Source organism: Pseudoalteromonas sp. MSK9-3, assembly GCF_003590335.1.
Classification (GTDB): domain Bacteria; phylum Pseudomonadota; class Gammaproteobacteria; order Enterobacterales; family Alteromonadaceae; genus Pseudoalteromonas.
This window is the reverse complement of record NZ_MIET01000034.1, coordinates 1-57,671: the sequence shown is the minus strand read 5'-3', so window position 1 is coordinate 57,671 and position 57,671 is coordinate 1. Positions and strand designations below refer to the sequence as shown.

The 57,671-nt window shown below is 41.4% G+C and carries 48 protein-coding genes and 2 rRNA genes (1 of these 50 running past the window's edge); 23 read left to right on the top strand and 27 right to left on the bottom strand.

What is annotated here, in order from left to right:
- The 3 genes from BGP78_RS15635 to BGP78_RS15625 all read right to left on the bottom strand — a co-directional run.
- Positions 1-584, bottom strand: the 5' portion of a protein-coding gene (locus tag BGP78_RS15635) for a hypothetical protein (protein WP_119862251.1). 424 nt of this gene lie to the left of the window's left edge; 584 of the gene's 1,008 nt are visible here — the first part of the coding sequence; its start codon is at positions 582-584; its stop codon lies beyond the left edge, outside the window.
- A gap of 166 nt (positions 585-750) precedes the next feature.
- The gene (locus tag BGP78_RS15630) at positions 751-1,596 is read right to left on the bottom strand and encodes an HDOD domain-containing protein (protein ID WP_119862250.1); all 846 of its coding nucleotides are present in this window, start codon (positions 1,594-1,596) and stop codon (positions 751-753) included.
- A 227-nt stretch (positions 1,597-1,823) separates the two neighbouring features.
- Positions 1,824-3,344 (bottom strand): CYTH domain-containing protein, encoded by a 1,521-nt coding sequence (locus BGP78_RS15625; protein ID WP_119862249.1) that lies wholly within the window; start codon positions 3,342-3,344, stop codon positions 1,824-1,826.
- Positions 3,345-3,508: 164 nt separating this feature from the next.
- On the opposite strand from BGP78_RS15625, the gene BGP78_RS15620 reads away from it, so the two are divergent.
- Positions 3,509-4,144, top strand: coding sequence for a TIGR04211 family SH3 domain-containing protein (locus tag BGP78_RS15620; RefSeq protein ID WP_119862248.1), 636 nt, complete (start codon positions 3,509-3,511; stop codon positions 4,142-4,144).
- 143 nt (positions 4,145-4,287) lie between these two features.
- On the opposite strand, the gene BGP78_RS15615 is transcribed toward BGP78_RS15620, so the two are convergent.
- Positions 4,288-4,767 carry a winged helix-turn-helix transcriptional regulator gene (locus BGP78_RS15615; protein WP_119862247.1) on the bottom strand — a complete coding sequence of 160 codons (480 nt, stop codon included), beginning with the start codon at positions 4,765-4,767 and terminating at the stop codon, positions 4,288-4,290.
- A 313-nt stretch (positions 4,768-5,080) separates the two neighbouring features.
- Between BGP78_RS15615 and putA the strand changes: the two genes are divergently transcribed.
- On the top strand, positions 5,081-8,884 hold the full coding sequence (gene putA, locus BGP78_RS15610; RefSeq protein WP_119862246.1) for a bifunctional proline dehydrogenase/L-glutamate gamma-semialdehyde dehydrogenase PutA: 3,804 nt from the start codon (positions 5,081-5,083) through the stop codon (positions 8,882-8,884).
- Positions 8,885-9,045: 161 nt separating this feature from the next.
- Positions 9,046-10,245 (top strand): HD-GYP domain-containing protein, encoded by a 1,200-nt coding sequence (locus tag BGP78_RS15605; RefSeq protein WP_119862245.1) that lies wholly within the window; start codon positions 9,046-9,048, stop codon positions 10,243-10,245.
- A gap of 24 nt (positions 10,246-10,269) precedes the next feature.
- Here BGP78_RS15605 and BGP78_RS15600 read toward each other — a convergent pair whose 3' ends face one another.
- Complete coding sequence (locus BGP78_RS15600; RefSeq protein WP_259386338.1) at positions 10,270-11,352, bottom strand: general secretion pathway protein GspB; 1,083 nt, start codon at positions 11,350-11,352, stop codon at positions 10,270-10,272.
- A gap of 8 nt (positions 11,353-11,360) precedes the next feature.
- Positions 11,361-12,275 (bottom strand): ExeA family protein, encoded by a 915-nt coding sequence (locus BGP78_RS15595; protein ID WP_119862244.1) that lies wholly within the window; start codon positions 12,273-12,275, stop codon positions 11,361-11,363.
- Between the two features lie 118 nt (positions 12,276-12,393).
- Here BGP78_RS15595 and BGP78_RS15590 point away from each other — a divergent pair, with 118 nt between their 5' ends.
- Complete coding sequence (locus tag BGP78_RS15590; protein WP_119862243.1) at positions 12,394-13,500, top strand: tRNA nucleotidyltransferase; 1,107 nt, start codon at positions 12,394-12,396, stop codon at positions 13,498-13,500.
- A gap of 433 nt (positions 13,501-13,933) precedes the next feature.
- Complete coding sequence (locus BGP78_RS15585) at positions 13,934-16,747, top strand: TonB-dependent siderophore receptor (protein WP_119862242.1); 2,814 nt, start codon at positions 13,934-13,936, stop codon at positions 16,745-16,747.
- A 302-nt stretch (positions 16,748-17,049) separates the two neighbouring features.
- Here BGP78_RS15585 and BGP78_RS15580 read toward each other — a convergent pair whose 3' ends face one another.
- The 3 genes from BGP78_RS15580 to folB are packed head-to-tail and all read right to left on the bottom strand — an operon-like array spanning position 17,050 to position 18,694.
- Positions 17,050-17,853: an undecaprenyl-diphosphate phosphatase gene (locus BGP78_RS15580; RefSeq protein WP_119862241.1), complete on the bottom strand. Its 804-nt coding sequence runs from the start codon at positions 17,851-17,853 to the stop codon at positions 17,050-17,052.
- A complete protein-coding gene (gene folK / locus BGP78_RS15575) occupies positions 17,850-18,338 on the bottom strand; it encodes a 2-amino-4-hydroxy-6-hydroxymethyldihydropteridine diphosphokinase (protein WP_119862240.1) in 489 nt (162 codons plus the stop codon). Before folK ends, BGP78_RS15580 begins: the two co-directional genes overlap by 4 nt.
- A gap of 2 nt (positions 18,339-18,340) precedes the next feature.
- Complete coding sequence (folB, locus tag BGP78_RS15570) at positions 18,341-18,694, bottom strand: dihydroneopterin aldolase (protein ID WP_119862239.1); 354 nt, start codon at positions 18,692-18,694, stop codon at positions 18,341-18,343.
- 112 nt (positions 18,695-18,806) lie between these two features.
- Here folB and plsY point away from each other — a divergent pair, with 112 nt between their 5' ends.
- A complete protein-coding gene (gene plsY, locus BGP78_RS15565; RefSeq protein WP_138598252.1) occupies positions 18,807-19,394 on the top strand; it encodes a glycerol-3-phosphate 1-O-acyltransferase PlsY in 588 nt (195 codons plus the stop codon).
- On the opposite strand, the gene tsaD is transcribed toward plsY, so the two are convergent.
- The 3 genes from tsaD to BGP78_RS15550 all read right to left on the bottom strand — a co-directional run bounded on the left by tsaD (position 19,391) and on the right by BGP78_RS15550 (position 21,386).
- Positions 19,391-20,404, bottom strand: coding sequence for a tRNA (adenosine(37)-N6)-threonylcarbamoyltransferase complex transferase subunit TsaD (gene tsaD, locus BGP78_RS15560; RefSeq protein ID WP_119862238.1), 1,014 nt, complete (start codon positions 20,402-20,404; stop codon positions 19,391-19,393). The genes plsY and tsaD overlap by 4 nt on opposite strands.
- A gap of 75 nt (positions 20,405-20,479) precedes the next feature.
- Complete coding sequence (locus BGP78_RS15555; RefSeq protein ID WP_119862237.1) at positions 20,480-21,070, bottom strand: YjaG family protein; 591 nt, start codon at positions 21,068-21,070, stop codon at positions 20,480-20,482.
- Complete coding sequence (locus tag BGP78_RS15550) at positions 21,063-21,386, bottom strand: DUF2007 domain-containing protein (protein ID WP_119862428.1); 324 nt, start codon at positions 21,384-21,386, stop codon at positions 21,063-21,065. The genes BGP78_RS15555 and BGP78_RS15550 overlap by 8 nt, the downstream gene beginning before the upstream one ends.
- Before the next feature lie 44 nt (positions 21,387-21,430).
- On the opposite strand from BGP78_RS15550, the gene BGP78_RS15545 reads away from it, so the two are divergent.
- From BGP78_RS15545 to BGP78_RS15535, 3 genes are all read left to right on the top strand, one after another.
- Entirely contained in the window at positions 21,431-21,826 is a 396-nt protein-coding gene (locus BGP78_RS15545; protein WP_119862236.1) for a DUF2721 domain-containing protein, read from the top strand.
- A 62-nt stretch (positions 21,827-21,888) separates the two neighbouring features.
- On the top strand, positions 21,889-23,415 hold the full coding sequence (locus tag BGP78_RS15540; protein ID WP_119862235.1) for a DUF3369 domain-containing protein: 1,527 nt from the start codon (positions 21,889-21,891) through the stop codon (positions 23,413-23,415).
- A 110-nt stretch (positions 23,416-23,525) separates the two neighbouring features.
- Entirely contained in the window at positions 23,526-24,422 is an 897-nt protein-coding gene (locus BGP78_RS15535; RefSeq protein WP_119862234.1) for a LysR family transcriptional regulator, read from the top strand.
- A gap of 155 nt (positions 24,423-24,577) precedes the next feature.
- Here BGP78_RS15535 and ubiA read toward each other — a convergent pair whose 3' ends face one another.
- Entirely contained in the window at positions 24,578-25,450 is an 873-nt protein-coding gene (gene ubiA, locus BGP78_RS15530; RefSeq protein ID WP_119862233.1) for a 4-hydroxybenzoate octaprenyltransferase, read from the bottom strand.
- Entirely contained in the window at positions 25,431-25,982 is a 552-nt protein-coding gene (locus BGP78_RS15525) for a chorismate lyase (RefSeq protein ID WP_182912299.1), read from the bottom strand. The genes ubiA and BGP78_RS15525 overlap by 20 nt, the downstream gene beginning before the upstream one ends.
- A gap of 174 nt (positions 25,983-26,156) precedes the next feature.
- Between BGP78_RS15525 and BGP78_RS15520 the strand changes: the two genes are divergently transcribed.
- Positions 26,157-26,552: a flagellar basal body-associated protein FliL gene (locus BGP78_RS15520; protein ID WP_119862231.1), complete on the top strand. Its 396-nt coding sequence runs from the start codon at positions 26,157-26,159 to the stop codon at positions 26,550-26,552.
- A gap of 7 nt (positions 26,553-26,559) precedes the next feature.
- Here the strand turns inward: BGP78_RS15520 and glpG are convergent, their stop codons facing one another.
- The 6 genes from glpG to BGP78_RS15490 all read right to left on the bottom strand — a co-directional run bounded on the left by glpG (position 26,560) and on the right by BGP78_RS15490 (position 31,785).
- Complete coding sequence (gene glpG / locus BGP78_RS15515) at positions 26,560-27,372, bottom strand: rhomboid family intramembrane serine protease GlpG (RefSeq protein WP_119862230.1); 813 nt, start codon at positions 27,370-27,372, stop codon at positions 26,560-26,562.
- A complete protein-coding gene (glpE, locus tag BGP78_RS15510; protein ID WP_119862229.1) occupies positions 27,369-27,686 on the bottom strand; it encodes a thiosulfate sulfurtransferase GlpE in 318 nt (105 codons plus the stop codon). Before glpE ends, glpG begins: the two co-directional genes overlap by 4 nt.
- A 67-nt stretch (positions 27,687-27,753) precedes the next feature.
- Positions 27,754-28,779, bottom strand: a complete 1,026-nt coding sequence (gene tdh / locus BGP78_RS15505; RefSeq protein WP_119862228.1) for an L-threonine 3-dehydrogenase — start codon at positions 28,777-28,779, stop codon at positions 27,754-27,756.
- A gap of 44 nt (positions 28,780-28,823) precedes the next feature.
- Positions 28,824-30,020 (bottom strand): glycine C-acetyltransferase, encoded by a 1,197-nt coding sequence (locus tag BGP78_RS15500; RefSeq protein ID WP_119862227.1) that lies wholly within the window; start codon positions 30,018-30,020, stop codon positions 28,824-28,826.
- A gap of 156 nt (positions 30,021-30,176) precedes the next feature.
- Positions 30,177-30,734, bottom strand: coding sequence for a D-glycero-beta-D-manno-heptose 1,7-bisphosphate 7-phosphatase (gene gmhB / locus BGP78_RS15495; protein ID WP_182912298.1), 558 nt, complete (start codon positions 30,732-30,734; stop codon positions 30,177-30,179).
- Positions 30,735-30,741: 7 nt separating this feature from the next.
- Positions 30,742-31,785, bottom strand: coding sequence for a glycosyltransferase family 9 protein (locus tag BGP78_RS15490; RefSeq protein ID WP_119862225.1), 1,044 nt, complete (start codon positions 31,783-31,785; stop codon positions 30,742-30,744).
- 124 nt (positions 31,786-31,909) lie between these two features.
- On the opposite strand from BGP78_RS15490, the gene BGP78_RS15485 reads away from it, so the two are divergent.
- Positions 31,910-32,632: a 3-deoxy-D-manno-octulosonic acid kinase gene (locus BGP78_RS15485; RefSeq protein ID WP_119862224.1), complete on the top strand. Its 723-nt coding sequence runs from the start codon at positions 31,910-31,912 to the stop codon at positions 32,630-32,632.
- 18 nt (positions 32,633-32,650) lie between these two features.
- Here the strand turns inward: BGP78_RS15485 and hldE are convergent, their stop codons facing one another.
- Genes hldE through BGP78_RS15470 form a run of 3 tightly spaced genes read right to left on the bottom strand, consistent with a single transcriptional unit; the run spans position 32,651 to position 36,193 of the window.
- Positions 32,651-34,096, bottom strand: a complete 1,446-nt coding sequence (gene hldE, locus BGP78_RS15480; RefSeq protein ID WP_119862223.1) for a bifunctional D-glycero-beta-D-manno-heptose-7-phosphate kinase/D-glycero-beta-D-manno-heptose 1-phosphate adenylyltransferase HldE — start codon at positions 34,094-34,096, stop codon at positions 32,651-32,653.
- Positions 34,096-34,686, bottom strand: a complete 591-nt coding sequence (locus BGP78_RS15475) for an SIS domain-containing protein (RefSeq protein WP_119862222.1) — start codon at positions 34,684-34,686, stop codon at positions 34,096-34,098. The genes hldE and BGP78_RS15475 overlap by 1 nt, the downstream gene beginning before the upstream one ends.
- 55 nt (positions 34,687-34,741) lie before the next feature.
- The gene (locus BGP78_RS15470; protein WP_119862221.1) at positions 34,742-36,193 is read right to left on the bottom strand and encodes a capsule assembly Wzi family protein; all 1,452 of its coding nucleotides are present in this window, start codon (positions 36,191-36,193) and stop codon (positions 34,742-34,744) included.
- 148 nt (positions 36,194-36,341) lie between these two features.
- Between BGP78_RS15470 and waaA the strand changes: the two genes are divergently transcribed.
- Together waaA and BGP78_RS15460 are read left to right on the top strand one after the other, a co-directional pair.
- On the top strand, positions 36,342-37,616 hold the full coding sequence (waaA, locus tag BGP78_RS15465) for a lipid IV(A) 3-deoxy-D-manno-octulosonic acid transferase (RefSeq protein WP_119862220.1): 1,275 nt from the start codon (positions 36,342-36,344) through the stop codon (positions 37,614-37,616).
- Positions 37,613-38,155, top strand: a complete 543-nt coding sequence (locus BGP78_RS15460; protein ID WP_119862219.1) for a DUF1415 domain-containing protein — start codon at positions 37,613-37,615, stop codon at positions 38,153-38,155. The genes waaA and BGP78_RS15460 overlap by 4 nt, the downstream gene beginning before the upstream one ends.
- Positions 38,156-38,233: 78 nt before the next feature.
- Here BGP78_RS15460 and BGP78_RS15455 read toward each other — a convergent pair whose 3' ends face one another.
- Complete coding sequence (locus BGP78_RS15455; RefSeq protein WP_119862218.1) at positions 38,234-40,333, bottom strand: TonB-dependent siderophore receptor; 2,100 nt, start codon at positions 40,331-40,333, stop codon at positions 38,234-38,236.
- 254 nt (positions 40,334-40,587) lie between these two features.
- Between BGP78_RS15455 and BGP78_RS15450 the strand changes: the two genes are divergently transcribed.
- The 8 genes from BGP78_RS15450 to BGP78_RS15415 all read left to right on the top strand — a co-directional run bounded on the left by BGP78_RS15450 (position 40,588) and on the right by BGP78_RS15415 (position 53,932).
- Positions 40,588-41,184 (top strand): acyl-homoserine-lactone synthase, encoded by a 597-nt coding sequence (locus BGP78_RS15450; RefSeq protein ID WP_119862217.1) that lies wholly within the window; start codon positions 40,588-40,590, stop codon positions 41,182-41,184.
- An 83-nt stretch (positions 41,185-41,267) separates the two neighbouring features.
- Positions 41,268-42,014, top strand: a complete 747-nt coding sequence (locus BGP78_RS15445) for a LuxR family transcriptional regulator (RefSeq protein ID WP_119862216.1) — start codon at positions 41,268-41,270, stop codon at positions 42,012-42,014.
- 178 nt (positions 42,015-42,192) lie between these two features.
- Positions 42,193-48,576, top strand: coding sequence for a type I polyketide synthase (locus BGP78_RS15440; protein WP_119862215.1), 6,384 nt, complete (start codon positions 42,193-42,195; stop codon positions 48,574-48,576).
- A gap of 75 nt (positions 48,577-48,651) precedes the next feature.
- Positions 48,652-49,074, top strand: coding sequence for a PaaI family thioesterase (locus tag BGP78_RS15435; protein ID WP_010363507.1), 423 nt, complete (start codon positions 48,652-48,654; stop codon positions 49,072-49,074).
- Between the two features lies 1 nt (position 49,075).
- A complete protein-coding gene (locus BGP78_RS15430; RefSeq protein ID WP_182912297.1) occupies positions 49,076-49,867 on the top strand; it encodes a thioesterase II family protein in 792 nt (263 codons plus the stop codon).
- 41 nt (positions 49,868-49,908) lie between these two features.
- On the top strand, positions 49,909-51,615 hold the full coding sequence (locus BGP78_RS15425; RefSeq protein WP_119862213.1) for a GH3 auxin-responsive promoter family protein: 1,707 nt from the start codon (positions 49,909-49,911) through the stop codon (positions 51,613-51,615).
- On the top strand, positions 51,612-52,769 hold the full coding sequence (locus BGP78_RS15420) for an alpha/beta fold hydrolase (RefSeq protein ID WP_119862212.1): 1,158 nt from the start codon (positions 51,612-51,614) through the stop codon (positions 52,767-52,769). Before BGP78_RS15425 ends, BGP78_RS15420 begins: the two co-directional genes overlap by 4 nt.
- Positions 52,766-53,932: a mandelate racemase/muconate lactonizing enzyme family protein gene (locus BGP78_RS15415; protein WP_119862211.1), complete on the top strand. Its 1,167-nt coding sequence runs from the start codon at positions 52,766-52,768 to the stop codon at positions 53,930-53,932. The genes BGP78_RS15420 and BGP78_RS15415 overlap by 4 nt, the downstream gene beginning before the upstream one ends.
- A gap of 105 nt (positions 53,933-54,037) precedes the next feature.
- Here the strand turns inward: BGP78_RS15415 and BGP78_RS15410 are convergent, their stop codons facing one another.
- Positions 54,038-54,754, bottom strand: a complete 717-nt coding sequence (locus BGP78_RS15410; RefSeq protein WP_119862210.1) for a response regulator transcription factor — start codon at positions 54,752-54,754, stop codon at positions 54,038-54,040.
- Between the two features lie 189 nt (positions 54,755-54,943).
- On the opposite strand from BGP78_RS15410, the gene BGP78_RS15405 reads away from it, so the two are divergent.
- Together BGP78_RS15405 and BGP78_RS22950 are read left to right on the top strand one after the other, a co-directional pair.
- Positions 54,944-55,858: a hypothetical protein gene (locus BGP78_RS15405; RefSeq protein ID WP_119862209.1), complete on the top strand. Its 915-nt coding sequence runs from the start codon at positions 54,944-54,946 to the stop codon at positions 55,856-55,858.
- A gap of 881 nt (positions 55,859-56,739) precedes the next feature.
- Positions 56,740-56,862: a hypothetical protein gene (locus BGP78_RS22950; RefSeq protein WP_259386335.1), complete on the top strand. Its 123-nt coding sequence runs from the start codon at positions 56,740-56,742 to the stop codon at positions 56,860-56,862.
- A gap of 402 nt (positions 56,863-57,264) precedes the next feature.
- On the opposite strand, the gene rrf is transcribed toward BGP78_RS22950, so the two are convergent.
- Both rrf and BGP78_RS15395 read right to left on the bottom strand, forming a co-directional pair.
- Positions 57,265-57,379 (bottom strand): 5S ribosomal RNA (rrf, locus tag BGP78_RS15400).
- A gap of 140 nt (positions 57,380-57,519) precedes the next feature.
- Positions 57,520-57,671, bottom strand: a 23S ribosomal RNA gene (locus BGP78_RS15395); the annotation flags it as partial.

Sequence of the window (57,671 nt, the reverse complement as noted above, 5' to 3'; positions counted from 1 at the left end):
TCCAAGACGGAGCTACCTGAAACCTCAAAACCTGAGCCTACACTGTCACTAATATATCCAGTACTATTGTCGGTAATAACAAATGGGTAGGGCAACTTTTCTGAGCTTGGTTGAACATTGCTGGCGACCCCCTTTAATGTCACAACACTACTTTGTGTGACGGTGATCGCACGGTAGTTTGGTTCAACCTCAATCGTAATATTATTCAGCTCAACTGTACTATTTACTACTTTTACAGCCTCCTTTGGCGCTTGATCATGTAAGCTCGTAGAGTCTGTTAATAAACGAATTGATCCACTTTGCTGCGCATCGTTGCTAATTTCTATATCTCGTTTATGAATAACAATGGGGCCATGGCATTGCCCAGAAATCACGAACCTCGTTGTGCGTGTTGACCAACGGCTGTTGTAAATTGCTCGACTGAGTGCGGATGGATCTATGTGGCAACTCACAGGCGACGCCCAGAGTGATGTTGTGTTGGTAGGCTCACTGACCGGCGCTTTACTCTGTGCGACAGTATAGCCTGAACTTAAACTTGCGATGGCAAAGCATGTGGCTGCCCACTTACGTTGATGATGTGTCATTAAACTATCCTTTTAATGTTTACATGTTGTGTTTTTTACTTTTACCCAGTGCCAACTCCGATACAGCAAATATCAAAGGTCAGCGCTGACTAAAATAAAACATTAATGCTATTACTAAACAACCACAAAAAAATGTACAAAAAACAAACATGAAAAAACATCAAGTTTAATGAATGAAAAACTCCTCAACATCTTCTTTTATATCTGTGTACTCATCATCGCTCAGCTCAAGCGCTATCATCACATTGTCTCTAAATGCATGCCAATCCGCACATGAACGGAAATGTTTGGCTTCAAATGCTAAATTTTCAGCCAGTTTTAATGCTGCAAACGTCGCTTTGGTCACCGGGTCTAGGGTCCCATTTAAATACTCAGGGTCATGGTGACGTAAAATCATCTGGCAAATGGGCTTGGGTAAATGCCAAGACGTTGCTAAAAAATACCCCACAATAGTATGGTTCGCTGGATAAGCTTGTTCTTCATACATGACTAGAGTTTTTTCTGGCCGTTGTGTTGCCTTGGTTAGCAGCTCAGCATAGTTATCGTATTTCATCGCCATCGCCGGAATACCCGCATCATGGAATAGCCCTACGAGCTGTAAATTTTCAACCGGGATCGTTGGTTTGACTTGCCGACCAATCAGCATCGCTATTTGCGACAGATCTGAGGCATTGTCCCAAAACCGTTCAAGCGAAATACCACAATCACTTTGGTTAAAGGCATTTTTCAATAGGTGGCCCGTTACAAGCTGAGTAATGCAATTAACCCCTAAAAACATCACCGCTTGCTTAATATCTGTCACAGTTCGAGACATACCATAGGCAGGTGAATTAATTACTTTCAGCACCGCAGCAGACGTTGCCACATCTTCCAAGATGATTTTTGCAATCGCCCCGAGCTCCGGCTCTTCTTGATTTAACTCAACTTGCAGCTTTTGTAGTATTTCAGGCTTGGCTGGCAAGCTAAACCCAGAACGTAGATCACTCAGTACTTTGTCGTCAATATCAATCATAATACCTAACTACGAGAGAGAAAGATTTATTGAGTGTAGTCGAACAATATTAGGCTGTCTTGGCGAATACGCGTTAAAACAACACGCAATCATTAGTGGAGGTGGCCGCTTGTGCTACGCATAACTTGGTGGTAACAGCCGTTTTTCAAACTGTGAACAAAGTTCACCGTGTGTCAGAAGAATAAAGCTTACTACCCGCATTGTGCCAATAATAAGCTTCATGATAGTCATCGCCAATAAGGCAGCCCATTCATAGAGGCATCACGACTTTGTTCCATAGCACTAACTAAGAAGTCTGCTTTTTTCTCTAACCATGATTGAATATCTCTCAAAGCATCACTGTCCTGACCTTGGCAAAGCTGCATTAAATATGACAAGGTATCGAGTTCGTATATGCCATAAACAATATCAATCCACGGCATCCTAAACTCTTGTCGTTCTTCTTTGTCATATAACTGGCCTAAACAATTACCGCTAAGTAAAGTATTTTCAAGCTGGTGGCGTAGTCGTAAATAATCGGTTTTAGTCAAAGCTTGATCTTCTGGAAGTTGCGCTTTTAAATTTCGCCAATCCGAGTCAAAAAAGCCTCTCGCAACATCACACACAGGTTGCTCTGCAGCATTCAGTGCTTTTTGATCCCAGTGCTGACGCCACTCTTTATCAACTAACCATCGAGTGAGCGTCAATATTAAGCGGTTGTAACGCGGACAATGAAATAAATCTTCAATGTCAGTTGCTGTCGGTTGAACATCTTTTAAATCACCAATCACTTGTGCAAGCTCTGGTGCACTGTTTATCTTTTTGTAATAAGCATGACGTTTTGACGTATAGGTTTTTAAATAAATGGCATTTTCGACCCAGACTAATTCATCTAATAGCCACTTAAATTCACTGCGTAGATGCTCAGTCGTGGTTTTATCCACGATGTCAGCAAACAGGCGAAACGTATGACGAATAAGCGTTATACCGTCGATAACTCGCTTCAGTGTTTTTAAACTCGGTTTATTGAAGTAGCATTGTTCATGCTTTTGTACAAACTGAATACCGTAATTGACTGCCGCAACTAACGCTTGCTCTTGCGTCGCACCGGCTTGTAGCGGCACAAAACCAATAAACTTATTCGGTTTTAGTGGTTTATCATCAGCTAAACGATAACCTCGAGCTGCTTTTGAGTACAGCCCCAATCGTAGCCCAGATACATTAATTAAATGATCCGCTAATAAAAACAAATCATCCCTAGTGCCTTCTACAAGCTCAATCTCAAGCTCAGATATGGGTTCTACTTTGCCTTGTGCAACCACTTCGCCTTTATCCAGTACTACTTCAATTTTACTGCCTTGCTCGGTTTCGATTAACCAAGTGCGACGAATAAAGTTCGTACTGAAGATCGGGAATAGATTTTCATTAATACTACTAACTTGCATAGCATGAGGCCATATTCCTTGTGCAAACGCCATCAAATCAGGTTTTACCGACTGAAGAGGAAGATTGTATTCTGGTCGTTGATGCAAGCCACCAACCACCTCACCTGCCAATTTTATGGTTTGTTCACAGTCATTGTCACAGCAACGCGTTCTAAGCCCAATATCAAGTGCACGTAGTTCTCTGTTTGGGGTGTCGTAATATGCGTTTTTTAAATTCCGAGCGGGCTGGTTACTAACTGTTTTTGCAAATTGAGTGATGAGTCCTGGAATAAGAGGAACTTCATTGTCTGAAAGTAAAAACTTTAGTTCTATTTCAGTGTCCATTATGGCAAGTTGTTACCTATCTAATTATCGAACGCCCAAAATATACAATGCACCTGCAGTTTGCAATCTTTTTGCCGTATGTTCGAGGAAGTTTTCGCTATCTCTTGCTATTGCACAATGAAATCCATACTATTTGAAAAAATTATTAAAACTTGGGTCGAGGGATGTTGAAACGAATTATATTACCCAGTGTATTTACGCTCATGTCACACTTTTCAGCAGCACAAGACACTGAGCAATTACAGCTGGCTACAGCACCAGTAACGGCGGATGAACAGACCACTGATGATTTAGGGTTTATTGTAGATAACCTCTTCATCTACGCGCATTCAGGTCCGGGGAAAAACTACCGTATTTTAGGGTCAATCGATGCGGGCACACAGATCCGTATAATCGCACAGCCGCAAAATGGTTATATTCAAATTATTGATGATAAAGAACGTGAAGTGTGGGTAGAAGAAAAGTTTATTTCAACACAAGCCGGGTTAAAACAACAGCTCACAGCAGCCAACGAAATGCTGGTTACTCTACAAAATGAGTTAGACAACACTCTAGGTCAATTACCGCAATTACAACAAAGTAATGACGACTTACAAGGCGAAAATACACTGTTGCAAAATAGCATTGCGGATTTGCAGTCTCAATTAGCCACACAACGCGAAGAAAGTGATGTTAAAAAGCAAGAAGAACAACACAAACTGCTTGCCTATGGTGGTGGGATTGCATTTGCAGGGTTGTTCTTGGGCATTATATTAACAATCTTTTTGTCTCGCCGTAAACGTTACGACGGCTGGGCTTAAATCGCCAGACTAAACAATAAAGGCTGAAATATTCAGCCTTTATTGTTTGTGAGCACTTTTATATAAGTACTTTTATATAAGTACTTGTATATGAGCGTTTTTAAATATGCGCCTTTTAGGGAGACTTTTTAAATGTCACCGATTTATAAAACGGTTAAACCACTGTCTATTTTTATGTGCTCAATAACCATATAAGTGTGATTCGTACTCACACCCGGCGTTTCAACAATCTTACCCAGCACTTCTCTATATTGCGCCATATCCGCAACCCGAATAGTCACCAAGTAATCAAACCCACCAGCAACCATATCGCAGCTAACAACTTGTGGTATTTTCACTATGTGTTCTCTAAATACAGAAAATACCGCTTCAGTAGAGCTTTTTAACGTAATTTCTACATGTGCGACCAACGCTTGACCTAGCTTCGCAGAGTTCAAACGGGCGGAATAGCCTTCAATATACCCCTCTGATTCGAGCTTTTTCACTCTATCTAAACACGGGCTTGGGCTCAAATTAACCTCTTTTGCCAAGTTCACATTCGAAATTCGACCATTCTTTTGCAACACGTCTAATATTGCTAAATCAATCCGATCCAATACGCGAGTTCTAGTAGAAGTTGTCATGCAGCATTTAATTCTGTTTCTGAGAGAGTTATCCCGCTAATTTACCGTATTTTCCCAAAATAAAACAGCATATACTGCTTATTCTCCGATAGAATGCCTGAAAAATTTGATACTAAACACAATGCATATTGACTAAAACTTACACACCTTCTAAGGGTGTGATAATGTTGAGCCAACACCTGCATTAATTAACTATGTTGTAATTAATTAGGCGCTGATAGCGCCACGATTTTGTCTGACCCAACTTACCCTATGTCTGGCCAAATACGTGTTAATTACTTGTGTTTTTGACTCCTTTTCCTGAGGGTTCCTTATGCTTTACAACGGTGATTTAATTACTAACTGTCCTATCAGACAAAAAATCCGTGACTTCTATCGTATTGATGAAGAGCAAGTGATCGACCATATTTTGCCGCTTGCTGAAGTAGGCGTTACGGCTCGAAGCCGTGCATGGGAACGCGCACGCCAAATCGTGGTAAATATTCGTAAAGACCAAGATGGTCAAAATGGCGTGGATGCACTTTTAAATGAATTCTCTCTTTCTTCCGAAGAAGGAGTGGTATTAATGTGTCTAGCCGAAGCATTGCTTCGTGTACCAGACAAAGAAACTCAAGATAACCTTATTCGTGACAAATTAGCGAATGGTGACTGGAGCTCTCATTTAGGAAGCAGTGACTCTTTATTTGTTAATGCATCAAGCTGGGGCCTACTCGTTACCGGTAAAATGGTTAACTACACAGATAAAAATAAAGATCAGCAGTTTGGTGTACTTAAAAAGACCATTGGCCGCTTAGGTGAGCCGGTGATCCGCAAGTCAGTGAACTTTGCCATGAAAATCATGGGTAAGCAGTTCGTTATGGGCCAAAACATCGACGAAGCCATTGAACGTGCTGCTGAAAAAGAGCAAAAAGGCTATGTATATTCTTACGATATGCTCGGCGAAGGCGCGCGTACCATGGAAGATGCACAGCGCTACTTTAATAGCTATATGAATGCGATCCATTCAATTGGTAAAGCTGCGAATGGCCGTGGCCCAATCAAAAGCCCAGGTATCTCTGTTAAGTTGTCGGCTATTCACCCACGCTATGAATTCAGTCACCGTGAACGCGTCCTAACTGAAATTGTACCTAAGCTAAAAGAGCTTGCGTTAGCTGCTAAAAAGTATGACATTGGTTTTACTGTCGATGCTGAAGAAGCTGACCGTTTAGACATCTCATTAGATGTAATCGAAGCGGTTTTCTCTGATGATGAACTAGGTGATTGGCAAGGGTTTGGTCTAGCAGTACAAGCCTACCAGAAACGTGCGATTTTCGTGGTTGAATGGCTGACTGATTTAGCCCGCCGTGTTGGTCGTAAATTAATGGTGCGTTTGGTAAAAGGCGCATACTGGGATACAGAAATTAAAACCACGCAACAAGATGGTTTAGATCACTTCCCTGTATTTACACGTAAAGCAACAACAGATGTATCATACAAAGCCTGTGCGATTAAGTTACTTGAAGCACGAGATGCATTATTTCCTCAGTTCGCAACACATAATGCTTACACTGCGGCGACCATTCTTGAAGTAGCAAAAGGCGATAACAAAGGCTTTGAGTTTCAACGCTTACACGGTATGGGCGAATCTTTATTCGATCAAATCGTAGAAAAAGACAATGTACAATGTCGTGTGTATGCACCTGTTGGTCAACATGAAGATTTATTGGCTTACTTAGTTCGACGCTTGCTTGAAAATGGGGCTAACTCGTCATTCGTAAATGCCATTGTTGATGTTACAAAGCCAGTTGAGTCTTTGTTACCTGATCCAGTTGAAACCCTACAAAGCTTACGCAATAAATTTAATACGCAAATTAAACTGCCAATTGAACTTTATGGTGCTGAGCGTGATAACTCAAAAGGCATGGATTTAACAGACATCAATGTTATTTCGCCATTAAAAGATAACCTAGACAAGTGGTTTGAAGATAACCGTATCACTGAAGCGGATGTTAAAGAAGGCTTTTTAGCGGTGCGCAACCCAGCAAATCATACTGAGGTTGTCGGTCAAGTTCCACTGCACCAAAGTGATGAAATGCAAGCTATGCTGGCTAACGCTGACACTGCATTTGCAAGTTGGTCTGAGACGCCAGTGTCTGAGCGCGCAGAACTATTACGCCGCATTGCCGACATACTAGAGCGCCATCATGATGAGCTCGTGGCAATTTGTATCAAAGAAGCCGGTAAAATTACCCAAGACAGCATTGATGAAGTACGTGAAGCCGTTGATTTCTGTCGTTACTATGCAGCGCGTGCTGAAGAGCTCTCTGAAGATGAGCGCTTTGAAGCCCGTGGGGTTATTTTATGTATTAGCCCTTGGAACTTCCCTCTAGCCATATTCCTAGGTCAAGTTGCTGCTGCGATTGTGACGGGTAATACTGTAATAGCGAAGCCTGCTGAGCAAACCAGTATGATCGCGCTACGTTGTATTGAGTTAATGCAAATTGTCGGGTTACCTGAACATGTTGTACAAGCGGTTGTCGCACGCGGTAGTGAGGTAGGTAAGCACATAGTCCCTGATGAGCGTATTCAAGCCGTGATGTTCACTGGTTCTACCGAAACAGGTACGTTAATTTCACAAATCCTTGCTGAACGAAATGACATTCAAGTTCCTCTGATAGCCGAAACCGGTGGTCAAAACTGTATGATCGTCGATTCAACGGCTTTACCAGAGCAAGTGGTTGATGATGTAATTTCATCTGGTTTCCAAAGTGCGGGACAACGCTGTTCGGCGCTGCGTGTTTTATTCTTACAAGAAGACGTGGCTGATGGCATTATCAAAATGCTTAAAGGCGCGCTACAAGAATTACATATTGGCGACCCAGCTCAGCTTGATACTGATGTTGGCCCAGTCATTGACGAAAAAGCACTGAACACGCTGACTGCACATGTTGAGTACTTAAAAGCCAATGGCAAGCTCTTATTTGAATCGCCTATTCCTGATAATTCAGAAAATGGTGCATTCTTCTTTGCCCCGCGTTTGTATGAAATTGCAGACCTATCAGTATTAAAACGTGAAGTGTTCGGTCCTGTTGTACACGTCATTCGCTATAAAGCCAGCGAGCTAGACAATGTTATCGATCAAATCAATAACACCGGTTATGGCTTAACAATGGGTGTTCATTCGCGTATTGAAGAGCGTTGTCGCTATTTAGCTAAAATGTCTAGAGCAGGTAATGTATACGTAAACCGCAATATGATTGGTGCGATTGTTGGCGTGCAACCTTTTGGTGGACGCGGCTTATCTGGAACAGGCCCGAAAGCGGGTGGACCAAACTACTTATATCGTTTGGTTAAAGAAAAAGCCTCTCCAGAAAACGTGCAAATGACTAACTTAACCGCAGATGAGTTAGAAACGCATAATTTCCCTGGTGCAACAGAGCAAGTTGATCGCTTAATGCGTAACTCAATGCGCGATGAGAAAATTTGGCGTGCGACCCCATTAAATGATCGAGTGTCAGCTGTTCGCCAACTACTGGCTAAAATAGCAACGGTTGAGATCATTGACGACTTAGCCGACGATTTAGCTAAAACATTGGCTGATGCACGTACCCAACTTAACCGTTTAGAAAAGCGCATGCGCAATCATACCACCTTACCGGGTCCGACAGGTGAGTCGAATACTTTGCACCTTGAAGCGCGCGGTTGTGTGGTGTGTTATGCCGATAAGAGTACTTCATTTAACTTCTGGGCTATTTCTATCATTACAGCGCTTGCGGCAGGTAATACCGTGATAACCGTGGCATCAGAGCTGTTTTATGAAGAAGCACAAGCATTTAGAAATAAGTTCATTTCTACTGGCATTGCAGAAGGTGTGTTTCAAGTTGCTAAACCAAACCAGTTACACGCGGTACTTACCCATCCGCATTTAGCAGGTGCGGTCGTTGCAGCACGTTCATCACGTTTAGGTTACTTCAGTCAGCAATTAGCTGCTCGTAGCGGTGCAATTTTGCCGGTGATCAGTGCAGAATACTATGACACCCTGATCAGCCGCCTCGTGACGGAGAAAACCATCAGTATTGATACAACGGCATCAGGTGGTAATACCTCACTGATGACCCTAGTTGAAGACGACGAATAAACCATTAAAAACATCATGGACATAAGCTACTTTTAGCTTATGTCCATTCCCACCTCACACTTCCTTTTGTTTACAACCAATAAAAAGCCACCCTTTATTACTACCTTTTTTGCAGTTCTTTGCTAGGCTTATAAGTCTTACTCTTGTATTTAGGGCTCAAGATGAAAATAATAAATATCAAGGACTTGAACCCAGGTATGTTTGTGGTTGGTGTAATTAAGCAAACTGGGCATATCAAAATCAAAAACCAAGGCTGGGTAAAAACACAAAAAAGCATCGACAGCTTAAAGGCTACTGGCGTACTTGAAGTAGAAATAGATCCCAGTAAAACCCTTCATGAAGAAGCTCATAGCGACACTCCTCCCTGCGACATGCCAGAAGCAGTCGATAGCGAAGTAAATCCATGGCACAAATCGACCAGTATTGACTCTGAGTTAACCCAAGCGGCTAAGCTGTATGACGAAGCCAAAGGTCTACAAAAAAAAGCCTTTAAAGATCTCCAATCAGGCAGCCCTATTGATATCTCCGCGTTCAAAGAAACCGCTCATGGGTTTATTGATTCGGTATTTCGTAATCAAGATGCACTGGCCTGTATTGCCCGCATAAGAGAAAAAGATACCTATCTATTAGAGCACTCCATTAATGTGTCGATTTTAATTAGTATTTTTGCCAAACATATGGGGTTCGAACGCTCGATCATAGAGCAAATGGCAACCGGGGCATTACTACATGATATCGGTAAAGTACATATTCCTGACACCATTTTACAAAAACCGGCCCAATTGAGTATCGAAGAATTTGAAGTCATGAAACAACATGCGAAATACAGTTATGATATCGTGATGGACGCACAACTGGGTAAAATCGCAACAGAGATTGCTGGCTATCATCACGAGCGCTTAGACGGTTCGGGCTACCCATTTGGCTACGAAGCCAAAGACCTATCACAATACGTGAGAATGGCCGCGATTGTAGATGTATATGACGCATTAACGGCTGAACGTGTATATAAGGTGGGCATGACCCCGGTTAAAGCGTTTCGCCTGCTAAGAGAGGGAACACCGCATCACTACGATACAGAGCTGCTCAATGTGTTTATTAATGCAATTGGCGTTTACCCTGTTGGTACACTGGTTAAACTGACCAGTCAAAGAGTCGGCATTGTCAGCGGGAGTAATCCAGACACCCCACTGCAACCCATTGTGAAAGTATTTTACCACGCCAAGCATATGCGCTACATCGAAGTAAAAGATGTTGATCTTGCTAATAAGCGGGTCAACGATGATTTAGAAGCGGCAATTAAGCCCGAAGAATTTAGTTTAGACCTCTTAAAATTCTTCCGTCATTCAATGCTGCCGTGAAGAGCGTAAGACTAACCCGCTATTTCACAGTGGCCAATCTTGCATCGCTTTTAATGTGAATTCATAACCATCAAAGTTAAACAACGCTTGCTCCGGCGTGATCTCCAACAACTGCAGCGCACCGATACTATCGCCTTCATACAATTCTCTGTTGTTAAGCTTTATCCAACGCTTGTCAGCCTCAGTTGCATAAATATGGGCTTGATAACGTAATCTCGGAATACTATTTTGCAAACCTGCTGGTAACAACTCTATTGGCGCCGCTTTTGCTGAGTCTTTACTTGTCGCTATCACCTCACCACTATTGTTGCCTTCAGTATCAGAAACAGCCTGTGCAAACGCCTCTTTGAGTTCATCTGATACATTATCGAGCTCAGGATCAGAGTAAGGCTTTATAGCGCTATTCCCGGTGTTTTCTGCTGCTTGATACTGGTTACTCCCATTTACGGTTGCCCTGCTTGGCTGAACTACACCCTGCTGAACTAAACCTTGCTGCACTAGGCCTTGCTGAACTAGTTGTGGCTGAACTACGTTAGGTTGCAATATCACACCCGATCGCACCACGTTGGGCTGTAAAGCAGTCGGATGTACCAAGCGAGGTTGTGTCAGCTGTTGGCTTGGCACTGCCATAGGGCTACCCAAATACTGGCCATTAACCGGCACCAAACGCTGCTCGTACACCGCTTGCCCAGAAACATCCACACCAATTTGTACTGATGCCCACTGATACTGAATAGGTTGCTGTCCTTGTGTCATGGGCTGATTAACGACACTCGCGGTGTTATTAACCGCACCTTGAACTGGATTGGGCGCAGCCATAGGATTACTGGTTGGCTCTGTTTTTTTAGGCGCGGTTGGTTGTGCTGAGGGAGCACTCTGTTCCGTCACAACTGTAGGCTGTTCACTATTATGCAGTGTTGATGTTTGTAAAAATTTGCCTGCCACAAATCCCGCCGCCATTGCACCACCAAAAAGCACAATACCACCAAGCCCAAAAGATAAACGGCGATAAAAGTTCAACTGCTTTTGATGTTGATAAGCTAAATGAGACTGTTCAGAACTCTCTGTTTTTTCTGATTGTTTTAAAGCATTAAATAAGTAAGACATTTTTATCACTATACGATATATGACAGGCCAAAACCTGAGAAGAACAACAGCGTAAATGCTGTAACAACACGCCACGTGTAGTTGCGTTTCGCACTTGCCTCTTGTGGCACTAAACCAAGCGGTAAAGCTTCTTGTGCAGCTTGCTCTGCAATCACTTTATTTACTACTTGTTGTTGTGCCGAAAAAGCCCCTAACAAACAACGGTCAGCAAGCAGGTTTAGTAACCGAGGGATCCCAGCAGTTACTTTATGCATAAAAGCAATAGCATCATGATCGAACAGCGTTGCTTTACACCCCGCTTTATTTAAGCGATGTTGAATATACGCAAACACTTGTGCTTCACTCAGAGGTAATAAATGATACCGTGCCGTGATCCGCTGTGCCAGTTGTCGTAATTCATTACGCTGCAATAATTGTTGCAGCTCAGGCTGCCCGACCAACACAATTTGCAACAGCTTTTTATGGTCGGTTTCTAAATTTGTTAACAACCTAAGCTGCTCTAGCACCTCAGGTGCAAGATGTTGAGCCTCATCAATGATCAACATGGTGTGGCCACCTTGCTCATGATTGGCTAACAAACGTGCTTTAATCACATCGGTTAAACGCTTGAGTGTTGCCTGTTCAGCGTCATAGTCAATGGAAAGCTCATCACAAATACTGGCCAACAACTCCATTTCAGATAACGCAGGGTTTAATATAAAAGCAACTTGTGTGCTCTCTGGTAATTGTGCCAGCATGCTTCGGGTTACTGTTGTTTTACCGGTACCGACTTCCCCAGTCAAAAGAACAAACCCACCGGCATCCCCCAACCCGTAGGTTAAATGGGCCAAAGCTTCTTTATGTCTATCACTCAAAAATAAGTATTGCGGGTTTGGGGCAATCGAAAAGGGTTTTTCATTCAACCCAAAGTAGCGTAAATACACGTTGCGTCTCTTTATTGTTATGATGCACCCTATAATGGCAAAAAAAGCCAACAAGTTAAAACCTTGTTTCCAATTTTGTGAAATTAGTTTTACCCCTACGGTATGATTTGAGGAAAACATGAAAGTATATTTAGTGGGAGGTGCTGTACGTGATGCACTACTGGACCGCCCAATCGTTGAAAGAGACTATGTTGTGGTTGGGTCAACCCCTGCAAAGATGATAGCCTTAGGGTACAAACAAGTAGGCAAAGATTTCCCCGTCTTTTTACACCCTGTCAGTCAAGATGAATATGCCCTAGCACGAACAGAACGAAAAAGTGGCCAAGGCTACGGTGGTTTTATTTGTGATTTTGAGCCGACTATCACCCTAGAGCAAGATTTATATCGACGCGATTTAACGGTGAATGCAATAGCTCAAGCCGATAACGGTACTTTAATTGACCCTTATAATGGCCAACAAGATCTAAACAACAAAATACTGCGTCATGTAGGCCCCGCGTTTTGCGAAGACCCATTAAGGGTTTTACGCGTCGCACGATTCGCAGCACGTTATCACTACTTAGGGTTTTGCATTGCCGATGAAACAATGATGCTGATGAAAAACATGGTACAGCAAGGAGAACTAAAAACGCTAACACAAGAGCGTGTATGGCTAGAAATAGAAAAAAGCTTAGGGGATGGCGCTATTGAGGTTTTCACAACGGTATTATCTCATCTAAATGCCTTAAATGATGTTCAGCCATTATTAGTACAGTGGGGTGACGAAGCTCATCAAAAACTAAAAAACCAATTAACTCAAGTACCAAAGTCAGATCCAAACTATAAAGTGATTTTATTTTGTTTATGGCTTCAACACGCATGTTTAACTAAACTCACAGGAATAGAGCAAACTCTCAAAATCCCCAGTAAGTATGCTATTGCATTAAGAGATTATTGTGAACATGCGCCCTCATTAATAACATCACCCTCGCCTAAAGACCTATTAAAGCTATTTAACAAAATTGACCTTTGGCGACGGCCAGAGCGCTTCGAATTGCTTATTAATATAATGCGTTTTACAGTCGGGTTTGAAAAAAGCCAAAGCAATAGACTGAAGAGCATTGCTCAAAACACCCGTTCTATCAGTGCCCAAGCCATCATTGCTAAGGGATTTTCTGGCTCAGAAATTAAAAGCCAGCTAGATGAAGAACGATTGTCTCAAATAACCCATACACTCACTCTATAAGCGTGACCGCTCGTTTAAATTAAGGGGGAGCTCAAAAAGTTCCCTTAAGCCATAAAAAAACCCGAACGAACAAAAAAGAAACAACACAATTAATCACTTGATAACATAGCAACTACATTAAAGGAGGTTAATCAGACTAATAGTTTGAGTTTTTGTTTCTTTTATGGAAACTCAATTAACATAACCACTAACATACAAATAAAAAAACACCCACCGTAAAGTATTAAGTACAGTAGATCACTGCCTTATAACCAGTGAAAATAAGAAAAAACCAAAAATAAAAATATTCATAAACATTATCCACAAATTAGAAACAAAACTAACAAACCCCAAAGTCCCACTTGTTACATTTAGATGTGTTAAAAATGCTGCATAAATATAACCGCACTTACAAAGGTAAGGGTGGTCCGTAACAACAATTGAAAAAGGTCTTATGTTGAAGAAGTTAAATCTATTAGCTGTGGGTATCAAAGCAGCACTATTGACTGGCGCGGTATCAGGTTCAGCTGCAATGGCAAATGACACCGACGAAGCGAAAAAAGTAGAGCGAATTCAAGTCACTGGTTCTCGAATCAAACGAACTGATATGGAAGGCCCTGCTCCTGTTTTATCAATCACTGCAGCAGACTTAAAAGACAAAGGCTTCAACAATGCTTATGATGCCGTACAGTCTTTAAGCTCAGCAACGGGATCAACTCAAGGGCAAACAATGAGTGGCTTCACTCAAAATGCTGAAACAGTTAACTTTCGTGGCCTAGGTGCGAACAGAAGTCTAGTACTTCTAAATGGCAAACGTGTTGCAAATTACCCGCGCGCATTCAATGGTGAAAGTAATGTGTTTAATTTAGCTTCAATACCTTTTGCAGCTATTGAACGTATCGATATTGTAACAGGCGGTAGCTCGGCTATTTATGGTTCAGATGCAATCGCAGGTGTAATGAATATCATCACTAAAAGCGGCGTTGAAGACAATACCCTAAATATCAAAGGCAGTTCATCAGATCAAGGCGATGCATATAACCGTCAAATATCATTTGTTACCGGTGGCCAACACGATGATTTCTCTTGGACGCTAGCACTTGACCACTCTAATCAAGATATGCTTTTTGAAAACCAGCGTGATTGGTTAGATAGCCGCTTTGATAACCCTGCTAAGCTTGAAGATTATAAAGAATACGCAATTGCAATGCCTCGCTCTCTTATGGCTATGCAGTATAGCGACGGTTGGCAATATATTGACCCTACGGCAGAGGTTTGTAATCAATTTGATAACCTACAATATGCAAACCGTGAATCTCGTGGGTATTACTGTAGTAACCCAGTTTCGGGTAATAACTCAGTCATTAACGATAGAAAGAACTCTTCAATTTATGCAACAGGTACTTATGAACTAAACTCAGATCATCAAGTACGCACAGACATTCTATATTGGACTTCAAAAAGCTCTTCTGTAGGCTCTGCATTTTGGGACTCGCGTTTCTTGCGTGATGAAATTACCCAGAGTAATGGTTACTTCCAGACGGAAGATGGTCAATATCATTACCTTACAAGAACATGGCAAGATGACGAATTAGGTAATAAAAAAGCATCGTTATATGATGAGTCAATGCTAACTGCATCTTTATCATTTACAGGTGCAATTTTTGAAGATTATTACTACGAATCATACGTTTCATATAGCCGTACTGACGATACACAAACAGGCTATAAAGCGAAAAAAGAAACAGCATCTGACTACTTTGTTAACTATGACGAAAGTACCGGTGCAGCCTCTATAAATTGGGATAACTGGTGGCAACCTCTTAATTCTGATAACTTTGATCAAGTATTCGGTTTAAATGATTCAGAATCTAGTGCCAGTGTTTTGACTTTAGGTTCAAACGTCACTGGTGACCTATACGAGCTTCCAGCTGGTTTTATCGCGTTTTCAGCGTTAGTTGAATATGAAAAGTCAGAATACGATATAAATGTTAACCCTCGAACACTGAAAAAAGAAGGTCAAGGTTGGGCTGGACTAACAGGTACTGAAGGGGAAGGCGAGCGCTCTAGATCTGCATTGGCACTTGAGTTCTCAATACCTGTCACAGAACAATTGACAGTAGACCTTGCAGCTCGTTACGACAGATACAACGATGAAACTGATGTGAACGGGGCTCCGACGTATCAAGTTGGTGTAGCATACCGTCCAACTGAAGAAGTATTACTGCGAGCCAACTGGGGAACAACATTCCGCGCACCAGACTTACATAATGTATTCAAAGACCCATCAGGCTCTTACAGCACTGTAGAAGATGAAGCGCTAGCTGCATCTTGTCGTGCTATCAATGCCAACAACCCAGGCGGTGTTTTAATTCCAAATGCAGACATTGCAAGCTTAACAAAAACATGTACTGACGATTTCAATATGCAGTACACAGCATTCAGCATTCAATCAGGTGAAAAGCGCCTAACTGAAGAGACTGGTGAATCATTAACGCTTGGTTTAGTCTGGCAGCCAACAGACTCATTTAACATGACGTTTGATCTGTACCGTATCTTGATGGAAGATGCTGTTCGTTCTTACCCTAATCGTCGTATCATGGAAGCTGAGCGTGATTGCTTAAATGGTGCAAAAGATGGAAACAGTGAATTCTGTCAGTCTATTTATGCGCGTATCGATCGTAATCCAGCCAATGGCTTAAGCTCGTCATACAAAGTAGACTCTATTAGCTCTAGCTTTATCAACGCCGCAATGCGTGAGCAAACTGGTTTTGACTTATCTATCAGCTATGAATACGATTTAAACAAATATGGTTCAGTTGCTTTCAGATCTGACTATTCACACGTACTTCAAACGAAGAATCAAGAATTTACTGGTGATGAAGTCAACGTTGATTATCGAGAAGATTATAAAGACAACAACGAATTCCGCTCAAAAATGACCAATCGCATCACTTATTCTATTGATGATTGGAGAGTTACGCTAGAGCAACAACGTTATGGCTCTTTACCAAATGATGTTGATGAAGATGACTGGACACAAGTAGAAAAGCGCCGTTATGCACCTTGGTTCAACTATAACTTAGGTGTTAACTACTTTATCAATGATGACTCGAATATCCGCTTTGGTGTTATTAACTTAAGAAATTCTCGAGCTCGATATGATGAATCTGAAAATGATAGCCCTTATTTTGATAATGGTGCCTACCCAGGTAGCACAATCATTATTGGACGTCAGTTTACTTTAGAATATAACTTACAGTTTTAATTACTCATTAGAATTGTAAGAACAAAAAAACGCCTCACTTGAGGCGTTTTTTATTATTTTAAGCATAAGAAAAAGCCGAAACGCGAGATAAACCATCATACTGGTGTGAGCTTCCCTAGCCTTTCGCAGCTTATCGCATTCAAGTAAGCTAAAATGACTTTACCACGCTCAGCTCAAAGCGACATTCGCAGAGCAAGCTATAAATTCCTTCTTCGCTTCCTCAACTCAAATAAGTCAGTTGGTACCAGCTCCCTCATACCCATATTAACAAGACAACTCGAAGTAAAATACATCATTAACCGCTATAACAGCAAAAATGCAAACAAACCAAGCCCTAATAGTAATCTATAAACAACAAATGGCATCATGCCCATTCGCTCTATTACCTTTAGGAAAAAGTGAATACAAAAATACGCAGAAACAAAAGACAATACAGAACCCAGCAGTATGGCGTTCCAGTCGATGATTTCATCTGAAGATGCTAACTTAAAAATATAGTAAGAGCCTGCCGCTGCAATGACAGGGATTGACATTAAAAAGGAAAACCGTGCCGCACTTTGTTTATTTAGGCCCATCAATAGTCCCACAGTCATGGTGATCCCTGAACGCGATGTACCTGGGAACAACATTGCGACAACTTGCGATAAGCCTATTAATAATGCGCTGACCCAGTTGAGTTGGTAAAGCGTTTTTATCTGCTTAGCTTTGACGTCTGCGTACCACAGTAACAAACCAAAAACGATGGTAGTCGTGGCAATAATGTAAGCGTTACGAGAGTATACTTCTACAAGATCTTTGCACAAATAGCCGATGATCAACGAAGGAATAGTCGCTAATAGAATCCACCAGCCAAGTTGGCTATCTTCTGTTTGGCCTTGCTGACCAAATGACTTAAACCATGCATTTAATATTTCACCGACTTCCTTACGAAAATAAATGATAACGGCGACAAGCGTCCCCACATGAACAGCAACATCAAATGCTGTACCTTGATCTTGCCAACCTAATAATTGCGATGGCAAAATTAAATGTGCAGAACTAGATATAGGTAAAAACTCGGTTAACCCCTGAACCAAAGCCAATACAATAATTTCAATCAGACTCATTGCGACTCAAACTCCACTTTCCATAGTTTTTGTTGTGGGTTGTGATAACCCCGATAGATTTCTTGTATTGTTTTCTGCTCTGTCGGATGATAAAAATCAGCGGCTATTTCCTGCAAAGGCAACAAAACAAACGCATTTTTAACGACTTCATCTCGAGGTAACTGCGCGGGGCTGTCGCACACGACATCATCATAAAACAATAAATCTAAATCTAATGTACGAGGGCTGAACTTTTTATCTTGCCGTGTTCTGCCATTCTCTAACTCAATACGCTTTAAAAGTAGACAGACGTCATCTAATGCCATATCTGTGTGCGCACCGAGCACGGAGTTATAAAAATTACTCCCAGCAAAACCAACCGCCTCGCTTTCATAAACACTCGAATGAATACTATTAGGAAAATACGTTAAGAGTGTATTTAAGCCCACGGCTAGGTTATGTTCTTTATTGACGTTAGAGCCCAAACTAATATAAATCTGCGCCATTGTTATTTCTTTTTCCGTGTAATTTCCACACCAACAGTTTTAGCTGCAGGCACCGCTGCCGGTTTACTGACGCAAATAGACACTTGGACTACATTAAATTCAGCTAAAATAATCGCCGCGAGTTGCTCAACTAATGTTTCTAATAATTCTACTGGTTTACTGATTGTATGCGCAATAACACGCTCACTCACTTTGGCATAATCCACTGCCAAGCTAATATCATCTGATTGAGCTGCAGCCGAAATATCGGTCAACATCTCAATATCAAAGTACAAGCTTTGTTTACTTTCCTTCTCAAAGTCGTAAACTCCTATTATGGTTTCGACGTGTAGTTGTGAGATATAGACCTTATCCATTCATACTCCAGCGGTGACGTAACTCAAATTAAGGTTGTTTTTTTGCTTTAAACCAACCTACAACAACGTTCGATCATAGCCCAAAACTTAGTAAGACAAAATAAGGAAACGTGTGTTAGTTAGTTTAATCTGTATTTGTGCGTACTTAATTGGCTCAATTTCGTCAGCTGTACTCGTTTGTCAGGTATTTGGTTTAGCCGATCCCCGATTTGCAGGGTCAAATAATCCAGGGGCAACAAACGTGCTCAGGCTTGGGGGGAAGTTACCTGCGGCATTAGTACTTATTTTTGATATTTTAAAAGGAACTATTCCTGTATGGGGTGCTTACTTTTTAGAAATTGAACCCGTTTGGTTAGGCGCCGTGGCTGTGGCTGCCTGTTTAGGTCACATTTACCCCATTTTCTTCCACTTTAATGGTGGTAAAGCCGTTGCTACTGCATTTGGCGCATTGCTACCTATTGGCCTGTCTTTGGGTGGGATGCTCATTGCTACATGGCTATGTGTACTTTGGCTGACGCGTTATGCCTCTTTAGCGGCGATCATTACGGTAACCGCTGCACCGCTATACACATGGTTGATCAAACCGATATACACCATTCCGGTGAGCTTTTTAACCGTCTTGATCATCGTGCGGCATAGAGCCAACATTGCAAGGCTCTTAAAAGGTCAAGAGCCTAAAGTCGGTAAGAAAAAAAATTAAAGTGGCTTTAAGCTATCAAGTGGCCAACGTGGTTGAGTCTTCATATCTAACGGTGCGAACTGTTTCGCTTTTAAACGCTGCATTCCCGCAAAAGCAATCATTGCGCCATTGTCAGTACAAAACTCCGTACGCGGATAATAGACTTTCCCCTGCATGCCTTGCATGACTCGCTCCAGCTTGTCGCGCAGCTCCACATTCGCGCTCACCCCTCCTGCAATAACTAAACTTTTTATACCGGTTTGCTTCAACGCCCTTTTGCATTTTATTGCGAGTGTATCTATTACCGCAGTTTGAAAAGCATGCGCTATATCTGCTTTGGTTTGTAAGTCATCACCTTCAGAGCGAATGGTATTAGCAGCAGCCGTTTTTAAGCCACTAAAACTAAAATCAAGCCCAGGTTTATCAGTCATCGGTCTCGGAAATACAAACTTCTTTGCAATACCTTGTTCAGCAAGCTTCGCTAAACGCGGACCACCAGGGTAATCAAGCCCAAGTAATTTAGCTGTTTTATCAAAAGCCTCTCCCGCGGCATCGTCAACCGATTCACCTAGCACTTCATACTCGCCAATACCGGTCACTTTAACCATCATGGTGTGACCACCCGATACAAGCAATGCCACAAACGGAAATTCTGGTTGCTCTTCTTCTAGCATCGGCGCCAGTAAGTGCCCTTCCATATGATGCACAGCCACTGCGGGGATCCCCCAACCAAATGCCATTGAACGCCCAATAGAGGTACCCACTAACAATGCGCCCACCAAACCAGGCCCTGCCGTATAAGCCACACCATCCAACGACTCTGGACCACATCCAGCTTGTTTAAATGCAGCTTCAATTAGGGGGATCGTTTTTCTAACATGATCACGAGAAGCAAGCTCAGGTACAACACCACCATAATCAGCATGTACTTTGACTTGACTGTATAACTGATGTGCAAGCAAGCCTTGTTCATCGTCATAAATAGCAATTCCAGTCTCATCACATGATGATTCAATACCTAAAATTCGCAATGTACTTCTCCCACCTTATTTAAAAATATCAATTTTACCTTGAGCTGCTTTTGCTCAGCAAGTAAAACTGCAACTCTAAATTGTTATACCAATATTAGTTTGCCCATCAGCGACCGCATGTTGCTTAAGTGCTTTTACACTCTCACTGGTGATCCGACCCATTTGCTCCACAAAATCAATCAGCCCTGCTAACACCTCTATTTCGTATTGCATTATTTCATGCTCTCGCACAAGACTATTGTCTGGTTCTATCTCTTCATTCTCCAGCACGAACTCAACATATCGAGCGACAGTAGCCTGAGATATTTTCGCAATATCAATAAATTCCTGTTCGTCTTTGGCCATTAAACCATGCAGCAGACCTAATAAGGCAGTGGCCGTATCAATGGCTGGGTATGTGCCGAACATATCGAATTGTGATAGTTCTGGTACATTTGCCTCAACCTTATCAACTTGCTTCTCTAAATTAATTTTACTCTTAGGAAAAACAATAATTTCCCAACAGACATTCAACGTACTTTTCATCGTTGCTGTGTCACCAAATCCGGTTGCATCACTAAATAGATCGTAATTCGGTAACATACGCTCAATCACCGCAGCGGCCAATACCGCCTTTTGTAGGTAATTTAAATCTCGGATACGTTGGAAGTTATTTGCTTTACTCATGTTGTTTCCCACATTGCCAGCAATATTGAAATGCTGGACCATTTATTTCACGGCACTGTATGCAGTGCCAATCTTCATGTAGCTGCGATTGTGCGTAGTTTAACAATATTTGCTGGGCATCGCGTAGCTTTATCTCATAGACATAGAGACTTAATTTTGCCTGCTCGGTTGGTATTTCACCAATGGCGCCTTGCAATGCACTGCCCTCAATACGTGACTGAATTTTTGCTTGTGCAAAAAGGCCTTGGACAATATGTGCCTCCATCAAATTATCTGTAGTGAAAGCACATCGCCATTTAAAGTTATTTTCTGTCATACTTAACTTACCTGTTGCAAAACGCTCTGTTAGAGGCATTAATTATGACACTCACAACACCTGGCTTGCTTTTTCCTGCAATCTCATTATTACTTTTAGCATACACGAATCGGTTTTTAGTGCTCGCACAATTAATTCGTGAATTAAATGCCCGCGAAGGTAATACCTTAAGACCTCTCGTTAGAGCACAAATCGATAATCTCAGAAAGCGCATAAAACTCATCCGCTTTATGCAAGTTTGGGGCGTTATTTCATTTTTATTGTGTACTCTCTCTATGTTTGCATTATTCATAGATGTGGCATTAACTGGCATTGTTTTATTTGGAGCAAGCCTGTGTTGCTTAGCGCTTTCACTGATTATTTCTTTATATGAAATTCACATTTCTTGTGATGCCATTGAAATAGAATTGCAAAATATCGAAAAAAAGCCTTCGTCGTAATTAAGCACAGCCTCTTTTCATGACTATACTTAGTATGAGAGTAGTCTGAAAAGGGCCCACGAGTGAATAGTTTTCTTTTTTCTAATGAAGCGCTAGACGAACCGAATACCCAAGAACAACACGCTGATTTTTGGGATATTCTGGTTGTTGATGATGAAGAAGATATTCATCAAGTAACCAAGTTAGTTCTCTCTGATTTTAAATTCGAAGAGAAAACATTGCGCTTTCATCATGCTTACTCAGCAAAACAGGCTATGGAAATATTGCAAAGTGAAGATGAGATTTCCGTTGGGCTCATTGATGTTGTGATGGAAAGTAATCATGCTGGGCTTGATTTAATTAAATATATTAGAAATGACATCGCCAATCATGATATCAGACTCATTCTAAGAACAGGCCAACCCGGCGAAGCGCCTGAAGAGTCTGTAATACGTGATTATGATATTAATGATTATAAAAATAAAACAGAACTTACAGCTGTTAAGCTCAAAACATTGCTCTACTCTGCATTGCGTTCCCATCGAGATATACAAACCATAGAGCGGCATAAGTTAGGCTTAGAGCGAATAATTAACGCCTCATCCTCTTTTTTACAATGTGATAGTGTACGAGAATTTGCATCTACCATTTTATCACATGTATCCGATGTGTTAGGCCTCAAAGATAATGATATTTACTGCGCAGCCGCAGTTAATAACCAAAAAGATGCAGCAACTAAATTTAAGTTACTCGCAGCCTCTGGAGAAGGCATTGAACCCAATTCTGACGTTATCCCCAACAGTGTTAAAAACCTTTTTATTGAGTCTCATAACCGTAAAACCTCCTGTAAAACACATCATGAGTATATTGGTTACTTCCCATCAAGGTGTGGTGGTGAAACCATGCTATATGTCAGTAAAGAGTCGGCATTGCAACACACTGACTATCAATTGTTAGAATTTTTTTCGAATAATATTGCACTCGCCTATGATAATTTAAAACTCAGGGAAACCGTAAAAGAATCACAGAAAGAGCTATCGTACATACTGGGTGAAGCCGTAGAAAAGCGCTCAAAAGAAACCGGTTCGCACGTTAGACGAGTTGCTCACTATAGTATGTTACTTGCCCAATTATATGGGTTAAGTGATTATCAGTCAGAAATCATTAAGTTAGCTTCTCCTTTACATGACATAGGAAAAATCAGCATTCCTGACAATATATTGAACAAACCTGCGAAACTCACCGCAGATGAGTGGCAAATTATGCAAACTCATGCTCAAATCGGACATGAAATTTTACAAAACTCTACCAATGAAATTTTACAATGTGGTGCTACAATTGCTCATCAGCATCACGAAAAATGGGATGGTAGTGGTTATCCGCAAGGATTAACGGGCGAAAGTATTAACATTGTTGGGAGGATCACCGCACTAGCAGATGTATTTGATGCCTTAGGTAGCGACCGATGTTACAAAAAGGCATGGCCTTTAGAAAAGGTATTAACATTGATACAATCTGAAAAAGCGAAACAGTTTGATCCTAAGCTTGTAGACCTATTTATGCAAAATATTGACCAGTTTATTGCGATAAGAGACAGTTATCCTGATTGATTTTTGTAAGCAAAATGTAAAAATTTCACTTTAAATTTTCCTGTATCTGTATTAGTATTAGGGAAAATCACACAAATTCTGTGTATTGATGAAATTAAAAGGAATTTCGAATGAGATTTGAACAACTAGAACAGTTTGTTGCGCTAGGTAGTCTGCGTCATTTTAGACAAGCAGCTGAACAAACCAAAATCAGTACTTCGGCACTGACCCGCAGCATCCAAACTTTGGAAGATGAAATTGGGTGTGAATTAGTTAAGCGCTCTACTCGCTCAGTAAAATTGACTGAGCAGGGTGAACTGTTTCTTAACTACTGTAAAGCGACGCTTTCAGAGTTAGAACTCACGAAAAAAACGATTAAGCAAAGCTTATTTGGCAGAGACCAACACAAGTTAGTGATTGGCTACACCAACAAAGCAAGTGCCATAGTGCCTATGTCTTGTGGCAAGTTTTTGGCTGACTACCCTAATGTAAAAGTAGAAATGCAATTACAAGACGAGCATGAGCTAACAAGGAAGCTACAACTCGGGGAAATAGATATTAGCGTTTATCTGCAAAGCGCAAGTAATGTGATGAGCGATATACATTTACCAGATCAGCTTATTTTATTCGTATCAAAGCATCACCCGCTTGCCAGCAAAGATAGCTTAAGACGATCAGAGTTGTCTGAATTTCCTATGTATGGCTGCTTTTCACAGCTTAAACAAGTGCAGACCATGCTTAATGAAGCTGTAGAGGGACTCAATAAATCAACCAGTATGAAGATTGGCAATATTGATCAAGTGATTGACGGGCTTAAAAACTCTAACCACTTTGCTATTGCCAGTATTGAGCATTCTAAAACGATTGCACAAGACCCTAATTTAGTCCTCTTGAAAACAAATAAAGATGTTGATCACGAGCAGTTAGTAGTGCAAACAAACCACCATGTAAATAGCGATAGCCATATCAAGCATCTGCTAGAATTGATTGAGCAAACAGCACAAGCCCAATCTTGTGCTACTCAGTAAGTATTATTCATGGACACAATAGAAGCCGGAACAAGCATCTTCTATTGTGTCCATCAACAACTGAATTAGTCCCACTTCATTTTGACTTTATTCCACATGTGTAAAACTAGCCATACTAAAAAATTACAAGTAGTTAGGCCAAACGGTTAAATATATTACCTAACCATTGATGCCACTAATCCTATGAAAATCACCATTCCAACATAATTATTGTTCAAGAATGCTTTGAAACATTCAGCTCTATTGCGATCAGTAATATTTTTTTGTTGATTAGCGAGTAATATAACAGCACAACTTACCCCTACCCAATAAGCGATGTTTAGCTGCATTGAGTATCCAATAAATAACATTATTCCAATGAATAGAATATTCAATAAGGCAACCCAATGCCTATCAAATTGACCAAACAATATAGCCGTAGACTTTACCCCAATTTTTAAGTCATCTTCTCTATCAACCATTGCGTACATGGTGTCGTAAGCGACAGTCCAAAGTAAATTTGCTATAAATAATAGCCAAGCTAACATTGGCACTGTGTCATTGGTAGCCATAAATGCCATAGGAATTGAACAACTATAGGCGGCACCGAGGACGACTTGAGGTAAATGCGTGAAACGTTTCATAAAAGGGTAACAAGCAGCCAGTGCAAGCGCGAGTAACGATAGTAAAACAGTATTAAAATTCAACTGAATGACAAGTAAAAATGCGACACTTATCAAACTAGCAAAGAGCGTTAACGCTTCACCAGGCTTGACTGCTTTACGTGCAAGAGGCCTTTGTGATGTGCGCTGCACCGCGCCATCAACTTTCCTATCAGCGTAATCATTAATAACACAGCCAGCACTGCGCATAATAAACACACCGAAACTAAATATCACTATTAACTCTAAAGGCGGTACTCCACGACTTGCAATCCACAAAGCACATAAAGTTGGCCACAGTAGCAACAATGTACCGATGGGTTTATCTAACCTCATTAGCTGGCTATATTCAGATAAGTTACTTACTCTAAGTGCATTTAGTTGCATCTTTTTCTCCAAGTAAAAATACTTCACATACCATTACCTGTGACTGACTTTTGGTAAATGTTCTGCGCCTTGCGTAAAAAGATTGCGAGGCTTGCGCATTCTCTAACGTAAAGCATGAAATAGGTGTGTTCTGGCCATTAAAATTACAAACTTCGAGCTCAGAACGGCCCCAACTATCATCACTAAACAGCACCTCGCCTAACGGCGTTTCTCCTAGCTCGCCAACTTCGTCCCGATATGCCGCTTCAGTGATCCAACTTTGCGCATAGACGGTGGCAACCTCGTCACAATAAAGCAAAACTTCGCGGCACAATACACGATGACTTTGGTTATCAAAGACCTTGTTATGGCCTGAACTTGCTGCAAGCCATTTTTCTGATAACAGCTTGACACGAAAATGCTTACATCGAGCCTTTAACAAAGAGGTTAAAGACCCTTGATCAAAAAGCAACATTGCAATTTCCGTCGATGGACAGTCTAATTTGTCAGTACTTTGCCAACAAAAATCAATAGAAAATGGATGTTCAAACACAATAAATATAGCCCTTATATACGACGGGCGATATCATACCATCGAGCGCTGTAGCCACAAAGTAGCTTGAATTTATAGTTCAAAATTTGCAGGTTATCTGTAAATTTCTCTCAAATAAGTATACACTTACACATCACAAGTTGATTGACCAAACCACTAGGACTTTAAATCATAATGAAGATGCATGCTTATTTAACTTTGGCGCTCGTACTACTAATTAGCAGTGTAAATGTTAAAGCTGAGTCCACGGTCGGATACTTTGGTTTTGAGCCCGATATAATTACTAACTATATCGGTCAATCAAATAAAAAATTAGGCTACGTCAGGGTAACGGTCGACTTGATGCTCAATGATGTATCAAACATTGCAATTGTCGAGCATCACACACCGCTTTTACGAGATGCAATAGTACAAATACTCAGTAAAGAACCCGAAGAGACAATTAAGTCGCTAACGGGTCGTGAAGAAATTCGTATGCGCTGTGCCGAAAAGCTAAAAGGCTTGCTCAATGACGAAACTGGGCAAGAAATTGTGAGAGAAGTGCTATTTACTAAATACCTTTATCACTAACCCAGTATTAAGCGCGTTTTAGCTTAGGTAGTAAAGCTAATAACATGCCGGTCAGCAAACCAAATAAGTGTGCCCAATTTGCCATACTGATAAAAAATATCTCTGTAAAACCAAATATCATCCATATAAGCATAAAGCCAACTACGGGCTTTTCAACCAATGCTTCCTGATGATTATGCTGCGCACTATGCACCCATGCGTACCCCAGTAATGCGTAAACTACCCCACCCAACCCACCAAACCTTTGGTCGACAAACAAATATTGTGCCCAGTTACTGACTAAACTACTTATTAAAAATATCAAAATAAGCTGTTTAGCACCAACCCGTTTAATTATCTTATTACCCAAGTGTAACCACCAGGCTAAGTTAAAAATAAGATGTAATGCACTGAAATGCATCAAAACGGGTGATATCCATGTTAATGGGGAACGTGGATCGAACTGTAAAAGTGTATAAACCGCTTTTCCTTCAACAATATATAAACAGGCAAAAATAACAAGCGCGACCACAAAAACAGCCTTTAAGAAGCAATGTAACTCATTAAATCGTTTCGCTAAGTTCAGTGAGCCGCCTTTATACAAAAACTGTGTTTCTGTGTTCCCGGTATGCCATGAAGCAGTTAAATACTTTTCATCATATGGATTGTCAACAAACTCATTCCAAAGCGGTATCGCACTGTGTTCTTCTGACTCTGGTACCCATACTTCGACATGCCTACCATCCATACTTTTCAATACTGCATTGACGCCTTGACGCTTAAAGTAATCAGCAGCCCCTTGCACGGCACGTGGGTTATCTGAGGTACCAATTAAAATCATTTAGCTATAACACTCGGTAGTTCAGCAGCCCACTGTGTGAAGCCACCATCCATACTATATACATCTTCAAAACCTTGCTCTATCAGGTAATTTGCAGCGCCTTGCGAACTTACTCCGTGATAACACACAATAATAATTGGCTGCTCAAATTCTTTTTCTTGCATGAAGTGACCAATATTGCCATTCGATAAATGCTCAGAACCTGGGATGTGGCCACTTTCATAGCTATTTGGGTCTCGGATGTCTGCAATAACGACATCATCTCGCTCAAGCATTTCGTGAGTTTGGGCAACTGAAATATGTTTACATGGCATAAATTTACTTCTCTCAAAATTAAAAAAGACGACCTAAGTCGCCTATTGCTAATAGTTACGATCTATATTAGGTCCAGTTTAAAATAACTTTCCCTGACTGACCAGAAATCATCGTGTCAAAGCCAGTTTGAAACTCATCAATATGAAATTGATGCGTGATAATCGGGTTTAGATCTAGCCCTGATTGGATAAGACTGGCCATTTTATACCATGTTTCAAACATCTCTCGGCCATAAATACCTTTGATAACCAAGCCTTTAAAAATTACTTGATTCCAATCTACGGCCATATCCGATGGAGGGATCCCAAGCATGGCAATTTTACCACCATGATTCATATTGTTTAGCATGCTATTAAAAGCAACAGGTACACCTGACATTTCTAAACCAATATCGAACCCTTCTGTCATCCCAAGTTCTGACATAACATCTTCAAGCTTTTCTGAAGAGACATTTACAGCGCGTGTCGCACCCATTTTTCTTGCTAATTCAAGACGATATTCATTAACATCGGTAATAACAACATGGCGTGCACCAACATGCTTAGCAACGGCTGCTGCCATAATGCCGATAGGGCCAGCACCTGTGATCAATACGTCTTCGCCGACCAAATCAAATGACAAAGCCGTGTGTACTGCATTGCCAAATGGGTCAAAAATTGATGCTAATTCATCAGAAATATTGTCAGGAATTTTAAATGCGTTAAATGCAGGGATCACCAGATATTCAGCAAAAGAGCCTTCTCTGTTGACACCAACACCTGTGGTATTACGACACAAATGTACCCGACCAGCACGGCAATTACGACAGTGTCCACAGGTTATATGACCTTCACCAGATACGCGGTCACCAATGTTGAAGCCTCGGACCTCTTGACCCATCTCAACAACTTCACCCACATATTCATGACCAACTACCATCGGCGTTGGAATGGTGTTTTGCGCCCACTCATCCCACTTGTAAATATGTACATCAGTTCCACATATCGCGGTTTTGCGAATTTTGATCAATAAATCATTGTGTCCCATCTCCGGTTTCGGAGCATCGGTCATCCAGATCCCAGGTTCTGCTTTTAACTTAGATAACGCTTTCATACTTTTCGCTCGTAAAAAAGGAAGCAGTTGCTTCCTCTATTTATTTAAATTATTTCTAATTCTTTACCAATGCGGATAAACGCACTAATCGCTGTGTCTAATTGCGCTTTGGTGTGCGCAGCAGAGATTTGAGTTCGAATTCGTGCTTGACCCTTAGGGACAACTGGGAATGAGAAACCCGTTACGTAAATGCCTTCACTAAGTAGTTTATCTGCCATTGCTGCCGCTACTTTCGCATCCCCTAGCATCACTGGAATAATGGCATGATCTTTACCCGCACAGGTAAAACCAGCCGCTTCCATTTGCTCACGGAAATACGCCGCATTGCTCCACAGCGTGTCACGTAACGCTTTTCCATCTTTCAGCATCTCAAGCACTGCAATTGAAGCTGTTACAATAGACGGTGCCAGTGAATTTGAGAACAAATACGGGCGAGAACGTTGACGTAACCAATCAATCACTTCTTTTTTACCTGACGTATAGCCGCCAGATGCGCCACCAAGAGCTTTACCCAATGTGCCAGTGATAATATCGACTCGGTCTAATACACCACAATACTCAGGTGTTCCACGACCATTTTCACCGACAAAGCCCACCGCATGAGAATCATCAACCATGACCAATGCATCGTATTTATCAGCCAAATCACATACTGCTTCTAAATTACAAATCACGCCATCCATTGAGAATACGCCATCTGTTGCGATCAACTTAGTTTTAGCACCTGCTTGTGTAGCGGCAATAAGTTGCTCTTCTAATGCAGCCATATCATTATTTGCATAGCGGAAACGTTTTGCTTTACATAAACGCACACCGTCAATGATAGAAGCATGATTTAACGCATCAGAAATAATCGCATCATCAGGCCCTAATATCGTTTCAAACAGTCCGGTGTTTGCATCAAAACAAGATGAATATAAAATTGTGTCTTCTGTTTGCAAAAACTCACTTATTTTCGCTTCCAACGTTTTATGAATATCTTGCGTACCACAAATAAAACGCACAGACGCCACACCAAAACCATGGGCATCAAGGCCTTGTTTCGCCGCTTCTATCAAGCTTGGGCTGTTTGCTAAACCCAAGTAGTTATTTGCACAAAAATTAATAACTGAACTGCCCGAAGATACGGCTATTTCAGCTTGCTGAGATGACGTGATCACTCGCTCATTTTTGTATAAACCTTCAGCTTTAACTTCTTCAAGTTGCTGCTCTAACTGGCTATAAAAGGCCGATGCTCTCATTTAGAGTCTCCATTGGTTGCACGGGTCACTCACAATCTTACAACTTGGTCGTCGTGACTTAGTTGTGAGTGATATCAAATAGAATTGTATTGTAAAAGTTTCAGGCCGTAATTGCACGAATTGTGATTATTGACCACCACGGCCTAAAGTAAATGTTTATAAGATAGAAGACATAATATTGGGTACATTCTTTAGTGATGAACATACAAAATCAGCGAGTTCCATGGTTTTTCTATCAAATACCTGACCAGACTCAACCAGTATTGCCGTGTTAACGCCAGCGGCACGTGCGGCTTGAATATCCGATATTTTATCACCCACCATCACACTCTGAGCCACATCAATATCAAATTCTGCGATTGCTTGATTGAGCATACCTGGCTGAGGCTTTCTACATGTGCAGTCAGCCAAATACTCAGGTAGCGCTTGTTTAGGGTGGTGAGGGCAAAAATAAACTTGGCTAATAACAACATCGTGGCGCTTAAATTCCTGACACATCCAAGTACTTAACTGATGGAATTGTTGTTCCGTATAGTAGCCTCGACCAATGCCAGATTGATTTGTGACTATCACAATTAAATACCCTTGCTCGCAAAAGTACTGACATGCTTCGAATACGCCTTCAATAAATTGAAAGTCTTCAATCTTGTGAACATAAGCATGATCCACATTGATCACACCATCTCTATCTAAAAAAACAGCTTTGCGACTCATAGAGCTTCTACAACCTTTCTTTGATGACGACATTATCAAACATCGCAATAACATGCTCAGTACTTATCTGAGACATTAAATCTGCCCCTTTGACTCGAGTGCCCCATGGAAGTTGATCAGCCGTTTTATTTTTCTGCTTTACTAAGTTTTGGTGATATACCTCAACCACATAATCCAAATATAAATAAGGCCCTGTTCGCGTAGGGTTAGAGTGGGCATATAAACCAATCACTGGCGTGGCTACCGTTACTGCCATATGTGCAGGCCCAGTATCAGGTGCCAGGACCAATTTTGCTTGTTTTAATACACATAACAGTTCTTTTAACTTTGTTTTACCGACTAAATTTAAAACAGGGAACGTGACATAACTCAAAATATCATCCGCTAAAGTACGCTCTAGTTCAGTTGGTCCACCCGTCAGCACCACGTCAAACCCATTTTCATGTGCGTGCTGAGCGACCTCCGCGTAGCGTTCTGGCAACCAATTACGCTCAGCTTTGCTTGCAGCGGCTGCAATCACAAACACTTTGTTTCGCCCTGCCAACAAACCACTTGCCGTATGCTCATCTTGTTCAGAAAAAGGCATAACCCAACTGGGCGCGTTACAGCTAACACCTATGGCCCTCGCAAAATTCTGAAATCCTTCCAATACATGCGCAGATTTCTGAGCATCAATTGTGCGATTCACAAATAAACTGTGCAGCTCTTTACTGCGGTGTTTATCAAAACCAATTTTTACCTTTGCAGGAATGCAACGTGCGGCTAGATTCGCTCGCAGTGCCACTTGCATGTGTAAAAGTACGTCAAACCGACGCCCTTTAAATGCTGACTTTAACTGCTTGTAGGCTGCCGAACCTTGCTTTTTATCAAAAATGACAAACTCGACGTTCGCTAAACCAGATAAGAGCATTGCCTCAACCTTGCCAAGTACCCAGGTCACTTTTGCTTGAGGATGTGCTGCTTGAATCGCTTGAACAGCAGCTACCGCATGACAAACATCTCCAATGGCTGAAAGCCTAAGAATACAGATTGATTTATATTGAGCTGACACACATATCCCATAGGGTTAACTTCAATTAGTGCCCGATCTTAAATTATTCATCTGGCTTTGCAAGTTTATAGCGGGGTAAAAAAACGATACACTTAACTCACCTAGATTTACGTTGCCACTTTGCATGCTAATTAATAACATTGAACAGGGTTATATCCTTACGCCTGACCATACGAAAACCCCTTTTCTTCCCGAGCACTTTGACCCAAATTACTGGCAGCAGCAAAATGCAATTGTAGGTACAAAAGAGGGTCGGGCAACGGCATGGTTTTTTCGCCACGATAACCAAGTCAGTGTATTAAAGCATTACTGGCGTGGCGGAATGGTAGGTAAGTTATTATCTGACCAATACCTTTTTCAAGGTTTAAAAAGCACCCGAGTATATAAAGAGTTTTTATTATTATGCGAATTAGAGCAACAAGGCTTACCTGTTCCAAGTCCTGTGGCCGCAAAAATATCTAGATCTTATTGTATTTATCGGGGTGATCTAATCACCGCAGCGATTACTGGCGCCACCAGTCTATGCGAAGTGCTTCAAACGAGAGAGATCGCATTAAACCAGCTCAACAAAGTGGCGCAAACCATTGCTCAGTTTCACCATGCTGGCGTCTATCATGCCGATTTAAACATCAATAACATTCTATTTAATGAAGCTGGAGAGGTCTATTTAATTGATTTTGATCGAGGTGAATTACGCACGCCTTCCCTGAGCTGGCAAAAACATAATATGGACAGGCTACGTCGTTCATTTTACAAAGAGGCCGGCAAATGGCCGACCTTTTACTTCACAGATAACAATTGGGAACAACTTCATCTGGCTTATAAACAAGCCTTAGCGTGTTTATAAGCACACAAATCGCCAACCCTATTCTGTAGCCTGTGCCTTTTTGATAATATTCGATGTCGAGCAACCGTTCAGAAAATCAAGTACCTCAACACGTCCACCCGTACTTAGAACATGCTCGGCTCCAGCGATTTCAGACACTTTATAATCGCCCCCTTTAACAAGAATATCAGGACTTAATTGTGCAATAAGCTCTGCGGGTGTGTCACCCTCAGCTTCACTGCCAAATGGGATCACCCAATCAACAGAGGCCAAGGCTGATAAAACCATTGCACGCTCATCTAATGGGTTTATAGGCCGGTCTGCGCCTTTCAAACGCGAGATAGACTCGTCATTATTCAATCCAACAACCAGCTTATCTCCCATGGCTTTGGCTTGTGCCAAATATTTAACATGGCCAGCATGTAGTATGTCAAAACAACCATTAGTGAATACAATGCGTTCACCATTTCTTTTCGCGAATGCGATATGTTGATGCACGTCATCAAAAGGCGCTTGGTAATGTTCACCATTTTCAATCAAATATTGACCCAACTTCTGGCTTAGTTCTTCAGGTGTAACCGTTGCAGCCCCCAATTTGCTGACAGCTATTCCCGCTGCAATGTTCGCAACTTCAACCGCATCCTTTGCGTCCATACCTGCACCCAACATTGTTGTAAGTGTTGCAATCACCGTATCACCTGCACCGGTCACATCACTCACTTCTCGAACTTGTGCAGCAAAATGATGTTTTTCAGTTTGACTTATCAATGACATACCTTGCTCTGAACGAGTCAATAACATGGCATCTACCCCCGCATCAGCTAAAAGCTTGCGCGCACTCACAGTCAAGGCTTCCTCTGATTTTACCTCACCGCCAGCCAACTTAAACTCATTCAGGTTCGGCGTAATAAAATCAGCACCTTTGTATATTGAAAAATCTGATGACTTAGGGTCTACAAGCACAATTTTACCCGCGGCCTTTGCTACAGTGATCATCTCTTGAATTGCAGATAAAGCGCCCTTATTGTAATCAGAGAATAATACATAATCATAATCATCAATCACTTGCTGTAACTTTTCTAGTAACAAACAGCTATGTGCTTGAGTAAATGTCTCTTCTAAATCTAAACGTACAACTTGCTGGTGACGGCTGATAACTCGCATTTTGGCAATTGTAGGCAGCCCAGTAACACTCACTAATTGTGAATGTATATTTTCAGACTCTAAAATACGCTCAAGCGTTTGACCAATATCATCTTGACCTATTAATCCCAACAACCCAACTTTACCATCGAGGTGCGCAACATTTTTTGCAACATTGGCTGCACCGCCCGCTTTGTCTTCTAAACTGCTTACTTTAACGACAGGCACTGGTGCTTCTGGCGAAATACGACCAGTATCGCCCAACCAATAGCGGTCGAGCATGACATCACCCACAACCAATACCCGCGCTTTATTTAAATGCTGTAAGCGTGCTAAATCCATTATTGTTGCTCCGCCATCGACATATCCATTGCCTCACATAACCAGTGACCAATAAACATATGTGCTTCTTGAATGCGCGCAGTTTCGTCATTGCGAATAATAATAGGCAAATTAGCGATGTCTCGTACCTTGCCACCCTCTCTGCCCGTCAATGCAACAGTGAAAGCGCCAATATCATTTGCCGCCTGTAATGCTAAATTTATATTCGTGCTGGTCCCCGAGGTCGTTAAGCCAATGACCAGATCCTCTGGCTTGCATAGTGCCTGAACTTGTCGCTCAAATACTGTGTCAAAATGATAGTCGTTACTATGCGCTGTCAGAATTGAGGTGTCAGTGGTTAATGCAATCGATGCTAACGGCCCCCTTTCCAGCTTATATCGAACAACAAATTCCGCTGCTAAGTGCTGTGCATCTGCAGCACTACCACCATTACCAAACCAAATTACTTTACCACCATTTGCCAGTGCCTTTTTACACGCCTCAAGTAGCTGCATAGATTCTTTATGATAGTTCGCCATCGTATTAAAAACGTCTAAGTGACGCTGTAACGAGGCTAAATAACTTTGTTCAATATGTTGATTTTGCGACATATAAGTTCCTAAATTACCGCTTATTGGGCTTTGTTCTGTAAATAGTATCCGTGATTTACCAGTATACATTGACTGATAACCAAGTATAGCTTTCACCGAATACATCTTTACCAACAGCTAACGTTGTTTCAACCTGACGGTGAGATATTTTTCGGCTATTGCTTATTTGTAGCTCCTGCCCCACTTCATAGCTCTGACCAAGCTGCCCGAGTTCGTTGAGATAATTACTTTCATTTGCAATTCTAGTGTACTTTGCACGCCATAGTGAGTGCAGGTTTTCACTGTAAGTCGCCTCAATGATGTGAGCTTGAGACGGCGCGGCATCATCAAACTGACGCTGATCGCCAATAAAGCTACCCATTACAGCACCATCGATTGAGTTACCGTACACAGGATAAATTTCATTGACGTACCACAAACTATGTTGATTCGAGTACTCATAACGTAATGTACTCTCTTTTGTCATTTGTGGCAGATACACACCAAAATTACTCGCCGTATTACCAAATTGATAGTTTTTGTGGCCTTTGGTATCCTCACCACCATACTCAAAATACCACTCGGCTGGGGTTAACATGTTTGTGCGCAAAGTACTTGTAAAGGTCACCCATTGATCGCCAAGCTCTGTATCTTTACTGCCAGTTAAGCCGCTATTGTCATTACCCGCAGGATCGAAGTATGCTTTAAATACATCTTTGGTCGTCACTTTTCGTGGGCCGCCACCAAACTGCATCATACGATTTAAACCTAACTTCCAACCGGTTACAGGCTCAATACTAAAGTGAGTGCCCGCTAACTTAGGCTTACCACTATGCAACGTATCTTGATACAAAATTGCGTCTTCAACATGCTCGCCTTCGGCGTAGAACAGTTCAAAATCAAAGTTCCACCAATTTTTCAACGGTGCTATTAAACCCAGAGAAACGGACGGCAATGGCTTAGCATTATTAGAGTAAACTTGTGCAAAGCTCTTAAAAGGAGAAAACCAATGCTCTTTATACCCTAAATTAAGCTGAAAAGTGTCGCCTCCTAATGCATAAAATGTATTGTAAGCCACTAAATCACCCGCATCGACTCGATAATCAACCCCTATCTGCAACAAAGAGCTATCACTACCGCGCCATACACCTTCCAAAGAAAGCTCAGCATATTCATCTGATGTGTTACTTCTGTCATTCGCCAACTTCACGACTTCACCAGAATCAGCTCTCAATTTAATACCTTGTCGCGTTATACCATCCTTACTAAAGTACGGCTTTAGACGCCCTCTAATACTATTATATAGCGACCTATCAACCGCGCTGAGTTTACGCAATGCCATGTTTATTTCACTTATTCGATAGGGTTTAGCCATCGGCGTACCATCAGTCAAAGCAAACATTTTATCAATTTGATATTCTAAAATAGCGTCTTTTCCTATTGGCAAGTACGCCGTTGGGGCGGAAAAAGACTGGCTTGAGAAAAAAAATAATGCACCAGCTAGGTAATACGTAATTTTAGACTTCATCTTTTATCATTGGTTTTTATAATATACCGCTATGGTAACAAAGTTATTTTGTGGGGGCACGACCCTAAAGTGTGTAAATTTGTTATTAGATTTCAGTTTTTTCTCGATACACAGTAAAATAGCTTTTTATGACTATGATATGTAACTCATGATCCGCTTCTTATATAGCTGTTTACTCTATATTCTCAGCCCCTTAATTGTTATTTATCTGTATTTTGTCAGAGGTAAAAAAGCCCCTGCATATCGACAGAACTTTACTGAGCGCTTTGCATTCTCACTCACCAATTTACCAAAAAATGCCGTCATATTTCATTGTGCGTCAGTTGGAGAAGTCTTGGCTGCAGTGCCATTGATTTCAGAGTATAAGGCTCGCCATAAAAACGACCACATCATTATCACCTGTAACACTCCGACTGGTCGTCAGCAAGTAAAAGACAGCTTTAAAAACCAGGTCTCTGTGTGCTATTTACCTTTTGACTTTTGGGATTGTGCTAATCGCTTTATCAAGACACTTTCCCCAAAGCTGTTCATTACGTTAGAAACCGAATTATGGTTAAATATTATGACAGCGGCACAAAAGGTAGCGTGCCCAACAGTTGTTATCAACGCCCGACTGTCTGAAAAGTCTTTGCGCGGATATCAAAAAGTACCTCGATTAGCTAAAGTGCTTATGGGTAGCATTGATCATATAGCAAGTCATAGTCGTGAAGATGCTGAACGTTTTATCTGTTTAGGTTTACCTACAGATAAAGTCACCGTTACGGGTTCTATTAAATTTGATATCTATGTCGATGACACTGCCCTGCAACAAGCTGAGCAGCTAAAGTCTGAATTTCGCACTCGTCCCGTTTGGATAGCAGGCTCAAGCCATCCAAAAGAACATGAAAAGCTACTTTATGCACACAAAGAACTGCTAAAAATATATCCAGACACACTATTAATTATCGCGCCAAGGCACCCAGAGCAATTCGAGCCGGTCGCAGACTTACTCTCGCAACAAGGGTTCACTTTCACTCGACGCAGCGAACAAGTCGCTCCGACAAAGCAAGTGATACTTGCTGATACGTTAGGCGAGCTCAAAATGCTGTATGGAAGTGCCGATATCGCATACATTGGCGGAAGCCTCATTAATAGAGGTGGGCATAACCCTTTAGAAGCTGCAGCGTTTAATGTAGGCGTTGTTACTGGCCCCAGTATTTATAACTTTTCACATATCTACCCTGAACTATTTTTACATCAAGGCGCTATTTGTGTTGAAGACCAAGCGGAATTAGCAACTCTATTGATCAGCTTATTAAACGACCCCCACCAGCTTAAAAAACTTGGCTCTAACGCAAAGCGCTGCCTGAATAAAAACCAAGGTGCAATAGAAAAGTCACTACAGGTTTTAAAACATAATTTAATAAAAGAGACAATCTCATGAATGCTCAAGTAAACGCTATGCAACATTGGGTGAGTGCAGTCATAGTTAAATATAACTTTTGCCCATTTGCACGTAAAGAAGTTGAAGAAAACCGCATTCACTATTGTGTATCCGAAAGCACAACACATGATGATGCAGTGATGGATATGTTGGAACAGTGTGCACAACTAACATCGGATCCAGACCGAGAAACAACATTACTCATGTTTCCCGATGGCTTCGCACTTTTTGACGATTTTGTCGATTTAATCGATCTTGCAAACACCATGCTTCGAATTCAAAATTATGAAGGCGTATTCCAAATAGCGACCTTTCATCCAGATTATGTATTTGCTGATAGCGATGACAACGACCCGGCCAATTACACCAATCGAGCGCCTTTCCCCACCCTGCATTTAATTCGTGAAGCAAGCATGTCGCAGGCACTTTCAACATATGATGATCCAGAAAGTATTCCTGAGAACAATATTAAACTTGCACACCGTAAAGGCAAAGCTTTTTGGCAACAGCTATTAACCAGCTGCCACAACCCTCAATAAAGTAACAGCGAAACAATATCTGAAAAAAATGCCCATGTTCACTCAGTGAAACATGGGCATTGTGTTGCCATTCTTTATCTAGAAATCAATATTTATACCAATTGATGGTAAAGGCATATCAGGGAATATATAGTCTTTCTCATAATTGGAGTAATCCGCATTGTATTCAAACTCTTGAATAGAACGATTGCCATACACATTCAATATTTCAAAAAATACGTTCGCTTCTTGACCCCATAGCTTGGTGTTATAATCAACACGTACATCCAACCTATGATACGCACTCAAGGTACTTTCGTTAAAAGGCTCATATACTGGTTGATATAACACAGGCTCAGATTGCGCACTAGCGTTAGGATCATAGATAGGGGTTGATCCTGTCACTTGCGTATAACGTCGGCCGCTTTGATAACGCCATTTAGCACCGACTTGCCATTCATTGCTTATGTCATAGCTGGCAACCATATTAACGACCCAAGGCAGATCAAATGCATAATCAAACTCTTCTCCAGTAACATTGTTTGTTCTGTCTGAGTGTGAATAAGCAATGCTTACCCACCCATACCATTTGTCGCTGTAGTTTTTATTAATAAGTAACTCAGCACCATATGTTTGACCTTCGCCCTCGTTAAAATATCGTGTCGTATTTGGCGCAATCACCTCACCGTAACGACTTGCTTGAGCAGCAGGGTTTGTCACGATCAGATCTTCGAGTTCTTTATAATATAATTGTGCACGTACAGCCCAAATTTCATCGACAACGTAATCATAACCTAATACATACTGAGTCGATTTCTCTTGCTCTAATTCTGGATTACCCAAACTTTCGCTAACAAATGCAAAGTCTTTAAAACCTTGATGATGCCGACCCACACTGAAACTCAGCTTACCTGCGTCTTGAATAGGAAGTGATGCCTTAAATCGAGGCTCTAACAATGACTCATCATTGTAATCATATTTACTGGCATTGACGCCTACATTGATATCTAACTTACCAACCTGTTGGCGCCATTCAACGTAGGCCGAAACCTCATCCAGATCGAGCTCTTCTGAAGTAGAGAATTTAGGGCTAAAGTAACTGGGTGGACACATTTCAAAATCATCGTTACATGGGAAATCTCGTCCTGATGCGTCCATATCAACGGTTTGTAATTGATATTCACCACCAACCATCAATACCCCCAAATCAAAATCATATTCTACCAAGCCTTTTAAACTCAATATGTCTGTATCTGCTTGTAGATTTAATATCTCCCCTTCTCTGGACATATCCTCTTTAGACAAATGATTTAATGCCAGTTTATGACGATATCTATCAAGCTGTCTATCCCAAATAACCCCTTGATTATTATAGCTGAACTCATACAGTTCACCACTTTCTAAATCTGGATTTTTAGCCACATCTCGACTGCCTTCATCGAACTCAGTTTCAATTTTATCGTTGGCTCCGGTTGCAACAAAAGTCAGTCGGTCTTGGTTATTTAAATCCCATACCAACTTAGTTTGATAATCATTGTTCCTTGGAGGCGTGGGATAAGTAAAATCCTCATCTTCAATAAAGTTTTCAATATATAAATGAACCAACGATTCTCGAAATGATACATAATAAGCCATATCATCATTGATCTGACCTTCATGTAAGATAGAAGCGCGAATGAAACTCAGCTCAACATTTGTATTTGACTCAGTGAAACTTGGGTCTCTAAGCTTAGTAACAATTAACCCCCCGTTGGCATCATTAAATTGCGAACTCCACGCACCAGTCTCTAATGAAAAGTTTTCAATGAGCCTAGGGTTATATGTTGATAGACCATCATTGTGAAATGTATAACCGACTTCTAAAAAGTCAGTTTCATAATAGTTATCTTGAGAGCTTGAGCCCCTAATCGCAGGTTCTGCTACTGGCCCCCCTGTCGCTGGTGGCGTTAATATGACACCAGGTAGAGCTTCAATCGCTTTTAAAGGATCATTATTCGCCCCTGGTACTTTTAAAATTTTGCTGCTCGAGAGCTCTAGACCAGACCCCCTAGTTCCCAGTACCTGAATTGTTTCTATTTCATTTTGTGCTTGTACGTTGGCCGCTTCATTTGCGTTTGCCGTCCCTACGATTGCGCCTGATATTGCAAGGGCCAATGTAGAATACACCAAACGATATTGATAATTATTTCTATATGTCATGACAACACCTTAAATAGCTTAAATTGATTGTGTAAAAAACTGCGAGAATTATGAGTCTTTCAACGTATAAAAATAATATATTAAATGTGAAATTTTTGTGCAAAACCTTCTTAACATTAAAATAAACCGCCAACCTGTAAGAAACAACAGGACAATCCGAGAGAAGCTTTCAGGTCATACATTGTTATAAAACCAAGCTCATTAAAAAACAAATTAAGGTGTAATTACTAGCATTGAAAAAAGGGAATAATAAAATGCTAGATAATATAATAAAAAACACATACAACATTAATAAAATAGACACAGATACAAAAAACAAAATACACAAATTAAGATATAATGTATTCTACAAGCAATTAAAATGGGACGTCCCAGTAGTAAATGAACAAGAAATAGATGAATATGACGAATTAAACCCTGTTTTTGTTACTGCTAAAGATCATAGTGGTGAGCTAATGGGTTGTTTAAGAATTTTAAAAACGACTAACAAGTATATGTTAAAAGATACTTTCCCTCAGTTATTAGATAACCAAGCAGCCCCTGAATCAAAGTCCATATTAGAAATTAGTCGCTTTGCCACGCAAAAAAGTGAACATTTATTTGATCCAAATGAAAAGCGCTACGTAACATATAGTGTGTTGCAGCAAGCATACCTGCATGCAATCGAACAAGGAGTGGAAGAGTACGTAATGGTAACAACATGCGCAATAGAGCGTTATCTTAGAATATTGGGTGTACCCACCAGTAGACTAGGGAACGGTTTAAGTATGGACATAGGCGGAGTTAACTCCGTTGCTATTAAAATGAGCATCAATGATGAATTTAAGAATGCAGTTTTTTCAATTCATTAATTAGCGTTCATCCACTCCGTATCGACATCGAACTACCAGAAATATTGGTAGATACTAATGAAGAGCATGATACGGAAGTAAGTATGGATCAAGATATAGCATTTATGATCGAGCGTTGGTTAATGCAGTGCCAACGCGCCTCTACGAAAGCACAGCTAACGCAAATTTTACAATCCATAGTCAAGCAGCTCGACATGGACTATTACCTTATGTGCGTTGTGTCACCTCAACAGCTTAAATCTTCTGATATGTTTGTGATTGATAACTATCCGAGCGATTGGATGTCACATTATGTGGGGAATGATTTAAAGAAAAATGACCCTGTTGTACTCCATGCACAAACCAGCGTTACCCCCATTTTTTGGCAAAATGCCAATATCATTAGTACCACAAACCCTCATGCAGACATAAAAATTATGCAGCAGGCTGCGGACGCAGGGTTAGTCGATGGGATCACTGCACCGATCCGAGGTATGTTTGGTGAGTTTGGCCTTATTAGCATTGCGTCAAAACAACTTATAGATCTCGATAAATATATAAATTTAAATCAAATATTATTGAGTATAACCCCATATTTATATGAAGCATCAAACCGTTTAAAAATAAACAATAGCCCAGCAAACAAAATAGAACTAACAAGTAGAGAGTCTGAATGCATGGAGTGGGTAATTGAAGGGAAAACAGCTTGGGAAACAGCTCAAATATTAGGGATATCTGAAAGAACAACGAATTTCCATGTCAATAATGTTATAGAGAAAACAAGTTCATCAAATAGACAACAAGCAATAGCTAAACTCTTAATCTCAGGATTATTAAAACCGGTAATTTAAACAAGTAACTCATACCTGTTATAAATACTAGGTTTGGTTAAAAAAACACAACAAAACTAAATATACGCAATAATTAAACAAAAAATCGACAGTACCGAATTTATTATTAATACCAATCAGAAACGAATAAGAATTACATTCTGATAAAACTTAATAATATAAATAATTGGGAACTGTTATGAATAAATCTAACCAAATAGCTATTATCGGTGTCGGCTGTCGATTTCCAGGGAAGGCCAACTCAGCAGAACAACTTTGGAATAACGCAAAAAAAGGAATTGATGCGATATGTGATGTGCCAGGATCTCGATGGGACGTTCGTAAATACTACAGTGAGAATAGAAAAAAACCCGGTAAAACATATGCAAAACAAGGTGGGTTCCTCTCACAGCGTTTAGACACTTTTGACCCACTGTTTTTCAATATATCTCCTAAAGAAGCGGATGTAGTCGATCCGATGCAAAGACTGCTGCTTGAAGTGAGCTGGGAAGCAATCGAAGATGCTGGGGTAACTTCTGACGCTATACAAAAAGTGAAGACCGGTGTCTTTGTTGGCGGCTTTGCTATCGACAATAAAACGATTCAATTAGACAGTCAAAATATCTATAACATTGACTCTCAAACACCATTTGGCGTAACGCACGCACTTCTATCTAACCGTCTATCTTATGTCTATAACCTAACGGGCCCTAGCATGTCGATTGACACTGCCTGTTCAGCATCTATGACTGCACTACATTATGCGGTACAAAGCCTGCGTCAAGGTGACTGTGAACTAGCCATGGTGGGCGGCGCAAATACCATGATGACGCCACATTATCCACTTACTATGAGCAAGGGACAATTTTTGTCTCATCATAGTCGCTGTAAAGCATTTGATGCAGATGCCGCTGGCTATGTGCGCTCAGAAGGCGCAGCAATTTTATTGCTAAAACCGCTCGAAAAAGCAATCAGCGACGGCGACGATATATACGCTGTCATATGCGAAACAGGTGTAAATCAAGACGGGCAAACAACGGGGATCTCCCTTCCAAATCCAGAATCTCAACAAGCCTTGTTAGAAGAGGTTTACGGTAAAGCTGGCGTCACCTCTGAAGATTTAAGCTATATCGAAGCACACGGAACAGGCACTAAAGCGGGCGATCCACTTGAGATAAAAGCAATAAGCTCCGTATTAGCAGAACGTCCGTTAGATAATCCTTGCTTTGTTGGTTCCATTAAAACCAACATAGGTCACACAGAAGCAGCATCAGGTGTCGCGGGATTAATTAAAGCCGCAATGACAGTAAACCGCAAAGAGGTTGCACCTAACTTACACTTTAATTCCCCAAATCCAGAGATTCCATTTGACCAGCTCCCGATCAAAATTCCAACAGCCGTTCACCAACTAGACAAAGATAAAGTGCACTTTGCAGGTGTTAACTCATTCGGTTATGGAGGCAGTAACGGACATGCACTGTTGCGCTCCCTGTCAGAAAAAGAGCAAAAACAAACTAACCAACCAAAAAGCAGAAATAGCGACTTTATTGATGGGCCTTATATAGTGCCGCTTTCAGCCAAATCTGACAAAGCGCTTTATCAAGTAGCGCAGCGGTTACTCGATTTTCTAGAAGCGCCAGAACGCACAGAGCAACCCGCTAGCCTCTCAGATATCATATATACCTTGTCACAAAAGCGAGACATATTGAACATCAGAGCTGCATTTGTAGTAGGCAGCTTAGATGATTTAATTGAACAGCTTGCTGATTACTTAGACGAGCAGCCTCACCCTGCATCCGCTACTGGAACCAGCCATGAAAAATATGATGGTATAAACCTGATTTGTACAGGGATGGGACCACAATGGTGGCGTATGGGTCGCCAGCTTTATGAAAATAATCATATTTTTAGAGCCAGTATTGAACGCTGTGACATCGTATTTAGTGAAATTGCAGGCTGGTCTGTCAAAGAGGAGCTTTTAAAAGACCAAGAGAGCTCGCGAATGCATGAAACTCAGGTCGCCCAACCTGCCAACTTTGCCATTCAAGTCGCATTATATGATGTCTTAGCTGCATACGGGATCAAAGCATTAAGCGTTATTGGTCATAGCGTTGGTGAAGTCAGCGCCGCCTATATTTCAGGTGCTTTATCATTAGAAGATGCGTGTAAAGTCAGTTATCACCGCAGCCGCTTACAACAAACCTGTGCAAAAGAAAACGGCTCAATGCTCGCTATTGGCTGCTCGGTTGAAGAATTTAGTACTTGGCAAACGTCCTACCCAGAAATAGAAATCGCCGCCGTCAATGGTCCAAAAACGATAACCGTCGCTGGTGATAAAACTCAACTAGAGCACCTTGAGGCTCAGTTGGTATCTAAAGACATTTTTGCACGACTACTCGCTGTAGAAATTGCTTACCATAGCCACTATATGGACACGATCAAAGCTGATATTTTTTCTTCTTTGAATGACATTACCCCGCGTAAAACAAGTATTCCTCTTATCTCTACTGTGACAGGACAACATATAGACGGAGAATCATTAGGTGCCGAGTACTGGTGGAAAAATGTTCGTCAAGCAGTTCTATTTGCAGATGGACTGCAAACCTTACTCACAGGCAATGATGCACCTGTCATGGAAATTGGCCCTCACCCAGTATTAAAGAGTGCAATAAAAGAAGGACTTAATATTGCCGAAGACAGCCGCCTACAATTAGCTTCTCTGCACAGAAAAGAACAAGAAGAGCACTATTTCTTTAAACAGCTTGCGCAGTTTATCTGCCAAGGTGGACAACCCAATTGGGAAGCACAGTTTGATCACACAGCCCGTTTCATTCGCTTACCAAATTACCCTTGGCAACGTGATACATACTGGCGCGAAACTCAGCTTTCACTTGAAAAACGTCACGGTCGCGCAGGCTACATTTATTTAAATGAACGCATGGACCGCCTAGAACCAACATGGCAAGTAGAGTTAAACCCTTACCTTATTCCATATCTGCATGATCACAAGGTGCACGATACAGTTGTTTATCCAGGTGCAGGGCTTATTGACAGTATGCTGTGTGCTGCAACAGAAGCAACGGGAGACACTGTACTCACATTAGAAGATATTAAAATAGAAAATATGCTGACCGTGGATGATAATCACGTCACCAGAATGGAAACCAGCTTTAACCCGACAACACAGCAACTCAATATTGCATCACGAAACGTTGCTGACGAAAATGATAATTGGAAACCAATCGCGTCGTCGAGGCGTTTAACGCAAACCTTACCAATGAGTCCTGTCGATTTTGCACAGATAACACAAACCATTAAGCAAACTTATGATGTACATACTTTCTATGACCAGTGTCGCAACGCAGGCTTAGATTACGGCCATTACTTTCAATCAATACAGTCACTCAAAGTATCTGAAGAGGCTGTACTCGCTGAGGTCAGGTGTGTTGAGGAAGTCCTCAATGAAGTGGATCAGTATCGTGTCCATCCAACATTGCTTGATGCTGCATTTCAGTCTCTATTAACCATTACAGGACTTGAAAAAGCCTTTATTCCTGTTTCTATAGCAAAGCTGACGCTCATACAACAAAGTGTACACACTGGTTATTGCTACGCCGTTATGCGTAAGCAATCAAAACGCAGTGTACATTGTGATATTTATCTATTTGACGAATCAAAACAGCCCGTAATGCAGATCGAAGGACTGCATTGTATGGCGGTTGAAAGTAACGAGCAAAATAACGAAGTAAATAACCCTCATAATTATCACTATGAATGGTTAGCACAACACGCTGAAAAGCAAAGAAATGCCGTAAGTGTTCCTATCGCAATACTCAGCGATGGTTCTCTACTTGCACAATCTTTAAAAGCTCACGCCATTGAGCTAGGTATGCAAGTACTGACCCTTGATGCTGGTGAAACATATAAAAAACATGGTTTTAGTCACTTTACGGTAGATCCTGCAGCGCAAACAAGCATTGAAAAAGCGATTGAAAACTGCCCATTTATTGAACCAAGAGTGATCATTGATTTATGGTCAAGCCACCTTGACAATACAGGAGAGTTTAATGCATACGAAGTCAGTCAGCATGCATATGCATTGCGCAACACCGTAGAAGCATTAAACAGTCATTATCCTCAGCATGAAATTGAGTTATTTAAGGTCACTCGCAACGGTCAAATTAACGAACTTTCAACGCACACTGATACGTTTAACTTCTCGGCCTCACCGATAGCCGGGCTTGCACCGAGTATTGTCAACGAATACCCAAATATTTTATGCAAAAGTATCGATTTCGGTGATGTAGAACAAGCTCAGATACTGACCTATTTGTTTAATGAAGTTGAAGACACACTCAAAGAAACAGAAATCCGGTTTGATAAAGACGGACGATTTGTTCGACGTATCACACCCACTTCAAGTCAGTTAGATGATACCAGCAAAGTAGTAACAACAACTGATGATCCCATAAACCTTATACAAACAGAGGTCGGCCAAGCAAGCAGCATAGAGTACAGTTTAATTGAACGAAGCAGCCCACTAGATAATGAAGTTGAAATACGCGTCATGGCAAGTGGTGTCAACTACAAAGATATCTTAAAGGTACATAACCGTATTTCAGAGTTCGTCACAGAAAACACCTATTTTGGAGATGAGCTTGGTATGGAGATCGCAGGTGTTATTACACAAGCAGGTAAAAATACAGCCTGGGAAGTCGGCGATGAAGTTGTCGCATTTTATGATAAAGGGGCATATCGCAGCTACATTACCACCGCAGATCAATTTATTAGCAAAAAACCGGCACATTTAAGCTTTGCCGAGAGCGTCAACTATATGGGGTATGTGACCGCTTACCAAGGCCTGATACATCTCGCGAGATTAACACAAGGAGATAAAGTACTCATTCATAACGCCACTGGTGGTGTTGGATTAGCAGCTGTTCATATTGCGCTTAGCAATGGCGCTGAAGTATTTGCTACTGCGGGCAGTGATGATAAGCGTCAGTACTTGAAATCTCGCGGAGTTTCACACGTGTTTGATTCACGTTCATTGTCTTTTTTCCAAGATATTAAGACTGTGACAGATAACTATGGTGTAGATGTCGTACTAAACGCCAGAGACGGAGAGATACTACAAAAATCAGTTGAATTGCTCGCGCCATTTGGTCGCTTTGTCGAAATAGGTAAAAAAGACATTGCTGACAACTCTGGCTTGGCAATGCGCTGCTTTAATGAAAACTTACAATTCAACTCATTAGATATTGACCGCATTATGGTTCAGCGTCCAACGCAATTCCAAGCTCTAATGGATGAAGTCTCTGAATTCTTGAGCAGTCAAAACAGCTTTATCGTGCCTTGTAAGTCATTCTCAGTAACTGACACTCAGGAAGCGCTAAGATACGTCGCTCAATCCCAACATATAGGAAAAGTCGCGATAGATTTTGATACACAGTCTATTTCAGTGAGCAAACCTCAAAACAGAACATGGCTAACGAGCAACAGCACCTACTTAATCACAGGTGGTACCGCTGGGTTTGGTCTACGCCTAGCCAAACAATTAGCCGATTGGGGAGTAAAACGTCTCGTATTAGTCAGCCGCAGTGGCCGTGTTGGCGATGCTGACAAAGGGGTCATTGAGCATATAGAACAACTCGGATGTGAAGTCTATGTCGATAGCGTCGACATTACCGATATCAAGGCAGTAACCACGCTTATTCATACTATTGATAATGCACACACCCCACTAAAAGGGATCATTCACAGTGCAGCCGTGCTTGATGATGATAATTTAGCGCAGTTAACACCTGAACGGTTCACGAAAGTGCTTGAGCCAAAAGCATTGGGCGCGGTCAATCTGCACAAAGCAACCAGTCATTTAGCAAAAGAACAAATTGAGAGCTTTGTCATGTTCTCATCACTTTCTTCAATGATTGGTAACCCAGGTCAAGCAAATTATATTGCTGCAAATGCGTTCTTAAATACACTGGCTCAGCATAGACAAAGTTTAGGTCTGGCCGCTACTACCATAAACTGGGGTGCCCTCGCGGATGCCGGAATGGTTGCGCGAGATAATACCGTAAAACAGATACTAGCCGAGCAAGGGGTCTATGGTGTTCATAACGAATATGCCTTTAGCCAGTTAGATGAAGCGCTTAGTGCCAAAAAAGTGATGTGCGGTATTATGGACGTCGAATGGCCACTTTGGTTCAACGTCAACAAACCATCGAAAAGCTCCGCTCGATTCAGCTTACTGCTTGAGCAGTTCGCTCAAAAAGACGCGGATTCCCCAGCCCTGCGATTCCAAAAAGCCCTTGATGAGCTGCCGAACTTAGAAAAGCGCGCTCTATTGGTTGAGAGCCTAAAAGAGCAGATATCGGCACTGCTTAATTACCCCATTGAACAAATAGACGCAAAGGTAAGCATTACGTCGCTCGGTGTCGACTCACTGATGACCCATGAGCTAAGCAAGCGCATATTTGTCAATCTAGGTCTATCAGTGTCTGGCATGGTCTTACTGGCTGGCCCAAGCATTGAGCAACTAGCAAAACAAGCGCTGGACGAGCAATTGGCTCAAGCCGCTTAAAGTATTAGGCGGCACTGTGTGCCGCCCTACCCAAACCACTTAATAACAATACAAAATAAAATAAAGGATATAGCTATGACTGGTCTAAATCTCGTTAACCATATGCTCAACAGTGACGTAAATAAAGCAAGTATTATCGATTACTTCCCATTCAGTGATGGACGTGCTCTTCCTGGTGAAGTCTCTGTGACGGTCACCCCTACAGACGCCCACTTAAATGCCAATGGCACAGTGCATGGGGGTTATGCCGCCACAATGCTGGATTCTGTCACAGCCCTTGCAATTCAAACATTGCAAGGATCAAATGCGACCGTCGGTACCGTCAGTTTAACGTTAAATTACATCAGAGCAATTCCCCCTCACACACCGCTAAAAGCGATTGGCAAAGTATCGTCAATGACAAAGACCCATGGTTTCTCAGAAGGTCAGCTTGTTGATACTGAAGGGGAAATCTGTGCAACAGCAAAGGCTTGCTGTGTCTTGGTACATGGGAGCTAACATGACTAACTCTCTTCACTCTCGACAACATCGTCGCTGGTTTGAGTACTTTGGCTCTGACATCAGTGCTGACGCAACATTATTCTGCTTTCCCTTTGTTGGAGGCAATGAGCATAACTATACAAAATGGTGCGACAAAATAAATTCACACTTTGACGTCGCAGCCCTAAAAATGCCAGGGCGTCCTAGCAGAAGCCGTGAAGGGTTCCCTGAGCAGGTAGCCGATTTAGTTAACCCAATCGTCGAACAGCTTGTGAACTACCCAAAGCCCTTTGCAATATTTGGCCACAGCATGGGGGGCTTATTAGCATTTTTGGTGACCGCGGCATTGAATCAAAGAGGCGTCAGCACATTAGGCACATTTATATCTGCCAGACCGGCACCGCAACTGAGTATTTTAAAACGCCGTGCCCATTTGCCAGAGCCTGCGCTTATCAATGAACTTCGCGCGCTCGGAGGCACGCCAGAAGAAGTGCTAAAAAATACTGAGCTTATGCAAAGTGTTTTACCCATTATTCGTGCTGACTATCATTTGTTAGAGCAGTTTTCATACAGTGGTCAAGCAGATGCCATAACACAACCATTAGAAATTATTGCAGCAATACAGGACAAGTTAGTCTCAGATACGCAAATAAACGCATGGAAACAATTGCCGCTTAAACAACTCAATCAATTCGATATAGAAGGAGAACACTTTTATTTAAACCAGCACCCAGACGCGTTATTCGAATACATCAATACCAAGCTCAGCAATGCATTATCTGAGATAAACCAATTTGCATGCGCCAGCTAAACACTGACCAATTAATGACTAACTTATAAGGATGAATTAGGATGAGAAAAAACACACCCAATGATGCTGCGGCTCAATTCATGGCCCAAGGTCAGGAACTGATGAATGCGTTTATGTCTGGTGCACATAACTGTAGGCAAACGCAACTGGATTTACTGCGCTCAATTTTACAAAAACATGGCCACACTCAATTCGGTACTGATCATAACTTTGATGACGTTGTCACGTATGATAATTATCGTAACCAAGTGCCACTTCAAGACTATGATTCACTCTATCCCTATATGGAAAAACACTTGCAAGGGATACCGGACCAATTAGTCAGTGGCAACCCTTGCTATTACGCTACAACAAGCGGCTCAACTGGAGAGCCAAAATATATTCCAGTTACAACAGAGCAACGATCTGGGGCTCATAAAGGCTCAGCAATGTTATGGTCTTATTCATTAGCCTGTAACTCTCCTGAAGCAATGCAAGGTAACTGGGTCGTTATCGTCTCACCCGCAGTCGAGGGATATGCACCGGACGGCACACCGTTTGGATCGACCTCTGGGCAATACGTCAAAGATTTAGATCCGGCAATAAAAGCAAAATATTCAATCCCCTATGAAGTATACGAAATAGCAGATTATGACGCCCGCTACTACTGTATTTTGCTGCTTGGTTTAGCCGACAATAACGTGAGTTTAGTCTCCTCAACCAACCCATCAACTCTAAGCCTGCTTTGCAACAAAGCCGATGACATGAAAGAACGCTTAATAAATGATATTAGGCTCGGGATCCTCGACACAACGTTAGTGCTACCTGAAGCCATCAGAAAACTGGTTGAAGACAGGCTAACTCCGAACCCTGAACGCGCCAACTACTTAGAGCAATGTATTGAACAAGATGAGGAGCATAAACTTCGTCCAATCCACTATTGGCCAGATCTAGAGGTTGTTGCAACCTGGACCGGCGGTAACTCAGCCACCTTTATTGATAAAATGCAGGCATGGTATGGCAAAGTGAATATCAAAGATTTGGGGTATTTAGCATCAGAAATACGAGGCTCAGTTCCCCTAGATTTAAATAGAGGTGACGGGGTACTCACCATCGAAGACAACTTCTTTGAATTTATCCGTACTGATGACATTGATAATGCGCACCCCAAAACATATCTCGCTGACGAAATTGAACTAGGCAGCCAATACTACTTATTCTTTACCAATAAGGCTGGTTTATATCGTTACAATATCAATGACATAGTTCAGGTTACTGGTTTTGTTGGCAATACGCCGAAAATTGTTTTTGTACAAAAAGGTAAAGGGATCACCAATATAACGGGTGAGAAAATATATGAAAAACAAGTAATCGATGCTGTTAAACATGCCGAGTTTGACTGCCAAATTCAGGTTAATTTTTATCATTGTCATGCCGATTTACAAAGCACTCAATATAAACTCTATGCCGAATTTGAACCAGGATATAGCACGCAAGAGCATGCCGAATTTGCTGATGCATTTGAGCTTCATTTACAAAAGCTCAATCTAGAATATAAAACCAAACGAGAGTCTTTACGCCTCCAACCAGCAGCTGTACATAGCCTGTCATTTGGCGCTCTCGAAAAGTTTAAACGCGCACGAATTGCCGGGGGAGTTCGTGAAGCACAATTCAAAACGGTCCCACTTAGTATGGACAAAAGTCTTTTAGCCTCATTCACAGTAGAAACCATTTACCAAAGCTTAAGTATTAAGGAATCAGCAGCATGAAAATCATCACAACACAGTTAAGTGCACTTCTTTTAGGATTATCTATTACCGCAGCAACACATGTTAATGCTGAACCAGTGAAAAACGGCCCATCAGCAAGTAATAGCTCTATACAAGTTGAGGCCAACAATAGCTATGCTCAAAGCCTCTATTCACCATTTGATCTGTTAAATTTAACAGGGCAAGAATATACGCTGAAATTAAATGACATTGAACTTTCTGAACAAGCTCAACGCCCTTTAATGTATGACATTTCATACACAAAGTGGACGCCATGGCGTAGTAATGGACAAACCATTATATACAACCATGGTTTTCAATCACATAAAGACTGGTTTAATTTTACAGCTGAGTATTTATCGGTATTGGGTTACACCGTTTATGCTTTTGACCGTATCGGCTCAGGCCGGTCATCAGGCGGGATCACCTTGCACAAGGATCTAAACAATACAACTCAACCTGTAATACAGCCAGGTCATATAAATAATTGGAAAACATGGACATGGACACTTGACCAAGTCGTAACGCTTGCTCATCAAGAGATACCTGAAAATTCGATTACAATTTGGGGCAACAGTTTTGGTGCACATATTGTCACCGCATATATGAACCAATATGCCCCGAGCAATGTGTCACAGGCCGTATTTACGACCCCTGGTTTATTCGTTGATTTACCTTTACCCTTCACGTTAGAAGAGTTTGTAACGAAACAACCATACGACTACTTCCCTTCAAGTATTCCAGAAACAGAAGGCGATCAAGGGGGTAACTACTTCACACAAGATCCAATTTATTTATGGTCAATCCGCCATGATCAGCGCTCTTTACGAGATGTTACACAAAGCTTTTATTATGCGGTCGTTGGCATAGGCCAATATAATTTAAGTAGAGAAGCAATGAATAATGATCCGCTTAGCAACTACCCAAGGTTCTACTTACTTGCTGAACAAGACACCATGATGAATAACACGAAAACCCTTGCATACATTAACCGCTCACCAGAAAACGCTGTAGCAAAGTTTTATCGTGCCTTGGACAATAAACACTTCATTAGTTTCAGCAGTGATATGGAGCAAGCCGTCTTAGATATCCATAACTTTCTAAATGACCGCGACATCGATGAACAAGAAGTATTGGAGTATATCGAGCAATGAAAATTATAGCCTGTCGCCTTCGTGAGACACATATTCCATTTAAAGTCAGCTTTAAGCATGCGCTACATACCCGTAAAGAGGTTCAAGGCATTATTTTAGAAGTTGAATTAAGCGACGGTCTGATTGGCTATGGTGAATGTCTTCCTCGTGACTATGTCACGGGGGAGACACACCAAAGTGTCATCTCGGCTCTGTCAGATATAGTTCTACCTGCACTATTAAATAAATCGTTTTCAAGTTTCGGTGAGCTCAAACAGTGGCTCCACTCATTCTTTGAAGTACATAACATAAATAACCGTCAAACCTGTGTTTTGGCCATTACCGAGCTCGCGCTTCTTGATGCATTTGCAAAATCGACACAGTCTTCGGTTTATAAGCTATTTAGTTCAGATACTACTACACACGCAATGCCTGATATTCGTTATAGTGGTACTTACTCATTGGGCTCCCATGAAGCATTTAAGCGATACCAAAGTGTCTATGACCAACTATCGTTGAAACAATTTAAAGTAAAAGTCGGCACAGATCTAGACGCTGAGTTAGCACTGATAGATAAAATTCGTAGTGCTAATTCAGGTGATATTGAAATACGTTTAGACGCCAATGGTGCCTGGGATTTAAACCAAGCTATTGATGCACTTAAAAAATTCGCTGACAAAGGGGTTGTTTGTTGTGAGCAACCCATGCCCGTTGAGTTAAAAGCAGCATATCCAGAATTAGTCTCGAAGCTTAAAGGCACTATGGACATATGTATAGATGAGTCACTGTGTCATTATGACGATGCACTTTGGTTTGCTGAAAATGCTGGCGCAACAGTATTTAATTTAAGAGTATCGAAGCTTGGCGGCATCTCAGCGTGTTTAGCAATTGCAAAAATAGCACAAGCGCATAACATTGATTGCCAACTTGGCGCGCAAGTTGGTGAAACCGCGATTCTCACAGCCGCAGGGCATACACTGGCGAAACTTCTACCAAAGTGTCGATTTTATGAAGGCGCATTTGGTACATACTTACTGGAACAAGATATTACACATCCAAGTGTCATGTTCGCTCATGCAGGTAAACTCCCGATGTCACTATTGAAGGAAAATGCTGGCTTTGGTATTGAGGTTGGTCAAGACTTAATCTCAAAGGTTACCTATCAATCACATAACTTCTCTTAAGAAACACATAAAAAAAGAGCATGGATAACATGCTCTTTTTGCCGAGTGGCTTAATCACTCGCTCCAATCGGGCAGATTGGATCCCAGGGAAACTCTTCGTTGTAATTAATGCGCTTGCTGCAACAGCTTAAAACCATGTCCATGAATAGTATGGATAAGCGGAAATCCAAACGGCTTATCTAACTGCCTTCTTAAATGATACATATGAGAACGCAAGACATCTGTTGTCGGGGGCTCATCTCGCCATAGGTCCCACTCCAGTTCCTGTTTTGCAACAACGTTCGGGGAACTTTTTAATAATTTTTTTAATATTTGAAAACCAGTTTGAGTCAGCTTTACTTCTTGGCCATCACGTAATACTTGACGATTTTTTATATCAAGTCTCAATGGGCCAAGAGTCAAAATGCTATGTTCATCACTTTGAGTTCTGCTCGCTATCGCATTAAGTTTTGCTAACTGCTCTCTAACCGGCGTTAATTCACAATATACGTCGTCCACGCCTTGGCGGTATAAGTTAAGTCGCTCATCTAAGTTGAGCTTGTGTGAGTAACTATAAAAAATCACTAACTTTCGAGGTAAATGAGAGCGTACTTGGGTCACGAGTTTAGTCCCAGTTCCGCCAATTAATTTATCTGAGACAAAAATAAAATCGAACACATGTTCAGACAACAAGTGCATTGCAGTCAAAAAATTTCCCGCATAATCAACCGTAACTCCAGCAAATTCAAGCTCATTCAATAAGCTTTCAGAAAGTACGTCATCGCTATAAGCAACAAGTACTCTTGTTGCACTGCTTAAAGACCTAAAGTTTAACTCTGTCATAAGTGATATTCCCGTTGTTCCTTGATGTGTGTCATATTTAACCGTGCCTGATAAAATACAACAATCGCTGTTCTTCCAATCACTACCCTGTCAGTTTTAACAGGGTAAATTTCGGCTGACTTTTTTAAAATTGTCATGAAATTGAAAAGTAGGTCCAATAAGGCCGAAAAAACCTGAACAGGCGAAATTATGAAGGAAACAGCTTTAAACCAAACGCAAATGCTGATTTGTCAGCGCTTATTTACTCGCGCTGCAACATTAGTCAACCGTCCAGGCTGGCGACAAGCTATGAGCATAAGTAATGCCAAAGAAACATTAACTATTTGTTCGGGTGCACAACCGAATTTACTAAACGACTTATTAAGTAACCCCCCCGCCTCACACGCGCATCATCAATTATGGATGGTACTTGCTATTCCTTTATCTATGTCTGATATCGAGCAGCTGAAATTGTTCGGCATAAATCATATATATGCTCTCAGCTCTTGGTTTAATAGTGCCGAGATTAACCTAAGTATCAAACAGGCAGCTCTAAAGGGGATCTCCTATACAATCTTACCCGACCCATTATGTGAACGCCTGAATTTTGGTCGTAACCATCTGATGCAACGTCTTAGACCTTGGTATCTGAACAGCCAAAGTATTACTGCGCAAGGGCATATCGAACCTATACTAAATGCAGATAAAGGTGGGTACTTTAAACATTTTCTGCAACGTTTCGATAACTGCATTCTTCCTTGGGCTTACAGAAATACAATTTCAAACTCTTCACTTAACATTATGTTTGAAAAGCCCCAACATTCACATATTAGCCTTGTGGACTCTAAAGGTAAGACGATTCTAAATATAGCAACAACATTAACATCGGCAGAACAAGCTGCTGCGTTAAACAACTTTCATGTAAACCAGAACTATGGGGAAGTCTGCCTAGATGGATCATTAACATTGAGCCACATATTAAGCAGTCAAAATATGTTAGATGAATCACAGCAGGCGTTACAATCTGAAGGTGATCAGACAAAATATGATGTCCTTGGCCAATCAATACTGCAAACGACAACATTTACGCCAGAAAATGCATTTTATACGAGTAACGATAAGTAAAAATATGATTTTAAAGCAATAAATAACGATTTTGCAAAGAAGTCTTTTGACTAAATGGCACTCACCCTAAGTTAAAACTCCGTCTCCCTGAACTAGTTTCAGGGTCCATGGTTTTCATCACCTTTAAGAAGTGAAAAAAGTGTACCAATCACAACAGCAAGCATGAGTGTTATGGATCCTGACCTTCGTCAGGAAGACAACGGTGTGGGCGAAATCAAAACATCCGCTCTAAATACAAAACTCCGTCTCCCTGAATTCATTTCAGGGTCCATGATTTTCGCTACCTTTTAGAAGTACGGAAAGGTATGAAAATAACAATGCTAAGCATGAGTGTTATGGTTCCTGAACTGCGTCAGGAAGACAGCAGTAAGCATAGACGTTATGGATCCTAACCTTCGTCAGGAGGGCTATGTATTAGAGCTCAGAAGCTTGTGATAATTACAATGGTAAGCAAGACGTTATGGATCCTGACCTTCGTCAGGAAGACAACGAGGTGAGCGAAATCAAAACCCCGCCTCTAAATATAAGACGACCGTCTCCCTGAATTCATTTCAGGGTCCATGGTTTTCACTGCCTTTTGCGAGTACAGAAAGGTGTGAAAATAACAATGCTAAGCATGAGTGTTATGGATCCTGAGCTGCGTCAGGAAGACAACAGTAAGCATAGACGTTATGGATCCTGACCTTCGTCAGGAAGACAATGAGGTGAGCGAAATAAAAACCCCGCCTCTAAATAAAAACCTCCGTCTCCGTGAGCTGGTTTCAGGGTCCATGCCTTTCACTGTACTTTAGGAGTACAGAAAGGTATGAAAATAACAATGCTAAGCATGAGTGTTATAGATCCTGACCTTCGTCAGGAAGACAGCAGTAAGCATAGACGTTATGGATCCTAACCTTCGTCAAGAAGACAATGGGGTGGAGTATGAAGTCTGTGATAATAACAGCAGTAAAAGTATGAGTGTCATGGGTCCTGACCCTTGTCAGGAAGACAAAGCAGTGAGGTAAATTCGTTTCTCTGGATCCTGACCTGTGTCAGGAAGACAACGAGGTGAGCGTAATAAAAACTCAGCCCCTAAATAAAAACCTCCGTCTCCCTGAATTCATTTCAGGGTCCATGGTTTTCGCTGCCCTTGGGAACACAGGAGTGTGTAAAAATAACAATGGCAAGCATCAGTGTAATGGCTCCTGACCTTCGTCAGGAATACAAAAGGGCCCGCGTAATAAAAAAGCCGCGTCTAAAGACAAAACTCCGTCTCCCTGAATTCATTTCAGGGTCCATGCTTTTCACTACCCTTCATGCATCACGACCTGACCCCCTTCCTAACCCCATTTTTCTCAAGTCCCTTTCCTAAACCACAAATAGCAAAAAACCCGTCGCATCTCTGCAACGGGTTTCTCTAATTTAATGCCTGGCAATGTTCTACTTTCACATGGCAACTGCCACACTATCATCGACGCTGTTTCGTTTCACTTCTGAGTTCGGCATGGGGTCAGGTGGGTCCAAAACGCTATTGTCACCAAGCAAATCTGGTGTGTTAACTCGCTACTGCAAGCTAACTAAATCTGGAATTCTGATAAATATTAGTCAATCTATGACCAATTCTGTAAAACGCTACTTTAGTAACACTAACTTCTGTCGCTTATAAACCACTTTGGCGTTGTATGGTTAAGCCTCACGGGTAATTAGTACTGGTTAGCTTAACATGTCACCATGCTTCCACACCCAGCCTATCAACGTTGTAGTCTCCAACGGCCCTTCAGAGAGCTTATAGCTCTAGTGAGAACTCATCTCGAGGCCTGCTTCGCGCTTAGAT

What these genes read in the sequence shown, in the direction of transcription:
- BGP78_RS15410 (WP_119862210.1), bottom strand. Translation starts at nt 54,754, where the DNA reads ATGACAGAGTTAAACTTTAGGTCTTTAAGCAGTGCAACAAGAGTACTT.
- waaA (WP_119862220.1), top strand. Translation starts at nt 36,342, where the DNA reads ATGATCCGCTTCTTATATAGCTGTTTACTCTATATTCTCAGCCCCTTA.
- BGP78_RS22950 (WP_259386335.1), top strand. Translation starts at nt 56,740, where the DNA reads ATGGATCCTAACCTTCGTCAAGAAGACAATGGGGTGGAGTATGAAGTC.
- hldE (WP_119862223.1), bottom strand. Translation starts at nt 34,096, where the DNA reads ATGGATTTAGCACGCTTACAGCATTTAAATAAAGCGCGGGTATTGGTT.
- putA (WP_119862246.1), top strand. Translation starts at nt 5,081, where the DNA reads ATGCTTTACAACGGTGATTTAATTACTAACTGTCCTATCAGACAAAAA.
- BGP78_RS15405 (WP_119862209.1), top strand. Translation starts at nt 54,944, where the DNA reads ATGAAGGAAACAGCTTTAAACCAAACGCAAATGCTGATTTGTCAGCGC.
- BGP78_RS15605 (WP_119862245.1), top strand. Translation starts at nt 9,046, where the DNA reads ATGAAAATAATAAATATCAAGGACTTGAACCCAGGTATGTTTGTGGTT.
- BGP78_RS15500 (WP_119862227.1), bottom strand. Translation starts at nt 30,020, where the DNA reads ATGAGAGCATCGGCCTTTTATAGCCAGTTAGAGCAGCAACTTGAAGAA.
- BGP78_RS15470 (WP_119862221.1), bottom strand. Translation starts at nt 36,193, where the DNA reads ATGAAGTCTAAAATTACGTATTACCTAGCTGGTGCATTATTTTTTTTC.
- glpG (WP_119862230.1), bottom strand. Translation starts at nt 27,372, where the DNA reads ATGATTTTAATTGGTACCTCAGATAACCCACGTGCCGTGCAAGGGGCT.
- BGP78_RS15420 (WP_119862212.1), top strand. Translation starts at nt 51,612, where the DNA reads ATGAAAATCATCACAACACAGTTAAGTGCACTTCTTTTAGGATTATCT.
- BGP78_RS15590 (WP_119862243.1), top strand. Translation starts at nt 12,394, where the DNA reads ATGAAAGTATATTTAGTGGGAGGTGCTGTACGTGATGCACTACTGGAC.
- BGP78_RS15620 (WP_119862248.1), top strand. Translation starts at nt 3,509, where the DNA reads ATGTTGAAACGAATTATATTACCCAGTGTATTTACGCTCATGTCACAC.
- BGP78_RS15430 (WP_182912297.1), top strand. Translation starts at nt 49,076, where the DNA reads ATGACTAACTCTCTTCACTCTCGACAACATCGTCGCTGGTTTGAGTAC.
- BGP78_RS15520 (WP_119862231.1), top strand. Translation starts at nt 26,157, where the DNA reads ATGAAGATGCATGCTTATTTAACTTTGGCGCTCGTACTACTAATTAGC.
- BGP78_RS15600 (WP_259386338.1), bottom strand. Translation starts at nt 11,352, where the DNA reads ATGTCTTACTTATTTAATGCTTTAAAACAATCAGAAAAAACAGAGAGT.
- BGP78_RS15425 (WP_119862213.1), top strand. Translation starts at nt 49,909, where the DNA reads ATGAGAAAAAACACACCCAATGATGCTGCGGCTCAATTCATGGCCCAA.
- BGP78_RS15435 (WP_010363507.1), top strand. Translation starts at nt 48,652, where the DNA reads ATGACTGGTCTAAATCTCGTTAACCATATGCTCAACAGTGACGTAAAT.
- BGP78_RS15615 (WP_119862247.1), bottom strand. Translation starts at nt 4,767, where the DNA reads ATGACAACTTCTACTAGAACTCGCGTATTGGATCGGATTGATTTAGCA.
- ubiA (WP_119862233.1), bottom strand. Translation starts at nt 25,450, where the DNA reads ATGCAACTAAATGCACTTAGAGTAAGTAACTTATCTGAATATAGCCAG.
- glpE (WP_119862229.1), bottom strand. Translation starts at nt 27,686, where the DNA reads ATGCCATGTAAACATATTTCAGTTGCCCAAACTCACGAAATGCTTGAG.
- BGP78_RS15585 (WP_119862242.1), top strand. Translation starts at nt 13,934, where the DNA reads ATGTTGAAGAAGTTAAATCTATTAGCTGTGGGTATCAAAGCAGCACTA.
- BGP78_RS15580 (WP_119862241.1), bottom strand. Translation starts at nt 17,853, where the DNA reads ATGAGTCTGATTGAAATTATTGTATTGGCTTTGGTTCAGGGGTTAACC.
- BGP78_RS15555 (WP_119862237.1), bottom strand. Translation starts at nt 21,070, where the DNA reads ATGAGTAAAGCAAATAACTTCCAACGTATCCGAGATTTAAATTACCTA.
- BGP78_RS15445 (WP_119862216.1), top strand. Translation starts at nt 41,268, where the DNA reads ATGGATCAAGATATAGCATTTATGATCGAGCGTTGGTTAATGCAGTGC.
- BGP78_RS15545 (WP_119862236.1), top strand. Translation starts at nt 21,431, where the DNA reads ATGACACTCACAACACCTGGCTTGCTTTTTCCTGCAATCTCATTATTA.
- BGP78_RS15475 (WP_119862222.1), bottom strand. Translation starts at nt 34,686, where the DNA reads ATGTCGCAAAATCAACATATTGAACAAAGTTATTTAGCCTCGTTACAG.
- BGP78_RS15630 (WP_119862250.1), bottom strand. Translation starts at nt 1,596, where the DNA reads ATGATTGATATTGACGACAAAGTACTGAGTGATCTACGTTCTGGGTTT.
- BGP78_RS15450 (WP_119862217.1), top strand. Translation starts at nt 40,588, where the DNA reads ATGCTAGATAATATAATAAAAAACACATACAACATTAATAAAATAGAC.
- tdh (WP_119862228.1), bottom strand. Translation starts at nt 28,779, where the DNA reads ATGAAAGCGTTATCTAAGTTAAAAGCAGAACCTGGGATCTGGATGACC.
- BGP78_RS15415 (WP_119862211.1), top strand. Translation starts at nt 52,766, where the DNA reads ATGAAAATTATAGCCTGTCGCCTTCGTGAGACACATATTCCATTTAAA.
- BGP78_RS15455 (WP_119862218.1), bottom strand. Translation starts at nt 40,333, where the DNA reads ATGACATATAGAAATAATTATCAATATCGTTTGGTGTATTCTACATTG.
- BGP78_RS15550 (WP_119862428.1), bottom strand. Translation starts at nt 21,386, where the DNA reads ATGACAGAAAATAACTTTAAATGGCGATGTGCTTTCACTACAGATAAT.
- BGP78_RS15535 (WP_119862234.1), top strand. Translation starts at nt 23,526, where the DNA reads ATGAGATTTGAACAACTAGAACAGTTTGTTGCGCTAGGTAGTCTGCGT.
- BGP78_RS15440 (WP_119862215.1), top strand. Translation starts at nt 42,193, where the DNA reads ATGAATAAATCTAACCAAATAGCTATTATCGGTGTCGGCTGTCGATTT.
- folB (WP_119862239.1), bottom strand. Translation starts at nt 18,694, where the DNA reads ATGGATAAGGTCTATATCTCACAACTACACGTCGAAACCATAATAGGA.
- gmhB (WP_182912298.1), bottom strand. Translation starts at nt 30,734, where the DNA reads ATGAGTCGCAAAGCTGTTTTTTTAGATAGAGATGGTGTGATCAATGTG.
- BGP78_RS15460 (WP_119862219.1), top strand. Translation starts at nt 37,613, where the DNA reads ATGAATGCTCAAGTAAACGCTATGCAACATTGGGTGAGTGCAGTCATA.
- folK (WP_119862240.1), bottom strand. Translation starts at nt 18,338, where the DNA reads ATGGCGCAGATTTATATTAGTTTGGGCTCTAACGTCAATAAAGAACAT.
- BGP78_RS15625 (WP_119862249.1), bottom strand. Translation starts at nt 3,344, where the DNA reads ATGGACACTGAAATAGAACTAAAGTTTTTACTTTCAGACAATGAAGTT.
- BGP78_RS15485 (WP_119862224.1), top strand. Translation starts at nt 31,910, where the DNA reads ATGCTAATTAATAACATTGAACAGGGTTATATCCTTACGCCTGACCAT.